Source organism: Microbacterium sp. NPDC055455 (assembly GCF_053619935.1).
In genome coordinates, this window is record NZ_JBSHLB010000001.1 from 173,015 (window position 1) to 228,273 (window position 55,259).

General features: G+C 71.2%; 53 protein-coding genes and 1 pseudogene (2 of these 54 running past the window's edge). 19 read left to right on the plus strand and 35 right to left on the minus strand.

Going from position 1 to position 55,259, the window contains the following annotated elements; all coding sequences use genetic code 11:
• The 3 genes in view from ACWGUG_RS00660 to ACWGUG_RS00670 are tightly spaced (at most 1 nt apart) and all read right to left on the minus strand, a layout consistent with a single transcriptional unit that may run on beyond the window.
• Window positions 1-950, minus strand: partial view of an NAD(P)-dependent alcohol dehydrogenase gene (locus ACWGUG_RS00660; protein ID WP_452323511.1) — the 5' portion only. Its footprint begins 79 nt before the window's first position; 950 of the gene's 1,029 nt are visible here — the first part of the coding sequence; the start codon lies at window positions 948-950; its stop codon lies off the left edge, out of view.
• Window position 951: 1 nt separating this feature from the next.
• Window positions 952-1,167, minus strand: a complete 216-nt coding sequence (locus ACWGUG_RS00665) for a helix-turn-helix transcriptional regulator (RefSeq protein ID WP_109209029.1) — start codon at window positions 1,165-1,167, stop codon at window positions 952-954.
• A complete protein-coding gene (locus tag ACWGUG_RS00670; RefSeq protein ID WP_452323512.1) occupies window positions 1,167-1,601 on the minus strand; it encodes a hypothetical protein in 435 nt (144 codons plus the stop codon). Before ACWGUG_RS00670 ends, ACWGUG_RS00665 begins: the two co-directional genes overlap by 1 nt.
• A gap of 261 nt (window positions 1,602-1,862) precedes the next feature.
• Here ACWGUG_RS00670 and ACWGUG_RS00675 point away from each other — a divergent pair, with 261 nt between their 5' ends.
• A complete protein-coding gene (locus ACWGUG_RS00675) occupies window positions 1,863-3,434 on the plus strand; it encodes an alpha/beta hydrolase-fold protein (protein WP_452323513.1) in 1,572 nt (523 codons plus the stop codon).
• A gap of 116 nt (window positions 3,435-3,550) precedes the next feature.
• Here the strand turns inward: ACWGUG_RS00675 and ACWGUG_RS00680 are convergent, their stop codons facing one another.
• From ACWGUG_RS00680 to ACWGUG_RS00700, 5 genes are all read right to left on the minus strand, one after another.
• Window positions 3,551-4,555 (minus strand): LacI family DNA-binding transcriptional regulator, encoded by a 1,005-nt coding sequence (locus ACWGUG_RS00680; protein ID WP_452323514.1) that lies wholly within the window; start codon window positions 4,553-4,555, stop codon window positions 3,551-3,553.
• 34 nt (window positions 4,556-4,589) lie between these two features.
• Window positions 4,590-6,101 carry an arabinosylfuranosidase ArfA gene (gene arfA / locus ACWGUG_RS00685; RefSeq protein WP_452323515.1) on the minus strand — a complete coding sequence of 504 codons (1,512 nt, stop codon included), beginning with the start codon at window positions 6,099-6,101 and terminating at the stop codon, window positions 4,590-4,592.
• 52 nt (window positions 6,102-6,153) lie between these two features.
• Window positions 6,154-7,080, minus strand: coding sequence for a carbohydrate ABC transporter permease (locus tag ACWGUG_RS00690; protein WP_452323516.1), 927 nt, complete (start codon window positions 7,078-7,080; stop codon window positions 6,154-6,156).
• Entirely contained in the window at window positions 7,077-8,030 is a 954-nt protein-coding gene (locus ACWGUG_RS00695; protein ID WP_452323517.1) for a carbohydrate ABC transporter permease, read from the minus strand. The genes ACWGUG_RS00690 and ACWGUG_RS00695 overlap by 4 nt, the downstream gene beginning before the upstream one ends.
• Window positions 8,031-8,100: 70 nt before the next feature.
• Entirely contained in the window at window positions 8,101-9,456 is a 1,356-nt protein-coding gene (locus tag ACWGUG_RS00700) for an ABC transporter substrate-binding protein (RefSeq protein WP_452323518.1), read from the minus strand.
• 327 nt (window positions 9,457-9,783) lie between these two features.
• Here ACWGUG_RS00700 and ACWGUG_RS00705 point away from each other — a divergent pair, with 327 nt between their 5' ends.
• Window positions 9,784-10,833: a LacI family DNA-binding transcriptional regulator gene (locus tag ACWGUG_RS00705; protein ID WP_336394446.1), complete on the plus strand. Its 1,050-nt coding sequence runs from the start codon at window positions 9,784-9,786 to the stop codon at window positions 10,831-10,833.
• Between the two features lie 49 nt (window positions 10,834-10,882).
• Here the strand turns inward: ACWGUG_RS00705 and ACWGUG_RS00710 are convergent, their stop codons facing one another.
• Window positions 10,883-14,671, minus strand: coding sequence for a proline dehydrogenase family protein (locus tag ACWGUG_RS00710; RefSeq protein WP_378878520.1), 3,789 nt, complete (start codon window positions 14,669-14,671; stop codon window positions 10,883-10,885).
• 146 nt (window positions 14,672-14,817) lie between these two features.
• Here ACWGUG_RS00710 and ACWGUG_RS00715 point away from each other — a divergent pair, with 146 nt between their 5' ends.
• On the plus strand, window positions 14,818-15,717 hold the full coding sequence (locus ACWGUG_RS00715; protein ID WP_452324177.1) for a LysR family transcriptional regulator: 900 nt from the start codon (window positions 14,818-14,820) through the stop codon (window positions 15,715-15,717).
• Between the two features lie 69 nt (window positions 15,718-15,786).
• Here ACWGUG_RS00715 and ACWGUG_RS00720 read toward each other — a convergent pair whose 3' ends face one another.
• Window positions 15,787-16,419 carry a hypothetical protein gene (locus ACWGUG_RS00720; protein ID WP_452323519.1) on the minus strand — a complete coding sequence of 211 codons (633 nt, stop codon included), beginning with the start codon at window positions 16,417-16,419 and terminating at the stop codon, window positions 15,787-15,789.
• Between the two features lie 222 nt (window positions 16,420-16,641).
• Here ACWGUG_RS00720 and ACWGUG_RS00725 point away from each other — a divergent pair, with 222 nt between their 5' ends.
• Window positions 16,642-18,594, plus strand: coding sequence for a diguanylate cyclase domain-containing protein (locus ACWGUG_RS00725; protein WP_452323520.1), 1,953 nt, complete (start codon window positions 16,642-16,644; stop codon window positions 18,592-18,594).
• Here the strand turns inward: ACWGUG_RS00725 and ACWGUG_RS00730 are convergent.
• Window positions 18,586-18,891 (minus strand): DUF7882 family protein, encoded by a 306-nt coding sequence (locus ACWGUG_RS00730; RefSeq protein WP_336394441.1) that lies wholly within the window; start codon window positions 18,889-18,891, stop codon window positions 18,586-18,588. The genes ACWGUG_RS00725 and ACWGUG_RS00730 overlap by 9 nt on opposite strands.
• 41 nt (window positions 18,892-18,932) lie before the next feature.
• Between ACWGUG_RS00730 and ACWGUG_RS00735 the strand changes: the two genes are divergently transcribed.
• Window positions 18,933-19,202 carry a hypothetical protein gene (locus ACWGUG_RS00735; RefSeq protein ID WP_336394440.1) on the plus strand — a complete coding sequence of 90 codons (270 nt, stop codon included), beginning with the start codon at window positions 18,933-18,935 and terminating at the stop codon, window positions 19,200-19,202.
• Between the two features lie 78 nt (window positions 19,203-19,280).
• On the opposite strand, the gene ACWGUG_RS00740 is transcribed toward ACWGUG_RS00735, so the two are convergent.
• The gene (locus ACWGUG_RS00740) at window positions 19,281-20,066 is read right to left on the minus strand and encodes an EAL domain-containing protein (protein ID WP_452324178.1); all 786 of its coding nucleotides are present in this window, start codon (window positions 20,064-20,066) and stop codon (window positions 19,281-19,283) included.
• 136 nt (window positions 20,067-20,202) lie between these two features.
• Between ACWGUG_RS00740 and ACWGUG_RS00745 the strand changes: the two genes are divergently transcribed.
• Both ACWGUG_RS00745 and ACWGUG_RS00750 read left to right on the plus strand, forming a co-directional pair.
• On the plus strand, window positions 20,203-20,517 hold the full coding sequence (locus ACWGUG_RS00745; protein WP_336394439.1) for a DUF7882 family protein: 315 nt from the start codon (window positions 20,203-20,205) through the stop codon (window positions 20,515-20,517).
• Window positions 20,518-20,579: 62 nt separating this feature from the next.
• Window positions 20,580-20,894: a hypothetical protein gene (locus ACWGUG_RS00750; protein ID WP_336394438.1), complete on the plus strand. Its 315-nt coding sequence runs from the start codon at window positions 20,580-20,582 to the stop codon at window positions 20,892-20,894.
• A 21-nt stretch (window positions 20,895-20,915) separates the two neighbouring features.
• Here the strand turns inward: ACWGUG_RS00750 and ACWGUG_RS00755 are convergent, their stop codons facing one another.
• Window positions 20,916-21,476 carry a thioesterase family protein gene (locus ACWGUG_RS00755; protein ID WP_378878530.1) on the minus strand — a complete coding sequence of 187 codons (561 nt, stop codon included), beginning with the start codon at window positions 21,474-21,476 and terminating at the stop codon, window positions 20,916-20,918.
• A gap of 152 nt (window positions 21,477-21,628) precedes the next feature.
• Between ACWGUG_RS00755 and ACWGUG_RS00760 the strand changes: the two genes are divergently transcribed.
• On the plus strand, window positions 21,629-22,135 hold the full coding sequence (locus ACWGUG_RS00760) for a GNAT family N-acetyltransferase (protein WP_336394436.1): 507 nt from the start codon (window positions 21,629-21,631) through the stop codon (window positions 22,133-22,135).
• A gap of 159 nt (window positions 22,136-22,294) precedes the next feature.
• Window positions 22,295-23,083 carry a coenzyme F420-0:L-glutamate ligase gene (gene cofE, locus ACWGUG_RS00765; protein ID WP_452323521.1) on the plus strand — a complete coding sequence of 263 codons (789 nt, stop codon included), beginning with the start codon at window positions 22,295-22,297 and terminating at the stop codon, window positions 23,081-23,083.
• 75 nt (window positions 23,084-23,158) lie between these two features.
• On the opposite strand, the gene ACWGUG_RS00770 is transcribed toward cofE, so the two are convergent.
• Genes ACWGUG_RS00770 through ACWGUG_RS00780 form a run of 3 tightly spaced genes read right to left on the minus strand, consistent with a single transcriptional unit; the run spans window position 23,159 to window position 25,982 of the window.
• A complete protein-coding gene (locus ACWGUG_RS00770) occupies window positions 23,159-24,025 on the minus strand; it encodes a DUF4097 family beta strand repeat-containing protein (protein ID WP_336394435.1) in 867 nt (288 codons plus the stop codon).
• Window positions 24,022-24,729: a response regulator transcription factor gene (locus tag ACWGUG_RS00775; protein WP_336394434.1), complete on the minus strand. Its 708-nt coding sequence runs from the start codon at window positions 24,727-24,729 to the stop codon at window positions 24,022-24,024. The genes ACWGUG_RS00770 and ACWGUG_RS00775 overlap by 4 nt, the downstream gene beginning before the upstream one ends.
• Window positions 24,717-25,982: a sensor histidine kinase gene (locus ACWGUG_RS00780; RefSeq protein WP_336394433.1), complete on the minus strand. Its 1,266-nt coding sequence runs from the start codon at window positions 25,980-25,982 to the stop codon at window positions 24,717-24,719. The genes ACWGUG_RS00775 and ACWGUG_RS00780 overlap by 13 nt, the downstream gene beginning before the upstream one ends.
• Window positions 25,983-26,122: 140 nt before the next feature.
• Between ACWGUG_RS00780 and ACWGUG_RS00785 the strand changes: the two genes are divergently transcribed.
• A complete protein-coding gene (locus ACWGUG_RS00785) occupies window positions 26,123-26,281 on the plus strand; it encodes a hypothetical protein (protein WP_452323522.1) in 159 nt (52 codons plus the stop codon).
• 68 nt (window positions 26,282-26,349) lie between these two features.
• On the opposite strand, the gene ACWGUG_RS00790 is transcribed toward ACWGUG_RS00785, so the two are convergent.
• Genes ACWGUG_RS00790 through ACWGUG_RS00800 form a run of 3 tightly spaced genes read right to left on the minus strand, consistent with a single transcriptional unit; the run spans window position 26,350 to window position 29,869 of the window.
• On the minus strand, window positions 26,350-28,110 hold the full coding sequence (locus ACWGUG_RS00790) for a cytochrome b/b6 domain-containing protein (RefSeq protein ID WP_452323523.1): 1,761 nt from the start codon (window positions 28,108-28,110) through the stop codon (window positions 26,350-26,352).
• A gap of 6 nt (window positions 28,111-28,116) precedes the next feature.
• Window positions 28,117-29,082, minus strand: coding sequence for an electron transfer flavoprotein subunit alpha/FixB family protein (locus ACWGUG_RS00795; protein WP_336394430.1), 966 nt, complete (start codon window positions 29,080-29,082; stop codon window positions 28,117-28,119).
• Between the two features lie 10 nt (window positions 29,083-29,092).
• Window positions 29,093-29,869, minus strand: coding sequence for an electron transfer flavoprotein subunit beta/FixA family protein (locus ACWGUG_RS00800; RefSeq protein WP_336394429.1), 777 nt, complete (start codon window positions 29,867-29,869; stop codon window positions 29,093-29,095).
• Window positions 29,870-30,047: 178 nt separating this feature from the next.
• Here ACWGUG_RS00800 and ACWGUG_RS00805 point away from each other — a divergent pair, with 178 nt between their 5' ends.
• Window positions 30,048-30,584, plus strand: coding sequence for a MarR family winged helix-turn-helix transcriptional regulator (locus ACWGUG_RS00805; protein WP_336394428.1), 537 nt, complete (start codon window positions 30,048-30,050; stop codon window positions 30,582-30,584).
• 34 nt (window positions 30,585-30,618) lie between these two features.
• On the opposite strand, the gene ACWGUG_RS00810 is transcribed toward ACWGUG_RS00805, so the two are convergent.
• The 3 genes from ACWGUG_RS00810 to ACWGUG_RS00820 all read right to left on the minus strand — a co-directional run bounded on the left by ACWGUG_RS00810 (window position 30,619) and on the right by ACWGUG_RS00820 (window position 33,575).
• Window positions 30,619-31,395: an enoyl-CoA hydratase gene (locus ACWGUG_RS00810; protein ID WP_336394427.1), complete on the minus strand. Its 777-nt coding sequence runs from the start codon at window positions 31,393-31,395 to the stop codon at window positions 30,619-30,621.
• 78 nt (window positions 31,396-31,473) lie between these two features.
• The gene (mmsB, locus tag ACWGUG_RS00815) at window positions 31,474-32,373 is read right to left on the minus strand and encodes a 3-hydroxyisobutyrate dehydrogenase (protein ID WP_452323524.1); all 900 of its coding nucleotides are present in this window, start codon (window positions 32,371-32,373) and stop codon (window positions 31,474-31,476) included.
• A 38-nt stretch (window positions 32,374-32,411) separates the two neighbouring features.
• On the minus strand, window positions 32,412-33,575 hold the full coding sequence (locus tag ACWGUG_RS00820) for an acyl-CoA dehydrogenase family protein (protein ID WP_452323525.1): 1,164 nt from the start codon (window positions 33,573-33,575) through the stop codon (window positions 32,412-32,414).
• A 129-nt stretch (window positions 33,576-33,704) separates the two neighbouring features.
• On the opposite strand from ACWGUG_RS00820, the pseudogene ACWGUG_RS00825 reads away from it, so the two are divergent.
• Window positions 33,705-33,920 (plus strand): annotated as a pseudogene (locus tag ACWGUG_RS00825) (choice-of-anchor I domain-containing protein); the annotation flags it as partial.
• A gap of 111 nt (window positions 33,921-34,031) precedes the next feature.
• Here the strand turns inward: ACWGUG_RS00825 and ACWGUG_RS00830 are convergent.
• A complete protein-coding gene (locus ACWGUG_RS00830; protein WP_336394423.1) occupies window positions 34,032-34,388 on the minus strand; it encodes a YciI family protein in 357 nt (118 codons plus the stop codon).
• Between the two features lie 209 nt (window positions 34,389-34,597).
• Between ACWGUG_RS00830 and ACWGUG_RS00835 the strand changes: the two genes are divergently transcribed.
• From ACWGUG_RS00835 to ACWGUG_RS00845, 3 genes are all read left to right on the plus strand, one after another.
• A complete protein-coding gene (locus tag ACWGUG_RS00835) occupies window positions 34,598-34,777 on the plus strand; it encodes a hypothetical protein (RefSeq protein ID WP_336394422.1) in 180 nt (59 codons plus the stop codon).
• Between the two features lie 163 nt (window positions 34,778-34,940).
• Complete coding sequence (locus ACWGUG_RS00840) at window positions 34,941-35,372, plus strand: hypothetical protein (protein WP_452323526.1); 432 nt, start codon at window positions 34,941-34,943, stop codon at window positions 35,370-35,372.
• Window positions 35,373-35,388: 16 nt separating this feature from the next.
• Window positions 35,389-35,580: a hypothetical protein gene (locus ACWGUG_RS00845; protein WP_452323527.1), complete on the plus strand. Its 192-nt coding sequence runs from the start codon at window positions 35,389-35,391 to the stop codon at window positions 35,578-35,580.
• Here ACWGUG_RS00845 and ACWGUG_RS00850 read toward each other — a convergent pair.
• From ACWGUG_RS00850 to ACWGUG_RS00885, 8 genes are all read right to left on the minus strand, one after another.
• Window positions 35,559-37,001: a DUF222 domain-containing protein gene (locus tag ACWGUG_RS00850; protein ID WP_452323528.1), complete on the minus strand. Its 1,443-nt coding sequence runs from the start codon at window positions 36,999-37,001 to the stop codon at window positions 35,559-35,561. The two genes, ACWGUG_RS00845 and ACWGUG_RS00850, sit on opposite strands and share 22 nt — an antisense overlap.
• A 173-nt stretch (window positions 37,002-37,174) precedes the next feature.
• On the minus strand, window positions 37,175-42,892 hold the full coding sequence (gene pulA / locus ACWGUG_RS00855; RefSeq protein ID WP_452323529.1) for a pullulanase-type alpha-1,6-glucosidase: 5,718 nt from the start codon (window positions 42,890-42,892) through the stop codon (window positions 37,175-37,177).
• Window positions 42,893-43,214: 322 nt separating this feature from the next.
• Entirely contained in the window at window positions 43,215-44,393 is a 1,179-nt protein-coding gene (locus ACWGUG_RS00860; protein WP_452323530.1) for a thiolase family protein, read from the minus strand.
• A 78-nt stretch (window positions 44,394-44,471) separates the two neighbouring features.
• Window positions 44,472-44,924 (minus strand): hotdog fold thioesterase, encoded by a 453-nt coding sequence (locus ACWGUG_RS00865; protein ID WP_452323531.1) that lies wholly within the window; start codon window positions 44,922-44,924, stop codon window positions 44,472-44,474.
• 4 nt (window positions 44,925-44,928) lie between these two features.
• A complete protein-coding gene (locus ACWGUG_RS00870; RefSeq protein WP_378878560.1) occupies window positions 44,929-46,119 on the minus strand; it encodes a bifunctional 2-methylcitrate synthase/citrate synthase in 1,191 nt (396 codons plus the stop codon).
• Window positions 46,120-46,133: 14 nt separating this feature from the next.
• Complete coding sequence (prpB, locus tag ACWGUG_RS00875; RefSeq protein ID WP_452323532.1) at window positions 46,134-47,033, minus strand: methylisocitrate lyase; 900 nt, start codon at window positions 47,031-47,033, stop codon at window positions 46,134-46,136.
• Window positions 47,033-48,559 (minus strand): MmgE/PrpD family protein, encoded by a 1,527-nt coding sequence (locus ACWGUG_RS00880; protein WP_452323533.1) that lies wholly within the window; start codon window positions 48,557-48,559, stop codon window positions 47,033-47,035. The genes prpB and ACWGUG_RS00880 overlap by 1 nt, the downstream gene beginning before the upstream one ends.
• Before the next feature lie 16 nt (window positions 48,560-48,575).
• The gene (locus ACWGUG_RS00885) at window positions 48,576-49,292 is read right to left on the minus strand and encodes a GntR family transcriptional regulator (protein ID WP_452324179.1); all 717 of its coding nucleotides are present in this window, start codon (window positions 49,290-49,292) and stop codon (window positions 48,576-48,578) included.
• A 210-nt stretch (window positions 49,293-49,502) separates the two neighbouring features.
• Here ACWGUG_RS00885 and ACWGUG_RS00890 point away from each other — a divergent pair, with 210 nt between their 5' ends.
• From ACWGUG_RS00890 to ACWGUG_RS00905, 4 genes are read left to right on the plus strand one after another with little or no spacing between them, the layout of a single operon-like run.
• On the plus strand, window positions 49,503-50,444 hold the full coding sequence (locus tag ACWGUG_RS00890; protein ID WP_336394413.1) for an ABC transporter ATP-binding protein: 942 nt from the start codon (window positions 49,503-49,505) through the stop codon (window positions 50,442-50,444).
• On the plus strand, window positions 50,441-52,060 hold the full coding sequence (locus ACWGUG_RS00895) for an ABC transporter permease (RefSeq protein WP_452323534.1): 1,620 nt from the start codon (window positions 50,441-50,443) through the stop codon (window positions 52,058-52,060). Before ACWGUG_RS00890 ends, ACWGUG_RS00895 begins: the two co-directional genes overlap by 4 nt.
• A gap of 5 nt (window positions 52,061-52,065) precedes the next feature.
• Window positions 52,066-52,584: a GbsR/MarR family transcriptional regulator gene (locus ACWGUG_RS00900; RefSeq protein ID WP_336394411.1), complete on the plus strand. Its 519-nt coding sequence runs from the start codon at window positions 52,066-52,068 to the stop codon at window positions 52,582-52,584.
• A 10-nt stretch (window positions 52,585-52,594) separates the two neighbouring features.
• Complete coding sequence (locus ACWGUG_RS00905; protein WP_336394410.1) at window positions 52,595-53,125, plus strand: ribonuclease H family protein; 531 nt, start codon at window positions 52,595-52,597, stop codon at window positions 53,123-53,125.
• 24 nt (window positions 53,126-53,149) lie between these two features.
• Here ACWGUG_RS00905 and ACWGUG_RS00910 read toward each other — a convergent pair whose 3' ends face one another.
• The 4 genes from ACWGUG_RS00910 to ACWGUG_RS00925 all read right to left on the minus strand — a co-directional run.
• Window positions 53,150-53,512, minus strand: coding sequence for a VOC family protein (locus ACWGUG_RS00910; RefSeq protein WP_336394409.1), 363 nt, complete (start codon window positions 53,510-53,512; stop codon window positions 53,150-53,152).
• A gap of 74 nt (window positions 53,513-53,586) precedes the next feature.
• Window positions 53,587-54,066 carry an NUDIX domain-containing protein gene (locus ACWGUG_RS00915; protein ID WP_452323535.1) on the minus strand — a complete coding sequence of 160 codons (480 nt, stop codon included), beginning with the start codon at window positions 54,064-54,066 and terminating at the stop codon, window positions 53,587-53,589.
• Between the two features lies 1 nt (window position 54,067).
• Window positions 54,068-55,081, minus strand: coding sequence for an aldo/keto reductase family protein (locus ACWGUG_RS00920; protein WP_452323536.1), 1,014 nt, complete (start codon window positions 55,079-55,081; stop codon window positions 54,068-54,070).
• Window positions 55,082-55,175: 94 nt separating this feature from the next.
• Window positions 55,176-55,259, minus strand: partial view of an ABC transporter ATP-binding protein gene (locus ACWGUG_RS00925; RefSeq protein ID WP_452323537.1) — the end only. The gene runs 2,031 nt beyond the window's last position; only the last 84 of its 2,115 coding nucleotides appear in the window; its start codon lies beyond the right edge, outside the window; it ends in the stop codon at window positions 55,176-55,178.

Genomic DNA, 55,259 nt, shown 5'->3' on the forward strand with positions numbered 1-55,259 from the left:
GCGAACCTCCGCTCGATGCGCGGACGCAGCCGGCCGGCGGTCGTGAGCGCGACGAGCTCCGCGAGGACGTCGGGCTTGGCGACGGCGGCGAGCGGACGCAGCGGACGCTTGGAACCGATCGAGAGGACGGATGCTGCGGCGATACGCCCGATCGGACCCATCACCCGCCCGCCCTCGCCCGAGACCAGGACGACCGCGCCGCCGTCGCGCACGAGCCCCTGCAGCGACCGCAGCGGCGCGGTGCCGGCGATGTCGATCACGACGTCGAACGGCTCCGCAGCGAGCTCGAGGGCACCGGGCTGCACGGCGCGGTAGTCGAACGTGCGCGCCGCACCCAGCTCCTCGACCAGCGCCCGGCTCCGCTCGCCGCACAGCGCCCACACCTGCGCGCCGCGCGCGACGGCGAGCTGTACCGCGAACGTGCCGACGCCGCCGGAGGCGCCGATCACGAGCACGCGGTGGCCGGATGCCACGCCCCCGCGTTCCAGCGCCTGCCAGGCGGTGCCGCCCGCGACCGGGAGGGCTGCGGCGTCGACCGCGTCCAGAGCGGCGGGCCGCGGGACGAGGCGGGACGCCGGGCACACCGCGTACCGCGCGAGGCCTCCCCCGGCCGGAAGCTCCCCGATCACCTCGTCGCCGACGGCGAGACCGGAGACACCCTCGCCCAGCGCGACGACGGTGGCGGCGGCATCCATCCCGCGAACCGCCTGCCGCGGCCGCCGCATCCCGAACGCGAGGCGCAGGAGTCGGGGCTCGCCGCGCATGACGCGGATGTCGCCGTTGTTGAGGCCGGTCGCGCGCAGGCGCAGCAGCACCTCGCCGCGACCGGGCGCGGGGACATCCGTCGTTTCGAGCACGACGTCGTCGGGCTCGCCGTAGCGGTGCTGCCGCCACGCGGGCATCGAATCGGTGCGCAGCGCCTGCGGCGAGGGGAGCGTCTGGTCGGACATGTCATGCCTCCGGATAGTCGAAGAGGTCGTCCAGCCCGACGCCGAATGCGCGGGCCAGCTGGAAGGCGAGTTCGAGCGTCGGCGAGTACCGCCCCTGCTCGATCGCGATGAGGGTCTGCCGCGTCACGCCCACTCGGCGGGCGAGGTCGGCCTGCGTCATGCCGGCCGCCTCGCGCACCGCGCGGATCGAGTTGGTGACCTTGGTGGGCTTGACCATCAGACAAGCCCCCGCCGGTACGCGATCACGCTCGCGATGCCGCCGACGATCGACGACAGCGCGAAGCCGAAGAACATCGCATTGGCGATCCAGAACCAGTCGGCCTCGAACGCGCACAGCACGATGACGCCCAGCCCGGCGATGACGAGGAATGCCTGGCCGACCCGCGTCGACATGTGCGCGATGTCGCGGTCGCGCTGGTCGCTCTTGCCGACGCCGTCGGGATCGCGCATGCCGGCGAGGATGCCCCACACGATGCTCACCAGGATCGCGACGGCGATGCTGCCGCCGATCGTCCACAGCATGAGCGGCACCCAGTCCACCTCGGCGACGGACCCGCCTGCCGCCTGCTGCAGCACCAGCACGACGTAGACGCCCACTCCGACGATGCTGACGATCAGGCTCGCCCAGATGTTGCGCTCTTCGTACACCATGACGGCGCTCCCTGCATGTAAAGATTTCTTGACACTGCGAAGCTACGCCCGCAATGCCGGCGTGTCAAGAATTTTTTACATGCATCGAGGCCCCGCCGACGGCGGCAGACCCTGCGGGCGAGGTCGACCGCGGGCCCCCTCCTGACGCACAGCGATTTACAACGTCGTAAAAAACTTCTTTACAACGTAGTAAACCGTCGCTAGCCTGACCGTGTCGGAGCCGCCTCCGGTCGCTCGGCAGCTATTCAAGGAGGAACAGTGATGAGCGTTTTCACCCGGCGCGACCGCGCCGTCGAAGGTTCGCAGGGCGGTGGGGATCGCGGCCGGAATGCCCGGCTCGTCCGTCCGTTCGCGGCCCTGGGCCTTACTGCAGCCCTGGTCCTGAGCACCGTGCCGATGGCGGCGCAGGCCGCGGACGGGGAGCTGACGCCCGGGCCCACCGTGTACGCGGATCCGGAGTCGCCGACCGGGTACACCGGGCGCTTCGTGTACTACGACCCCGATGCCACCAGCGTGCGCTTCGTCGCCGACATCCTGCTGCGCAACTGGGCCGACCGGACCGACATCACGGTCTACCAGCCGCACCAGTACGAGCCCGGTCTCATGCGGGGCGGCGGTGGCTACGACGTCGAGATGACCGATGCGGGCGACGGCTACTGGGTCACCGAGGTGCCGCTCGCGGCCGGCGCGAACCAGTACTGGTTCTACGTGGACGGCAACACCAGCGCCTGGCTCGCCGACCCGGCGAACTCGCCCATCTTCGCGCCGGATGGGATCTCGTTCCCGCAGCGGCGCGCCTTCAACAAGGTCTTCGTGCCCTACGACGAAGCGAAGCAGGACTTCGCTCCGCTCGCAGCCCGGCAGATCGAACTCCCGCGCGAGGACTCGGCCAAGGGCACGTGGAGCTACGTCCCGATCGACATCCCCAACCAGACCGGCCGCACGCTGGGCGTGTACCTCCCGCCGGACTACGACCCGAACCGTGCGGAGCCGTACAAGACGATCTACATGCAGCACGGCGGCGGTCAGGACCAGTCGGACTGGATGAACATGGGCGACGTCCCGGTGATCATGGACAACCTGATCCAGGACGGCACCACCGAGCCGGCCGTCGTCATCACGACGAACACGAACTATCTCGGACCCGTCGGAAACCAGGCCGTTCAGGGCGACGCGTATCCCAACCTGCGCAATGTCGTGATCCCCTTCGTCGAGGCGAACTACAACGTCTCGACCGAGCCGATCGACCGGGCGTTCGCGGGTCTGTCCGCCGGCAGCTTCGTCACGCAGAACCTGATCAGAGACGACGCCGACCAGTTCGGGTACTACGGCCCGTGGAGCGGCGGCGTGAGCGTCCCCGCGTCGACGCCGAACCTCGCAGCTCCGTACATCCACTATGGCGGTGGCGCGTGGGACTTCGGTCTTCCCAACGCGAACACGGTCGCGGCCCTCGACGACGTCGGGTTCATCGAGAACACGGTGGTCGCCGGGGCGCACGACTTCAACGCGTGGAACCAGCTGTTCACGATCTTCGCGCGGGACTACGTGTGGCACCCGGAGGCGTTCCTCCAGGACGAGGTCGACACCCTGAAGGCGGACGTGGCGGATGCGGGCCTGAACAAGGGCAACACGAACGCCCTCACGGTGAAGCTCGACCAGGCGCTGAAGCTCGTCACCGCGGGCGACTCGGTCGGGGCCCTCGAGGTCCTGGACGGTTTCCTCGCCCAGGTCGCCGAGTTCCAGACCGCGGGCAAGCTGACCGCCGAGCAGGCCAGTGCCCTGACGACCCTCGCCGAGAAGGTCACATTCAACCTGGGGTACTGGGTGCAGTGAGCCACTGCTGACAAGACCAGGGCTGCCGGCGGACTCGCGCTTCCCGCCGGCAGCCCTCTCACGTGCACGGCGCGCCTGGCGGGCACGGCATCGGGCGAGGACGGGCGTGCCCCGCTTCAGGCTGAGGCCGCCGTCGAGTCCCGCACGACCAGTGAGGTCGCCAGCTCGATCCGCGTGACCTCCGGACGGGGGCCGTCCAGCAGCTGCAGCAGGAGCCGGGTGGCCTGCTCCGCCATCTCGCGAAGGGGCTGATGGACGGTGGTGAGCCGCGGGTGGGCGAGCTCCGCGATCGCGAGGTCGTCGTAGCCCACGACGGACAGGTCGCGCGGCACCGAGAGTCCGAGAGCCGAGGCTGCGTGCAGCACTCCCAGCGCCTGCGCGTCGTTGCCGGCGAAGATCGCCGTCGGCCGATCCGGCAGCCGCAGCAGCTCGGCCGCGTGATCCTCGCCCCCCTGACGCCGGAAGTCGCCGAAGCGGATCCATCCCGGCGGGATCGTCACCCCCGCGGACGCCATCGCGGCGCGGTAGCCGTCCAGCCTTGCCAGCGCGCACATCACCGACTCCGGCCCGGTGATCGCCGCGATCCGCCGGTGCCCGAGCTCCAGCAGGTGCCGTGTGGCCGCCAGCCCGCCCGACCAGTTCGCCGACCCGACCGACGGGAGGTCCGCATCGGGATCGCCGGCCGGATCGATGACGACGAACGGGATGCCGCGCGCGGAGAGCCGCTCCTGCCCGTCGGCCGGTATGCCGGCGAAGAGGAGGATGATGCCGCTCGGCGCGCGGCGCACGACCGAGTCCAGCCACTCCGGTCCCGGGGCACGACGATCCCCGCTCACGGAGAGCGAGACCGCCATGCCGGCGGCCGCGGCGCTCTCGCGCACCCCCTCGAGGATGCCGAGCGCCCACTCGCCCTCGAGCTCGTGGAGCACGACCTCGATGTAGTCCCGTCGCTGCCTGCTCTTGCGGCGCCGGTAGCCGCTCGCGTGCAGCTGCTCCTCGACGAGCGCCCGTGTCGTCGACGAGACGTCCGAGCCGCCGTTGAGCACCTTGGAGATGGTCGTCAGCGACACCCCTGTCTGAGCGGCGATCTCCTTCAGCGTCACTCTCTGGGGTCGTGCCATCTCGCCACCCGGCCGGCTCGTCGCGGCGCTCGCGTCAGTCCAGCGTGAGCGCCGTCCACGACACGGGCGGCAGCGTGACGGTCACCCTGCCCTCCCCGACGTCGACGGACGAGTTGGTCCTGGGCGTGACGCGCTCCGGATCCTCGAGGGTGTTGGCCGCGTGGATGTCGTCATCGAACAGTGAGATCGCGGAGGCGTCGGCGACCTCGCCGAGAGCGCGCACATCGATCTCTACGGAGACCTCCTCGTCGAGGCTGCGGTTCACGAGGAACACCGTCGTGCCGCCCCCGCTCGCATCGCGTGTGGCCACCGCGTCCACGACCGACACGTCGCCGTACTCCGCCGTGGCGTAGGTGGGGCTGTCGAGCTTCAGCTCGAGGGCGACACCGCGGGCGAGGCGCGAGGTGAGCGAGAACGGATAGAAGGTGGTCTGCCGCCACGCCGGCCCGCCGGGCTCGGTCATGATCGGCGCGATGACGTTGACCAGCTGCGCGAGGCTCGCGGCCGTCACCCGGTCGGCGTGGCGAAGCAGCGAGATGAGGAGGCTGCCGAAGACCACGGCATCCAGGACGGAGTACGAGTCCTCGAGCAGGCGGGGTGCCACCGGCCAGTCCTCCGCATCGGTGATCTTGTCGACCTCGTTGAAGCGCGACTGGTACCAGACGTTCCATTCGTCGAAGGAGATGTCGATCGTCTTGTCGCTGTGCCTGATCGCCTTCACGTGGTCGGCGGTGGCTACGACGGCCTCGATGAAGCGGTCCATGTTCACGCCGGAGGCGAGGAAGCTGCCGTAGTCGTCGCCCTTCGGCTCGTAGTACGCGTGGCACGAGATGTAGTCCACGTCGTCGTACGTCTTGCTGAGCACGACGCGCTCCCAGTCGCCGAAGGTGGGCATCTGGGCGCTCGAACTGCCGCAGACGACCAGCTCGAGATCCGGATCGATCTGTCTCATCGCGCTCGCGGTCTTCGACGCGATCTGCGCGTACTCCTCGGCCGTCGAGTGCCCGAGCTGCCATGGCCCGTCCATCTCGTTGCCCAGGCACCACATGCGGATGCCGTGGGGTTCGGGGTGGCCGTTCGCGACGCGCCTGTCCGACCAGTGGGTGCCCGATCGCAGATTGGCGTATTCGAGCACATCCAGCGCCTCCAGGACTCCGCGCGTGCCGAGGTTGACGGCGTACATCAGCTCGCTGTCGACCTTCTTGAGCCACCCCGCGAACTCGTCGAGGCCGATCTCGTTGGTCTCGGTCGAGTGCCACGCCAGGTCGAGCCGGCGGGGCCGGGCGTCGCGGGGCCCGACGCCGTCCTCCCAGCGATACCCCGAGACGAAGTTTCCGCCCGGGTAGCGGATCGTCGAGACACCGAGCTCGCGCACGAGCTCGATGACATCGGTGCGGAATCCGTCCTCGTCCGCCGATTCGTGGCCGGGTTCGTAGATCCCGTCGTAGACGCAGCGCCCGAGGTGCTCCACAAACGAGCCGAACAGCCGGCGGTTGACGGGGCCGACCGTGAAATGCGGGTCGACGGTGAGGTGTGCGCGGATCATTCTTCTCTCTCAGGGACAGGGTGGACCGGGGCGAGGCGACGTGATCGTCGGATCACTTGAGGCTTCCGATGGCGAGGCCGCCACGCCAGTACTTCTGAAGGGCCAGGAAGGCGATGATGAGCGGGATCACCGACACGAGGCAGCCGAGGATGATGATGCTCCAGAGGGTCTGGCCGCCCGCCGCGCCGTACGTGGACGCGGTCGACTGCCACACACCGATGCCCACCGTGACCGGGAACAGCCGGTTGTCCGAGAGCATGACCAGCGGCAGGAAGTAGTTGTTCCACGATGCCACCACAGACAGCAGCAGCACGGTCACGATCGCCGGCCGGAGCATCGGGAGCGCGACCTGCAGGAACGTCCGGAACTCCCCCGCGCCGTCCACGCGTGCCGCGTCGAGGAGCTCGTCCGGGACGGCATCCCGGGCGTAGACGTTCATCAAGTAGACCCCGAAGGGGTTCAGCAGGGTGGGGATGATCACGGCCCAGATCGTGTTCGTCCAGCCGACCTGGGCGAACAGGACGAAGGTGGGGATCACGAGCGCGGTCGTCGGCACCATGACGGCGCCGAGCAGGATCGCGAAGGCGGCACGCCGGCCGGCGAACCGGTACTTCGCGAACCCGTATCCGGCGAGGACGGCGAGCACCGTGGCGCCCAGCCCGCCGACGATGGCGTAGAGCGCGGAATTCGCCAGCCACCGCGCGTAGATCCCTCCGCCGTAGGTGAACAGGTCGACGAAGTTGCCGACGTAGTTGATGTCGTCTGCGAACCAGAGCGCGCTGTCGCCCCCGAAGAGGCCTGCGGCGGTCTTGGAGCTGTTGATGATCAGCCACCAGAACGGCACCAGGAAGTAGATCACCAGCAGCGCCAGCACGATGTTCAGCGGCACCCGTCCGCGGGTGCGCGGGGCCGACCGGCGCTCGACGAGCTTGCGCGGCTTGCCGCGGGTCTCGGTGATGTCGACGGGTGTGACGCTCATTCGAAGAAGCTCCCTCGCTTGCGGGTTGCGAACAGGAAGATGTAGACGCAGAGGAATACGACGGCACCGAGCGCGAACGAGATCGCTGAGCCGTAGTTGTAGTTCGCCAGCGAGAACGCCTGCTGGGATGCATACATGTTGGGCGTGAAGTCGTTCGGGATGGATCCGGCCGCGAGGTCCTGGAGGATCTTCGGCTCGTTGAAGAACTGCAGGGTTCCGATGAGGGCGAACACGAGGATGAGCAGGAGCGCCGGCGAGAGCAGGGGGATCTTGATCCGCCAGACGATCTGCCACTGGGAGGCGCCGTCGATGCGTGCGGCTTCGTACAGGGTGGGGTCGATCCCCTGCAGCGCTGCGTACAGGATGATCATGTAGTAGCCGGCCCATTGCCACGTGACGATGTTGAGCAGGCCGTAAAAGATCAGGCTCTTGCTCAGGAAATCAGGGGCCTCAGCTCCGAAAATTCCGAAGACGTCCGCGAGCGGGCCGAAGTTCTCGCTGTACAGGAACCCCCACATCAGCGCGCCGATCACCGTCGGAATCGCATACGGCATGAAGATCATGAGCCGCGAGAAGCGGGCGAACCGGCTGATGATGATGTCCAGCATCAGCGCGAGGGCGAGCGAGACGGCCATCTGCAACGGAATGAGCACCAGCGAGAACCGGATGACGAACCAGACGCCGTCGAGGAACGACGGGTCTGTGAAGGCCTTCAGGTAGTTGCCGAAGAGGACGAATCGGGTGCCTCCGATGAGCGACTTCTGGAACAGGCTCAAGTAGAGGGCGTAGCCGATCGGCAGCACGAGCATAGCGAGGAAGATGATCGCGAACGGTCCGACGAAGAGCCATCCGAAAAGGCTCTGACGTGCGGCGGTGGAGCGGCGACCCCCCTTCTTCGTGAGGCGGCTCGCCTCCGTCTTCGTGACGGGGTTTGTGGTTGAGGCGGTCATGATTTCTCCGGGTCAGAAGAGTGACCGGAGGGCCGGTCCGCACGAGCACGAACCAGCCCCCCGTGCCATGTCACTTGACGGTGAAGCCCTGCTCCTCCGCGTAGGCCACGACAGCCTCCTGGAGCGCGTCCGCGGCTTCAGAACCGGTAGAGGTTCCGTCGTTGATGTTCTGGATCTGCTCGGTGAGGGTCGAGTAGTAGAACTGCTGGAGCGGCGTGTACACCATGCCCTTGTAGGCATTGGCCGCCGGGACGTACACCTCCTTGTTGGCCTGCTGGCCGCTGAAGAAGGGCACCTCGTAGTCCTGGAACTCCGGATCGTCGAGCACGTTCACGTTGAGCGGGAAGATGATCTGCTGCTGCCACCCCTCGTCGAGCGAGGCCTGGTCGGCGTACACCCCGAAGGCCACCTTCGCTGCCAGCTCAGGGTCGTCCGCCTGGCTGCTCACCGAGAACGCCGAGCCGCCCCAGTTGATCGCGACCGGGTCGCTCTCATCCCACTGCGGCAGCGGAGCGGTCGCCCACACACCTTCGTCAGCACCCTCCCCGACGCCTGCGCCCTGGAGGTAGCCGGGCGCCCAGGCGGCCGAGAGGTACGTGGCGTAGTCGCCGCCGATGACCGCGGCGATGTACTCCGGAGTGAACTGATCCTCCGTACCCACGAGGCCCTTCTCGACGAGGCCGGCCCAGTAGTCGAGGACGCGCTTGATCTCGTCGCTGTTGAGGTTGATTCCGATCTCACCCTCGTTGGCCGGGTCGTACTCGAACGGCTCCGCGCCCGTCTGGTACATGTACGCCGTCACCGCGGCGGGCTGGTTCGCCGCGAAGCTCGCGAACACCGGGCCTCCGGCATCCTTGACCTGCTGCGCGGTCGCCTCGAACTCCTCCCACGTGGTGGGCGGCGTGATGCCGTACTGCTCGAAGACGTCGGTGCGGTAGATCATGCCCATGGGGCCGCCGTCGATCGGAGCCCCGTAGACGCCGTCGCCGACCGACACGTCCTTCCAGGCGCCCTCGCTGAAGTTGTCCTTGACGTCTTCGTAGCCGAGGTCGGAGAGGTCCACCAGGGCGTCCTGCGCCTGGAAGACGGCGATGCGGTCCGCCTCGACCATCATCACGTCGGGCGCGCCGCTGCCCGCCGAGATCGCGGTCTGGAACTTGTCGTACGCGTCGCCGCCCGCGCCGGCGTTCGTCCAGCAGACCTGGACGTCGTCGTTCGCCTCGTTGAAGTTGTCGACGACGGTCTCGGAGTTGGGGTACCACGCCCACAGCGTCACGATCGGCGCGTCGGGGTTCTTGATCTCGTTGGTGCAGTTCGCGTCGCTGTTGCCGCCGCCGTCGGCGTCGCCGCCTCCGGCGGTGCAGGCGGCCAGGGCGCCGACCAGGGCGAACGCTGTGACCGCAGCAAGGACAGGCTTCGTCTTCACTGGACTTTCCTTTCGGTGTGCTGACTTCTTCGTCGGTGCATGACCGCCTGGAGCACGAGGGTGCAGGATCGCGGTGCTCTCGGGTCTACAACGTTGTAGAGCAACGTTGCAGACACTTTCCCACCGGCCGCGAGGGGTGTCAAGGGTGCACCGCAAATTCCTGCGCGCGCATCGAAAGTTCTGTGACGTACGACCGCGGGACGGCGGGGCGGTACGGTGATCCACAACGTTGCACGGAGACGTCGAAGAGGCGGGGCCCGATCCGCACACGACGGGCATCGCATCTGCGTCACACTAGAGTGCAGATCGAACGGAAGGCGGGCGCCCATGGGACCGACGATGCACGACGTCGCCCGGGTGGCGGGAGTCTCGATCAAGACGGTCTCGAACGTCATCAACGACTATCCGCACGTGCGCCCCGGCACCCGCGACCGTGTGAACGAAGCGATCGAGCAGCTCGACTACCGGCCCAACCTCTCGGCACGCGGCCTGCGCTCCGGCCGGACGGGCGTCATCGGGCTGGCGGTCCCGTCGCTGCGCGAGAACTACTTCGCAGAACTCGCCGACGAGGTCATCAGAGCAGCGGAGAAGCACGGCCTGGGCGTCATGGTGGAGCAGACGAGCGGGGATCGGGATGCCGAGCTGCGCGCCGTCTCGCGCAGCCGGCCGCGGTTCCTGGACGGGCTGCTCTTCAGCCCGGTCAGGCTGGGCCAGGAGGATGCCGACGCCTTGAACGTCGAGGGCCCGCTCGTGCTCCTCGGCGAGCGGATCTTCGGCGGCCCGACCGATCACGTCACGATGCACAACACCTCGTCCGCGCAGGCCGCCGTCGAGCACCTCCTCTCGATCGGCCGCCGGCGGATCGCGCTGATCGGCGCCGACCACGAGGACGTCGACGAGGCGAGCTCGGCGAGCCTGCGCCTGAAGGGTTACCGGCGCGCCCTCGAGCAGGCCGGCATCGATCAGGATCCGGCCCTCATCCGGCATACCTCGATGCATCGATGGAACCGGGCGGGCGGCGCGGCCGCGACGCACCTGCTGGTGCAGGAGGGCGTGGAATTCGATGCCGTCTTCGCGCTCAACGACACGCTGGGACTCGGCGTCCTGCGCGCTCTGCGCGAAGAGGGGCTCCGCGTGCCCGACGACGTCGCCGTGATCGGGTTCGACAACATCGACGAGAGCAAGTACTCGGTCCCGTCGATGTCGACCGTCGACACCGGCCGGGCGCAGATCGCGGCCATCGCCGTCGACCGACTCCTCGAGCGCATCAACGAGAAGGGCGAACGGCGCAGTCCCGAGACCTTCAAGCCGCCGTTCCGCATCGTGGCGCGGGAGTCCACGGGCTTCCCCGACGCCGGAGCCGACGAGAAGCCCTGACGAGAGCCGACCGCACGCGCCGGACGCGGACCGCGCCGCGGCGACGGCGCTAGATGACAGCCTCCGACCACGCGTCCGGATTCCCGAAACGGTGGGCCGTGATCGTCACCGACTGCTCGTGGAGGAACGGGAGAAGCTCGAGCCTGCCCGCGGTCGTCACGTCGTTGTCGTAGACGGCGAGGTCGGGGTCTCCGTCGACCGCCTCGGCGAGCCTTCGGTGAAGCGCGGCGACCGACTCGGCCCCGCCGACCAGGCGCACGCGCGATGGACGGGGCGCCGGATCGGCGTCGGCCGCGGCGGCGACGATGTCCTCGTCCCGGATGAGCCGCTGGAGCCACTCCTCCTCGGTCTCCACGAACACTCCCACGCCCTCGTCCGCCAGCACGCGACGCACCGTCTGCGGCAGGCCCACGGGCGCACTGAGGGTCATCGCCGACCCCGCCCGCAGCCCCGCGACGGCGACGCGGAGCACGGCCTGCCACGAGGCATCCGCCGTCGCCCTCACCGCGACCGAGTCGACCGGCCGGTAGCGGAAGAGGTTGCGCTCGACGCCGATACCCGACACGTCTCTCACCTGACCGAACTCGCGGTCCCACGCGATGGCGTCCGACAGCGCGGCGCGGCGGAGCCACTCGAACGCCTCGTAGCCCAGCGACGGCTGCGCCGCCTCGATGAGCGACACGATGCGGGTGTCCAGCCCTCGCAGGTGGAGCGTCGCCGACGCCGGCGATCCCGAGGTCGGCCGCCAGCGGCCCAGACCCATGAGGTAGTTCGGGCCGCCCGCCTTCGCCCCCGCGCCCACCGACGAGCGCTTCCACCCGCCGAAGGGCTGGCGCTGGACGATGGCGCCCGTGATGCCCCGGTTGACGTACAGGTTGCCGGCCTGCACCCGGTCGAGCCACATCGCCAGGTCGTCGGGGTTCTGCGTGTGCAGGCCTGCGGTGAGACCGTACTCGACCGCGTTCTGGAGCTCGATCGCGTGCGACAGCGACGTCGCGTGCATGATGCCCAGCACGGGTCCGAAGAACTCCTCGCGGTGGAACCGCGATCCTGGCTGCACGCCGGTGCGGATGCCGGGGGTCCAGAGCCGGCCCGCATACTCCGGTCCGGCGTCCACCTGTCGAGGCGCGACGAGCCACTGCTCGCCCTCCTCGAGGGTGGTGAGGGCCCACTCCAGCTTGCCGCGAGGCGCCTCGACCACGGGGCCGACCTCGCTGAGCGGGTTGGACGGCGGGCCGACGCGGAGCGAGGTCGCGGCGTCCACCAGCTGGCGCGCGAATCGCCGCGAGTGACCGACGGGCCCCACCAGGATGGCCAGCGACGCGGCCGAGCACTTCTGTCCGGCGTGGCCGAACGCGCTCTTGACGAGGTCGGATGCCGCGAGGTCGAGGTCCGCCGTCGGCATGACGATCATCGCGTTCTTGCCGCTCGTCTCGGCGAGGAGCGGCAGGTCCGGACGCCACGAGCGGAACAGTGCGGCGGTCTCCCACGAGCCGGTGAGGATCACGCGGTCCACGTCCGGATGCGCCACCAGCGCGCGGCCCAGTCCGCCCTCGTCGATGTCGACGAGGGCGAGGACGTCGCGCGGCACCCCGGCCTCCCACAGCGCCTCCGCCACGACCGCCGCGCAGCGCCGCGCCTGCGGCGCCGGCTTGAACACGACACCCGATCCGGCGGCGAGGGCGGCCAGGACGCCGCCCGCGGGGATGGCGATCGGGAAGTTCCACGGCGGGGTGACGAGCGTCAGTCGCGCCGGCTCGAACACCGCCCCGCTCACGCGATCGAGTTCTCGTGCGGTCGCGGCGTAGTAGTCGGCGAAGTCGACGGCCTCGCTCACCTCGACATCCGCCTCGGCGAACACCTTGCCCGTCTCCGACGCGGCCACCTCGATGAGCTCCCCGCGGCGGGCCTCCAGCGCACGCGCCGCCGCCGCGAGCACGGCCCCGCGCTCGGCCGCCGGGGTCGCGCCCCACGCGGCGGCCGCGTGGCGGACGCGGGCGACGATCTCGTGCAGCGACTGCTCGTCCGTCACCGCGGCGGCGGCGATCGTGGCGTCGCCGGCGTGCGACGACTCGATCCGGGAGATCACATCCCGCGCCCACGCGCGGTTCCCGGGCAGCGCGGGGTCACTGTCGGACGCGTTGCGGAAGCCGGGCGCGCCCGCTGCCCGGGCCCCCGACTCGCGGGGCGCGAACACGGCGGTCTCGACGAACGCGTCGGCGCCGAACACCTGCTCCGGCACGATGCGCTCCATCGGCGCGGTGTCACCGGGCGCGCCGGCTGCGCCGGCCGAGCGCGCGATGCCGATCACCGCCTGCGTGAGCCCGGCGTCCTCCCCCGGCGACGCCGTGCGGCGCAGCGGCGCCTCAGCGCGCAGAGCCGCGACGGACGCGGCGTCGAGGACTGCCACCTCGGCGGCCCGGTCCTGGGTGCGGCGGGGGCCGGTCGGCAGCGCCGGATCGTCCGCACGCGCGAGCGAGGCCAGGAAGCGGTCGCGCTCGCGTGCGAACAGCGCCGGATCGTCGGCGAGCTCGAACGCGGCGGAGAGGAAGTTCTCGCTGGACGCGTTCTCTTCGAGCCGCCGGACGAGATAGCTGATGGCCACGTCGAATTCGTCGGGACGCACGACCGGCACGTACAGGAGCACGTGGCCGACCTCGCGCGCGACCGCCGCGACCTGGCCCTGGGCCATGCCCAGGAGCATCTCGAACTCGACGGCGTCGCGCACGCCCGTCGCACCCGCGAGCAGCCATGCGTAGGCGATGTCGAAGAGGTTGTGGCCGGCGACCCCGATCCGCACGGCGGCGGTGCGCTCGGGCTGCAGCGCGTACCGCAGGCACCGGATGTAGTTCGCGTCCGAGTCGAGCTTCGTGTCGTAGGTGGCGAGCGGCCAGCCGTGCAGCACCGCGTCCACGCGCTCCATCGCGAGGTTGGCGCCCTTGACGAGGCGGATCTTGATCGGGGCGCCGCCGGCCGCGACGCGCTCCCGGGCCCAGTCCGTCAGCCGCTCCAGCGCGGGCAGCGCGTCGGGAAGGTACGCCTGCAGCACGATGCCGGCTTCCAGGCCGCGCAGTCGCGGGTCCTCGAGCAGCCGGGTGAACACGGCGACGGTCAGGTCGAGGTCGCGGTACTCCTCCATGTCGAGGTTGATGAAGGTGGCCTCCCGCGCCCGACCGTCCGGGTCGGTCGGCGCGTCGGCCGCGTCCGCCCGCGCCGCCGAGAGGTACAGCGGCAGGAGCCGGTCGACCACCGTGTCGACGATCTCGTCGAACGCCCACATCGAGATGTGGCTGGCGATCGCCGAGACCTTCACCGAGACGTAGTCCACGTCGGGGCGGCGGATGAGCTCGTGGATCCCCTCGAGTCGCCGCAGGGCCTCCTGCTCGCCGAGCACCGCCTCGCCGAGCAGGTTGAGATTCAGCCGCGCTCCCGTCTCGCGCAGACGCTCGATGGCCGGGCCGAGCTTCTCCGGTCGCGCGTCGACCACGAGGTGCCCGACCATCTCGCGCAGCACCCGGCGCGCGATCGGCACGACCGGCGCCGGCAGCACGGGGGCGACGGCGCCGCCGACCCGCACGGCGGAGCGGAGGTACCAGGGGAGGAACCCGGGAACGAGGGGCGCGACGCGGTGCAGATGGGATGCCGCCGCCGACAGGCTCTCCGGTCGCATGACACCGTCGACGAAGCCGATCGTGAACGGCAGGCCGCTGGGGTCCTTCAGGACTCCGGCGAGGCGCTCCGCCGCCGGGTCGACGTGGGCCTCCGCGCTCTCGGCGATCCACCGCCGAGCCAGCGTGACGGCTTCGTCTGCGAGATGCCGTTCGGCAGCGTCTTCCATTCGCACTCCAGATGTCGATTCGACGGGGCCCGTGCTTCCAGACTGCACCTCGATGTGCTGCATGGCGTCCAGCCTGAGGCATCCGTCCGTTCGTGAAAAGCGATCGTCTACGATCAGTATCGTTCAGGATTTTCGATGGGATGCTCATGTTCGAGCTGCGACGCCTGCGCCTGCTGCATGAGCTGGCACTGCGGGGCACGCTGGCCGCCGTGGCGGAGGCGCTGTCGTATAGCCCCTCGACGATCTCGCAGCAGCTCGCGCAGCTCGAGAAGGAGGCGGGCGTGCCGCTTCTCGCCCCGGAGGGACGCCGCGTGCGCCTCAGCGAGCACGGACAGGTCCTCGCCGCCCACGCCGCGCGCGCCCTCGACCAGGACGAGCGGGCCCGCGGCGAGCTCGAGTCCCTGCACCCGGGCCTCGCCCCCGTCCGCGTCGCCGTCATGCAGACGGCGGCGCTGGCCGTCGCGCCCGTCGCCCTCGCCCTCCTCGCCGAACGCGCCCGGTACCTTCGCGTCGAGCTCGTCGAGCTGCCTCCCGAGCGGGGGCTCTTCGAACTCGCCGCGCGCAGCGTCGACCTCGTGATCGCCGAGCAGTACCCGGGTCACACGCGTCCGCACACGGCGGGCATCGAGCGCGAGATCCTGGGCATCGATCCCATCCGCGTGGCCGTTCCCGCGGGGGATGCCGCGCGGTCGCTCCACGATCTGCGCGCTCGGGCGTGGGTGATGGAGCCGGCGGGCACCGCCGCCCGGCTCTGGGCCGTCCAGCAGTGCCGCGCATCCGGCTTCGAACCCGACGTCCGCTTCGAGCTGGCCGACCTGTCGGCCCATGCCCGGCTCATCGCCGCCGGCCAGGCGGTCGGGGTGCTCCCAGACCTGCTGTGGGGCGGCGACCCGACGCCCGTCGCCGTGCTCGACCTCCCCGGGCGTCCGGCGCGCGAGATCTTCCTCGCGCAGCGCACCTCGTCCCAGGGCAGGGCGGGCATCGCCGAAGTCCGCAGCGCGCTGCAGGACGCGTTCCCGACGACCAGGCGGGATGCCGCGGGCTGACGCTTCGGGCGCTCCGGGCATGACAGGCGCCCGGGCACGCAGGCCCGGGTGCCTGTCAGGTCAGTGCCGTCACGCGCCGTCCGGACGCCGCGTCCGCGGCTCGTCCGCCGGCGGAGCGGTGTCGCCCGCGGCAGCCGCCGCGTCGACCCCGTCGTCGCGGTGCACGCGACGCACGCCGTCGTCCGACGCGCCGACCGGCGCGTCCGAGCGATCGCTCGTGCGGGCGTCGGCGGTGCGGACGTCGGTGCGGGAGTCGCCGGCTGCCGCCGACGCGTTCCGGGCACCGGCGTCCGTTGCCGTGGCGCTGCGACCGTCGTCGCCGACATACGGGTCGACGTCGTCCGCCTTGCGCAGCCGCTCGGCCTGCTCGGCACGGAGCTTCGCCGCGTCCGACTCGTGCTCGTCGATCGTGCTCTGCCGCTTCTCGGCGTCGATCGACGCCTGCGCGGCGCGGGCGCGCGCCTGCTCGGCGGCCGCCGTGGCCGATGCCGCGTCCGCGCGGGCCTGGGCCACCTCCGCCTCGTGCTCCCGCGCCTTCAACTCGGACTCGCGCGCCTCGGCGCGCAGCTTCTCGGCCTTCTCGTGCTGCGCCTGCTCCCGCCGGTTGCGGCGGCCGCGCGCCGACAGCAGCAGCGCGACGAGGACGATCGCGACGACGACCACGATGCCGACGATGATCCAGATGAGGGTGGTCGTATCCACGGCCCCTCCTTCTCCCTCCGGCGCCGGCGGGGGTGCCGACGCCACCACTGTCAGCGAACCGCCCCGCCGCGGCCGCGCACAAACCCATTGCGCCCTTGCGCCGCCTGCGGTATCAGGCGCGGCGGCATCCTTTGGCCCGCACAGACCTCGCGCTTAGGATGAGAGAACTCGCCAGCGCAATCCCCCTGTCCCCCCCACGATGCAGCATGAAGGGTTTCTGCGTTGACCGACGTACCCGCACTCACTTTCGACGGAGATCTCCCCGGCGACGACGCCGAGCTGCTCCGCCTGCGGGAGTGCTCGACCGAGCCGATCCGCACCATCGGCGCCATTCAGTCCCACGGCATGCTGTTCGCGATCGACGAGGTCACGGGGATCGTCGTCGCTGCGAGTGAGAACGCGGAGCAGTGGCTCGGGCGCGACCTGCGCGAGGCCGGCAGCGACATGGTGTCGTGGTCGGTCACCCACGGCGTCGCCGTCGACCCCGTGCGCGCCGAGTTCGAGGGCGTCGTCTACGACGTGATCGCCCACCGCGGCACGTCGCCGCTGGTCCTCGAGTTCGAGCCGGTGGTCCCCGGGCTCGACTACGTGCGCACCGGGGTCGTCGGCGCCATCCAGCGACTGGCGGCGATCACCGATCCCGATGAGCTGCGCCAGCAGGCGGCGCGTGAGATCAAGGCGATCACGGGCTACGACCGGGTGATGTGCTACCACTTCCACGACGACGCGCACGGGCAGGTCGTCGCCGACGAGCGCGAGCCCGACATGGAGCCCTACTTCGGCCTCCACTTCCCGGCATCCGACATCCCGGTCCAGGCGCGCGCGCTCTACATCGAGAAGCGCTCCCGCGTGATCGCCGACACCGCAGACCCGGGGACGCCGATCCACACGCTCCTCCCGGAGGACAGCCCGCTGGACCTCGGCCCCACCGAGCTCCGCGCCGTCTCCCCTCACCACCTGCAGTTCATGCGGAACATGGGCCAGGCCTCCACGGTGTCGTTCGGGATCGTCCTGGACGACCAGCTGGTCGGCATGTTCACCTGCGCCCACCGGACGCCCCGCCGCATCCCGGTGCTGCTGCGCCGCGCGATCGAGGTGCTGGCCTCGCAGGTCGCCTCACAGCTCGCCTCCGCCGAGCAGATCCGCAGGCTCCGCCGTCAGCTCGAGGCGAGGGAGCGGAGGATCGCACTGATCGCCCCGCTGTTCGGCCGCGCCGACGCGGGCTCCGTGCTCATGCGCGGAGAGCGCACGGTGCTCGACGTCGTTCCCGCCGACGGCGCGGTGCTGCGCCTCGGTGACGCGATCGACACCGTCGGCGTGGTCCCCGCGCCCGAGCGCCTGTTCGCCGTCGTGGACGAGCTGGGACCCGGGAGATTCCTCTGGGAGGCGCTGCCGATCGAGCGCCCCGAGCTCGCCGTCGAGATCCCGGGTGTCACCGGTCTGCTGGTCGTCCCGCTCGGCAGCGACGGCGACCGCCTGGTGTTCGTGCGCAGCGAGGTCGCCCGCACGGTGGAGTGGCTCGGCGATCAGCGACCCGAGAATCGTGAGCATCCCCTCTCCCCGCGACGGTCGTTCTCGGCCTGGCAGGAGAGCGTGACCGGCCGGAGCCTTCCGTGGGGCGAGCACGCCCAGGACGCGTACGACCTCGGCGAGGACATCCGCGCCGCGCTGGTGGCGCGGACGCAGGCCGAGCTCGCGGAGCTGGCGGTGCGCGACGCGCTCACCGGGCTCCACAACCGCCGGTACCTCGACGAGCGTCTCAACGATCTGCTCGGCGCCTCCGAGAGGTCCGTCGCGGTGGTCTTCCTCGACCTCGACGACTTCAAGCTGGTCAACGACACCCACGGCCACGAGATGGGGGACGCCGTCCTCGCGGCCATCGGCCGGCGGCTGAGCGGGGTCGCCCGCACGACCGACGTCGTCGTGCGGCTGGGCGGGGACGAGTTCGTGATCGTGTGCGTCGACGCGAGTCCGGCCGAGGCGGCGGCTGTCGCCGGCCGCGCGCTCGCGGCGATCACCGAGCCGATCGTCGTGCGCGACATCGAGATGCGCGTGCACGCGTCGGCCGGCGTCGTCGCCGCCCAGCGCGGTACCGGCGCGAGCGAACTGCTCGATGCCGCCGACGCCGCCATGTACCGCGCGAAGCGCGGGGGCGGTGGACGCGTCTCAGCGTGAGGCGGGGAGCTCCGGCTCGGGCACGATGCGCAGGCCGCCCGACGAGTTCGCGGTGTCGACGAGCTCCTGAAGCCACAGCCGGTTGATCTCGGGCATGGGTGCCTCGTACTCGAAGCGCAGCATGGTGACCGGCGAGATCCACATCGCCTGACGCACCGACGTCTCTTCGTCGACGATGGCGAAGGAGAGGTTCTCTCGGCGTCGCAGCTTGGCCATGATGACCAGTTCGACATGCGCCAGCGCCCGGTCGTCGATCTTGAAGGACGCCGGCGGGGAGCCGTAGTGAAGTGTGCCCACGCCTCGATCCTACGCGGCACGCCACCGGGTACGCTGGGGCCATGGCGATCGTGAACCGGCTGACTGTCGATGGACGCGACTACTTCCTCCCCGACCCCGTCACCGAGCTCAAGAACAGCATCCTCGAGGCGATCAAGGCGGGCGGCGGCTATGTCAACGTCCCACCCCTGCGCGGCGGACCCGGGGTCGACATCCTCTTCTCGCCGGGCATGCCGGTGACCTGGTCCCAGTTCGAGGTCGGCGACACCGTCCCGAGCGCCGGCGCCCCGGTGGACGAGATCTCCGACGACGTCGCGGACTACGGCCTCTGAGGGTCGCGGGCGACGGCTACTGAGCCGAGTCCCGCGATGATCCCCCGAGTCCGACGCCCGAGGCTCACGCGTGCGGGCTCAGGCTTCTCCTGCCAGCACGACGTCCATCTGCTCGACGGGCAGCGGCAGACCCCACAGGTAGCCCTGGCCACGGTGGCAGCCGCGGCTGCGTGAGCGCTGGAAGTCGTCGAGGGTCTCGATCCCTTCGGCGACGACACGCCACCCGTGGTTCGCGCTGCTGTCCACCACGGCGGAGATCGCGTCCTCTGCCGCGGCATCGACGCGCTGGGTGAGCGATCGATCGATCTTCACCTCGTCGATCGGCAGGGTCTCGAGCATTGCGACGTCGCCGCCGGCGTCGAAGTCGTCGACCGAGATGGCGACGCCCTCCGCCCGCAGCGCCTCGATGGCGGAGAGCATGCCGGGGCGCAGCTGGGGCAGGGGCGCCTCGGTGATCTCGACGGTCACGCCGGCGGGATCGAGTCCGAGCTCGTCCAGCCTGGTCAGCACCGTGCCCGCATAGCGGGTGGAGAAGTGAGCGGGAGACGCGTTCACCGCCAGCCCGACGGTGTGACCGGACTTCCGCCACCGCGCGACGTGCTCGGTCGCGAGAGCGAATACGCGTGTGTCGATCTCTTCGAGGAACTCGCCGCGCTCGGCCAGCGCGATGAACCGGTCGGGTGGCACTGCTCCCAGCGTCACATGATTCCAGCGACAGAGCGCTTCGACTGCATCCGGTGGCGACGTCTCAGACGGCGCGGCCGCGCCCGTCTGAAGATCGAATTGGCCCTGGAAGGCGAGTGTCAAGGCACCGGAGGACAGAGCCGTTCGCAGATCCCGAGTGAGCTGAGGCGTGCTGACCATCTCACAAGATTCGGTGATCTGCGCCTTCGGGCGCAACACCAGACACGGATCGTCAAAACCGCTATAATCCACGCTCACACCCCATCGGGCTCCACGACACGCCCGCAAAGCCGCTCGGAAGGCTACTGTAGATCCGATGGGCACGCTCACCTATGACACCAGGGTCACCGCTTCCTTCGACGACCGCGTCCTGGCCCACCTGCAGACCGTGATCTGGGCCAAGCTCCGTCGCGGGGAGTCCTTTCCTTTCACGTGGACGGACCCCATGCGCAGTGGCCTGGGGCGCACCTCGGTGTGGCTGAGCCCGCATGTGTCGCTCGCGTTCGAGTACTTCGGCGGACGCCAGCCCCGCCTCAACCCCGCCTGGATCGACGCACTCACCAAGGCCGCGAACTCTCCCGGCGGCCTGACCCTCGTCCCCGAGCCCGAGGCGCCGACAGGCGCTCCATAGTCGACCGCTCCCGATCCGTCAAGGGCACCCACCTGATTCACGGCGTGTCTAGCGTTCTACGCATGACACAGCACGCTGACGACATCGACACGCGCTGGGCGATCCACTGGTCGAGCCCGGAGCGCGGCGCATGGGCCGCAGACCGCTTCGGCCGCACCGTGGGCGAGGTGAAGCGGGACGATCGCGGCTACGTCGCGACCCGCGGCCGCCGCACGATCGGCCGATTCCGGTCCCTCGATGCGGCACTGGACGCCGTCGACCGGCGGCCGCTGACGACCGCCGACCCGAGCAGCAGGCTCTGGACGATGCTGCTCGCGACCGTCAACGTCGGCATCCTCGCGGCCATCTCGCTGGTCACGGCGGTCATCCTCCGCTGATCGCCGGCCGAACGCCGTCGCTCAGCGCCAGACGCTGGGCGCCTCCGCACGAGTGGGGGGAAGAGCGGATGCCGCGGCCCACTCGTGCACCCAGGCATCCACCTCGGGGATGCCCTCGGGCCGGCCGACCGCCGCGAAGAGCTCTTCGTGCGAGAGGGTGCCGCCGGCGCGCTTCATCATCCGTGCTCGGATGATGGCACGGGCGTACACCTCGCCGTCGACGACCGCTCGATGCTCGAGGTAGACGGCCTTGTCGTCGTGCCCGATCATGCGGGACTCGATGTCGAACCGCTGCCACAGGTTGAGCGACTTGCGGAACGTCACCGTCTCGCTGGACACGACGGCGTACCACCCGTAGCGCTTCATGACGTCCCACAGGCCGGTCCGCACGAGCAGATCCCAGCGGCCGAGGTCGAACAGCGACAGGTAGCGCCCGTTGTTCATGTGGCGCAGCAGATCGATGTCGGTCGGCAACGTGGTGACCCGCACCCGCCCGATCTCGGTCGGCCCGATCCGCCCGGAGCGGCGCAGGCGCCGGCGCGCGGTCAGCATCACGATCAGGGTCCGCCACAACACGTTCACGACGAGCGATGGTAGCGATCCGGAACCGATCCGCCGATTCGGTTGTCGGAATCCGCAGTCGCCCGGACGCCGGCGGGCCGAAGCGGTACGTCGCGTGCGCGCGCGATCCGGCGGATTTCAGGTCTCGCCCGGGGCCGCGTAGAGTCTGGCCCATGGAAGCCGAAACCCAGACCGACATCGTCGTCCGTCCGGTGCGCGACGTCGACGCGGAGGCCCTCGGCCGCGTCCACGCGACGTGCTGGCACGAGACGTACGACCACCTCATCAGCAAGGCCGCCCTCGAGGCGGTCTCCCCCAAGCGCCTCGCCGAGCTCTGGACCCACTGGGCCGTCCAGGGCCCGGAGTTCAAGATGTTCGCCGCGCTCGTCAACGGCGAGATCGTCGGATTCGCGGGGTCCGGCCCCGCCCGCGACAAGGACGCCCCGCGCTTCCGCGAGCTCTACTTCATCTACCTGCTCGACGCCTACCACGGCACCGGCATCGGCCAGCGGCTCTTCGACTCGGTCGTCGAGCCCGCCGAGGGCCTGTACCTGTGGGTCGCCGACGACAACCCCCGCGCGCACCGGTTCTACACGCGCAACGGCTTCACGCTCGACGGTGCGACGCACACCGAGCCCTTCCTCGGCGAGACGCTGACCGAGGTGCGCTTCGTGCGCTGATCCCGCGCGGCCCGCGCTCGACGGAGGGCGTGTCCGGTCCGCCGGGCACGCCCTCTGTCGTTCGCGGAACGCGCGTGACGTCGTCGTGACGCGGCGCGGCACCACGAGCCCGGAGCCGGCGCGGGCGATGACCTGCCGGCGATCGGGAAGACTGGACCCATGGCCTCCGCTCGCACCCGCCTCACCGTCTGGCCGTTGGACGGCATCCCCGAGATCACCGCAGGGACCGACCTCGTCGACGTCATCGCGACAGCGGCGACGGGCGAGCTCGCCGACGGCGACATCCTCGTGGTGACCTCGAAGATCGTCTCGAAGGCCGAGGGGCGCTTCGTCGTCGCCGACGACCGAGAAGACGCCATCACCGCCGAGACGGTGCGGGTCGTGGCATCCCGCACCTCCCCGACCGGCGCCACCACCCGCATCGTCGAGAACCGCCTGGGCATGGTGTCGGCCGCAGCCGGCGTCGACGCGTCGAACACTCCCGAGGGCACCGTCCTGCTGCTGCCCGTCGACCCCGACGCGTCGGCACGCGCCATCGCCGGCGGTCTGCGGGAGCGGCTGGGCGTCGAGGTGGGCGTCATCGTCTCCGACACGCTCGGCCGCGCCTGGCGCGAGGGCCAGACCGATCACGCGATCGGCGCCGGCGGCGTGCTGGTCTTCGAGGACCTGCGCGGAGGGACGGATGCCGAGGGCCGGCCGCTCGTCGTCACCATGCCGTGCGTCGGCGACGAGCTGGCCGCCGCCGCCGATCTCGTCAAGGGCAAGGCCGCACGCCTGCCCGTCGCCGTGGTGCGCGGTCGCGGCGACCTCGTCGGGCCGCTGGACCTTCCCGGCGCCCGTTCCATCGTGCGCCCGCTCGAGCGCGACATGTTCCGCCTCGGCGCCGACGAGGCCTATGCGGAGGGCTTCGCCGCCGGCGCGGCATCCGTCGCCCCTCACCCCGCGTAGCCCGCGGCGCAGGCGTCCGCGGACGCGCCCGACCCGCCGTCGCCCGAAGGCGGCAGCGGGTCGGGCGGTCGGGGCTCAGCCCTCGGATCGGAGCACGACCTCGCCCGCCGAGACCTGGACGGTGATCGTGCTGGCGGCACCCGGCGTCGAGCCGAGGTCGTTGTCGAACCCGCCGGCGGACACGTCGGAGGTCACGTCGTAGTCGCCCTCGGGGACGGTGAGCCGCAGCGATCCGGCGCTCACGTCCATGTCGATCGAGTCGGGGCGGCTGCCGGTCAGCCGGGCCTCCATGGAGCCGGCGCTCACCGTCAGCACGGCCGTGCCGACGTCCTCGAGCTCGAGGTTGCCCCGGCCGGCACTCATGTCCGCCGTGAGCGTCTCGGCCGAGCCCGTCACGTCGAACGATCCGGCTGCCAGTGAGATGTCCAGCGCACCGAACTCGCCGTCGGTGACGAACTCACCGGCCGACAGCGAGACGTCGGCGTCGAGGCCCTCGAGTGCGACAGGCAGGCGCAGCACGGCATCCGTCCGCTGGTCGCCGAACCACCCGCCCCAGCCGAACCAGCCGAACCGGTCGGGGGACGCGACCTCGAGGGTGTCGCCCTGACGCTCGAACCGCCACACGTCGGCGCCCCACGAGCTCGTGACCTCGAGCTCGGCCTCGGCGACGTCGGTGAACTCCACCTGGAGCGTGCCGGCGGCGGCGTCCACGTCGAGCTGGTCGACATCCGCGACGTCGACCGTGCGGGTCGAGGTGGACACGGACGCCGAGGCGATCGTGCCCACGGCCGCCGAGATCATCGCGCCGAGGAGCACCAGACCCCCGAACACGATCAGCACGATCGCGACGACGCGCGACCCGCTGGAGGGCGGCGGCGCATCGGCGGGCCGATCCGGGACGGCGGAGGAGGGCGGAGGAGGCGGGGTCATGGTGGTGCTCATCGGTTCGTTCCTGTCTGCGGCGCGCGGCCGCCTGGTGTGATGCCGGGCGGCGTGGTGCCGCCGTGCTCGAGGTGGGCGAGCGCCGCGAGGACGCGGCGGTTGCCCGATTCGTCGGGTTCGAGGTCCAGCTTCTGGAAGACCGCGGTGATGTGCTTCTCGACGCTGCCCTCGCTGACGTGGAGTGTCTTGGCGATGGCCTGGTTGGAGCGGCCCTCCGCGATCAGGGCGAGCACGGAGGACTCGCGCTCGGTGAGCCGCAGCATCCGCTCATCCCGCTTCCTGCGGCTGAGCAGCTGCGCGACGACCTCGGGGTCCAGCACGGTGGCCCCGGACCCGATGCGGTCGATCGCCTCGAGGAACTCGGTCACGTCGGCGACGCGGTCCTTGAGGAGGTAGCCGAGCGCGCCGCCGCTGGACGAGATGAGGTCTGCGGCGTAGCGCTCCTCCACGTACTGCGACAGCACGAGGACCGCCAGCTCGGGAAGCCGCGCACGCAGCGACAGCGCGGCGCGGATGCCTTCGTCGGTCCAGGTCGGCGGAAGCCGCACGTCGAGGATGCACAGCTCGGGGGCGGTCCGGTCCACCGTCTCGTCGAGGTGCGAGGCGTCGGGGAGCGCGGCGGCCACCTCGTGGCCGGCGTCCTCGAGCACGCGCACGAGGCCGGCGCGCAGCAGCGCGGAGTCTTCGACGATCAGGATGCGCACGGGATGCTCACCTCCACGCTGGTGGGGCCGCCGGCGGGGCTGTCGATGCGGGCTTCGCCGCCCGCGGCGAGGACGCGGTTGACGATGCCGTCCAGACCGCCGCCGGGGACGACGCGCGCGCCGCCGACGCCGTTGTCCTCGACGCGCGCCCACAGGACCCCCGGCTCGCGCAGCCGCACCACGACACGGACTTCGGTGGCCCGGGAGTGCTTGGCGGCGTTCGTCAGCGCCTCGGCGATCACGAAGTACGCCGCCGCCTCGGTGTCGCGACTGCAGCGGCCGTCGAGCCGCACGTCGGTGTGCACGGGGACCACCGACCGGGCGACCAGCGCCGACAGTGCGGCGTCGAGGCCCCGATCGTCGAGGACGGAGGTGTGGATGCCGCGGGCGAGCTGCCGCAGCTCGGTGATGGCGGCCTTCGTCGAGGTGTGGGCCTCGCTGATCAGCGCCTTCGCGGCCTCGGGGTCGGCGTCGATCTTCTGCTGCGCCAGTCCGAGCGTCATGCCGACGGACACCAGCCGAGGCTGCACCCCGTCGTGAAGGTCGCGTTCGATGCGCGTGCGCTCCACGTCGGCGGCGCGCACGGCACCGGCGTGCTGCAGGCTCGAGGCGCGCGCGGCGGCCGCGAGCTGGGCCTCGCGCGAGGGCACCATGACGGCGCGCGAGATGACGCCGTGGAGGACGCCCAGCCCGACGAGGCCGGCGGCGGAGACGAGCACCGCGAGGATGCCGACCGGCAGCGCCCACGAGAGCGGCACGTCGATGCCGGTGCGTGCGAGGCGCACGGCACTGGCATCCGCGAAGAGCGGCGCGAAGGCCAGCACGACGCCCGACACGAGCAGCCCCGCGAGGGCGACCACGACCCAGCCGAGGATCGTCGCGATCGCGAGGTTCGCGATCGCGCGCCACGTGGAGAGGTCGATCGCCTGCAGCCACACCGTGCGGAGGAAGCCGCCGAAGCCGGGCCGGCCGCTCGACCGGGGCCGGGGTGCCGCGAGCCCGAACCGGTAGAGCCCGTCGACGCGCTGCGTCTCGAGCCAGCCGACGGCGTACAGCACGTAGACGAGCGCGAAGAGCACCAGCAGGCCGACGCCGAGGACGAACAGCAGCCCGATGCCGAGGCCGAGCATCGAGAAGAGGAGCGAGAACACCGCGGCGCCGATGACGCCGAGTGCGGCGAGCTGCGCGATCGCGCCCGCCACCTGGGCCGGCCGCGTCACCGGGCGGGAGTGGGAAGTGTCCGAGGAGGTCATGCCCCTTACGGTAGGCGCGCGGGGCGCGCGGCGCGCCAGAGGAAGCTGGAGACCTCGGTTCGGGTTATCCCCCAGGCCGGGCCGCCCTCGGGCGGGCTGGTGACCCAGGATGGGAACGGCCCCCGCCATCGGGACGTGGCGTGTCGGGATCGCGGGCTAGGGACGTCGATCTGCGAGGAGCCGACCTCGGCCAGGTCATCGGCATGGCGGGACTGCGCGGTGCCACGATCTCGCCCGAACAGCTGCAGCTCATGGCGCCCGCACTGGCCGATCTCGCCGGCCTCGTCGTCGAGCCCTGACCAGGCTGCGACCGGCGCACGGTCCTGGGCCGCTGCGGGCGCGCGAGCGCCCGACCGTCAGCCGTGCGTCAGCGGCCGCTCACCTTGCCGAAGAGGCGGGCGATGGGGGCGAGCACGAGCGGGCGGGCGGCGATCCAGGCGGCGGCGATGACGACGAGCGAGGCGGCGAAGAACCAGAACCCGGTCCAGTTGTCGGCGTACGCGTTCGGGTCGGTCGAGCCCTGCGCGGCGTACATGTGGTTCAGGTTGCGCAGCGCCCCGGTCGCGAACACCAGGAACACGTGCACCGCGATGAACGCCACGAAGTACAGCATCACCGGGAAGTGCACCGCGCGGGCCCACTCCACCGGGTACGCCTTGTTGAGCCCCGTCGCGTTCTTCGGCCACACCCCCGACATCCGCACCCCGGTGATCGCGGCCAGCGGCGCGGCCAGGAACACCGTGACGAAGTACGCCAGCTGCTGCAGCGCGTTGTAGTTCACCCAGCCGTTCTCGGTGGGCCAGTCCAGCGACACGTACTGCAGGCCCGCCGAGACCGCGTTGGGGAACACCTCCCACGACGTCGGCACGATCCGCATCCACTGCCCGGTGACGAACAGCAGCACCACGAAGATCACGCCGTTGACCAGCCACAGGATGTCCAGTGACTGGTGGAACCACAGGTTCAGGCTGATCTTGCGGCGGTTGTTGCTGCGCGGCGACCAGAACACGCTCGGCCGCTTCTCGGTGCGCACCTGCAGGCCGGTGCGGATGATCAGCACCATCAGGAACACGTTGAAGAAGTGCTGCCACCCCAGCCACGCCGGGAACCCGACCGGCGCGCCCTCGGGCAGGTGGTACTCGCCCGGGTACGCCGCGAGGAAGTCCATCCCCCACGGCGTCGACAGCAGGAACCGCACCAGCGCGACCGCCAGCGCCGCCGCGAACAGCAGCCCGGCACCGCCGACGACCACCGCCCCCGCCCACTGCAGTTTCGTGAAGGGGCCGATCCGCTGCGGCTCGACCCGGGGCGCCGGGCGGGTGCGCGCGGCCGCGCCCTCCCACACCGTCCTCGTGAACGGCAGCGGCTGCGACAGCGGCACCCCGCTGGGCGTCACCGCCGCGGCGGGGACAGCCGGGACGACGGATGCCGCCACCGGGGTCTCAGGCAGCGCCGGCGTTTCGACGGGCTTCGGCGTGTCGACGGATGCCTCGACCGGCGCCGCCACCGCGTCCTCGGCGTCAGCTGCTCCGGCGGTCGCGACCCGGGCGGCGGGCGCGAGACCTGCCGGCGGCCACGGCTCGCCGCCGGCCACACGCGGCAGTCCGCGACGCAGCGGCTTCGCCCCGTCGGAGCCCACCGCCGGTGGCTGCGCCACCGCCGCAGCGGAGGCGGCGACGTCGCGCGCTTCGGGTGCTTCGTCGACGGGGGTCGCGGCCGCCGGGGCGGCCGCAGGAGCGGCGGCGACGGGAGCGGCGGGAGCCGCCGCAGCGGCGACGACGGATGCCGGCGGCCAGGGCTCGCCGCCCGGGACGCGCGGCAGACCGCGGCGGATCGCGCGTTCCCCGCCACCGACCACGGAGCTCGCCGCACCGGCCACGGCGCTCGTCCCACCGGTCTCCGGGCCGGCCGAGGGGCTCGCGGCAGGCTCGGCGGCCGGGGCGGGAGCGGACTGGGTCACGGCCGCCGACGATGCCGCGGCGACCGAACCAGTCTGGACGCTGAGCGACGGGACGACCTCGCCCCCGCCGTCCCCGTTGGGGACCGGAGCGTCGCCGGCGGGCGGCCACGGCTCGCCGCCGGGCACCCTGGGCAGCCCGCGCCGCACCGCAGAACCGTACGTGGCCATCCCGGGTTACGCCTTCTTCGCCTCGAGCGCGGAGATCAGCTGCGGCACGACCTGGAACACGTCGCCGACCACCCCGAAATCGGCGATCTCGAAGATCGGGGCATCCGCGTCCTTGTTGATCGCGACGATCGTCTTCGCCGTCTGCATCCCCGCCTTGTGCTGGATCGCGCCGGAGATCCCGAGCGCGACATACAGCTGCGGCGACACCGACACCCCGGTCTGCCCGACCTGATACGTCTGCGGCACATACCCGGCGTCCACCGCGGCGCGCGACGCGCCCACCGCCGCGCCCAGCGTGTCGGCGAGCTGCTCGACCAGGGCGAACTTCTCCCCCGATCCGAGACCGCGCCCGCCGGAGACGACCTTCACCGCGCCGCGCAGCTCCGGACGCGACGACGACACCACCGCCTGATCGACCGACGTGACCGTCGCCGCCTTCCGGCCGGAGGCACGCACCTCGAGCGGCTCCGCCTCAACACCGTCGACCGCGTCGGCGCGGGCATCCACCGATCCCTGCCGGATCGTGATCACCGGCGCACCCCACGTCACCGCGGATTCCACGTTGTACGCACCGCCGTACACGGAGTGGTGGGCGACCACGCCCTCCGCGTCCCGCGAGACACCGACCGCGTCCACCGCGATACCCGACCGGGTGCGGGCCGCGTACCGACCCGCGACATCGCGGCCCTCGATCGAGTGCGACACCAGGACCGCGTCCGGGCGGACCAGATCCGCCGCCGCCGTCAATGCGTCCACGACCGGAACCGTCAGCCCCTCACCGGGAGGGGCGACCAGCACGTGCGCCGCGCCGAGAGCCGCGGCATCCGCCGCCAGCGCCGCATCGCCCACCACCACCGCGACCGGCGTGCCCACCGAGGCGGCAGCCCCCAGCACCTCCGCGGCGGACTTGGCCAGCCCGCCCGACGGGGTGGTGTCCAGGAGGACCACGATGGAGTCATCTGCAAACGTCATCACACGCACCTCACGCCAGCCGGTTCTGGATGAGGAACTCCGCGAGCTTCTCGCCCGCGTCGCCCTCGTCGACGATCTTCACGCCCGCCTCGCGCGGCGGCTTCTCGCTCAGCGCGATCACGATCGAGCGAGACGCGTCGGGGTCGTGCGCGTCGATCTCCAGCTCGGCCAGCGACAGAGTCTCGAACGGCTTCTTCTTGGCCGCCATGATGCCCTTGAAGTTCGGGAACCGCGCGTCCGGAAGCGCCTCGGTGATCGAGATCACCGCCGGGAGCGGTGCCACCACCTGCTTCGTCGCACCGTCGGAGGCCCGCGTGCCCGACACCGCGTCCGCACCGATCTCCACCGAGTTCAGGTACGTGGCGCTGGGCACGTCGAGGATCTCCGCGATCATCGACGGCACCACCCCGCCCGAGCCGTCCGTGGACTGGTTGCCCGCGATCACCAGGTCGAACCCGGTGCGCTGCAGCACCGCCGCCAGCACCTCCGCCGTGAGCCCCATGTCGGCACCGAGCAGTGCGTCGTCGATCACCTGCACCGCCGACGCCGCCCCCATCGCCAGACCCTTGCGCACCGTCGCCGACGCCGCCTGCGACGCCATCGACACCACCACGACCTCGGTCCCGGGCGTCTTGTCGGCGTACGACAGCGCCACCTCGAGTGCCCGCTCGCCGATCTCGTCCAGCACCCGATCGGATGCCTCCCGATCAGCCAGCCCCGTCTCCAGCGACAGCTTCCGATCCCCGTACGTATCCGGGACTTCCTTGACCAGGACGACGATCTTCATGACGATCTCCTCACGCTGGGCACGAGTCTATGGCGCGGCCTGGAATGTACCCAATCCAGGGACGGGCGCCCGGTCGGACCGGGCGGACGACCGCTGTGTGTATACATAGACGCCGTCGCCCGGCCGGCGCGCACGCCCGTCCGGACGCCGCCCGGTACGGTGGATCCAGGAGGTCGTCATGGCAGCACCCAAGCGCCTTCCGGTCGATCCGATCGCCGAGGCCAAGCGTCAGTGGATCGCCCACGGCTGGGAGCCGGCGGCCGCGGGCATGACCGCCGTCACGTCGATCATCCGGGCTCAGCAGCTGCTGTTCGCGCGCATCGACGCCACGCTGAAGCCGTTCGGCCTGTCGTTCGCACGGTACGAGATGCTGCGACTGCTCGGCTTCACGCGGGAGGGACGGATGCCGATGGCCAGCGCGATCGCGCGCCTGCAGGTGCACCCGACGAGCGTGACGAACACGGTCGACCGGCTCGCACGCGACGGCCTGGTGTCGCGCGAGCCGCATCCCGACGACGGCAGGGCGGCGATGCTGGTGCTCACGGACTCCGGGCGCGAGCTCGTCGAGCGCGCGACCACGGCCCTGAACACCGAGGTGTTCGAGAGCCCGGGCCTCTCCGACGACGACACGACCGAGCTGGTGCGCATCATCGCGCGCTTCCGCAAGGACGCCGGCGACTTCACCGACCCGCGGCCGCAGCCGGAGCCCCTCTAGTCGCCGTCGGGCCCCCGCCGCACCGCCGCTCGGCTCAGCGGCCGTGGAAGTCGGGGGCACGCTTCTCGCGGAAGGCGGCCATGCCCTCCTTCTGGTCGGCGGTGTCGAAGAGGCCGGCGAACACGTGGCGCTCGAGGCGCAGGCCCTCGGCGAGGGACGACTCCAGCGCGGCGTCGAGCACGGCTTTCGCGGCGTACAGCGACGGCAGGCTCTTCGCGGCGATCGACTCCGCGGTCTTCTGCGCCTCGTCCCGCAGTTCGGCCGCCGGGACGACGCGTGAGACGAGTCCCGAGCGCTCGGCCTCGGCGGCATCCATCATCCGGCCCGTGAGGATGAGCTCGGCGGCCTTGTAGTACCCGACCGCCCGCACGAGCCGCTGCGAGCCGCCCATGCCGGGGATCACGCCGAGGTTGATCTCGGGCTGGCCGAACTTCGCCGTGTCGGCGGCGAGGATGATGTCGCACATCATGGCCAGCTCGCACCCGCCGCCGAGCGCGTAGCCCGAGACGGCGGCGATCACCGGGGTGCGCACCTTCGCGAAGTCGGCCCATCCGCCGAAGTGGTCGGTCATGACCATCTCCAGCCCGGACTTCGACTCCATCTCCTTGATGTCCGCCCCCGCCGCGAAGGCGCGCTCCGAGCCCGTGACGACGATCGCCCCGATGTGCTCGTCGGCGTCGAAGGCGGCTGCCGCGGCGACGACGTCGCGGCAGACCTGCGTGTTGAGCGCGTTGAGCGCGTCCGGCCTGTTGAGGGTGATCCAACCGACGCGTCCGCGCGTCTCGACCAGGATCGTCTCGTATTCGGTCATCGCTCCGCTTTCGTCGAGGGTCGTGAACATTCCACCAGAGTCCGGCGCGTGGCGATCGGGGCGGAGGCGGCCCGGCCGTCAGGCGGACTCGGCGCGGATGGTGTTGATGATGCCGGAGAAGTCCTGCCCTGCGCCGTCGCCGGCGGCGAAGGCCTGGTAGATCTCGCGGGCGAGCATGCCCATGCGCGCGTCCACGCCGGTGGCGGCGATGGCATGCTCGGCGAGGCCGAGGTCCTTGTTCATCAGCGCCCCGGCGAACCCCGGCTGGTAGTCGCGGTTGGCAGGGCTCGTGGGCACAGGGCCGGGCACCGGGCAGTTCGTGGTCAGCGCCCAGCACTGCCCCGACGCGTTGGACGCGACGTCGAACAGCGCCTGGTGCGAGAGCCCGAGCCGCTCCCCCAGCACGAACGCCTCGGCGACCGCGATCTGCGACACCGCGAGGATCATGTTGTTGCACACCTTGGCCGCCTGCCCGAGGCCCGCGCCGCCGCAGTGCACGACCCGCCGCCCCATCGCCTCCAGCAGCGGCCGCGCGGCCTCGAAGTCCTCATCGGTGCCGCCCACCATGAAGGCGAGCGTGGCGTTCTCGGCGCCCACGACGCCGCCCGACACCGGCGCGTCCAGCGACCGGCGCCCGGCCTCCTCGGCGAGCGCGTGCGCGGCGCGGGCCTCGTCGACGGCGATCGTCGAGCAGTCGATGAAGAGCGCGCCGGATGCCGCGACCTCCAGCAGTCCCGGCCCGCCGCCCGCGCCCCGGTAGGCGTCGAGCACCTGCGCGCCGGTCTGGAACATCGTGATGACGACGTCGGCGCCGGTGGCGGCATCCGTCCCCGAATCGGCCGTCGCGAGTCCGGCCTCACCCGCCGCGGCGACCGCGGCAGGGGCGACGTCGAAGCCGACCACCTCGTGACCGGTCGCGGCGAGGTTCTTCGCCATGGGCAGGCCCATGTGGCCGAGCCCCAGGAATGCGATCTTCATGTCGGACCTCTTCGTCGGTGCGTGGGATCGAGGGGGCGTCAGTGCGCGAGCAGCTGGCGGCCGATGATCACGCGCATGATCTCGTTCGTGCCCTCGAGGATCTGGTGCACGCGCAGGTCGCGCACCACCTTCTCGATGCCGTAGTCGTGAAGGTATCCGTACCCGCCGTGCAGCTGCAGGGCCTGGTTCGCGACGGTGAAGCCGGCGTCGGTGGCGAATCGCTTGGCCATCGCGCACTGCATCGACGCGTCGGGTGCCTTCGCGTCCAGCGCCGCCGCCGCGTCGCGCACGAGGGCCCGTGCGGCACGGAGCTCGGTGGCCATGTCGGCGAGCGCGAAGACCACGGCCTGCTTCTCGGCCAGCGGCTCGCCGAACGTGAACCGCTCCTGCACGTAGGCGACGGCGCGGTCGAGGGCCCACTGCGCGCCGCCGAGCGAGCACGCCGCGATGTTGATGCGGCCGCCGTCCAGGGCCGACATCGCGATCTTGAACCCCTGGCCCTCGCCGCCGAGGACATTCGCCGCGGGCACGCGCACCTCGTCGAGGATCACCTGCCGCGTGGGCTGCGCGTTCCACCCCATCTTGTGCTCGATCGCGCCGAACGACAGGCCGGCGGTGCCGGCGGGCACGAGGAACGCCGTGATCCCGCGGGCACCCGGCTCGCCGGTGCGTGCCATGACGATGTAGACGGATGCCTCGCCCCCGCCCGAGATGAACTGCTTGACGCCGGTCAGCACGAACTCGTCGCCGTCGCGGATCGCGCTCGTCGTGATGGCCGCGGCATCCGATCCCGCACCCGGCTCGGTGAGGCAGTAGCTGCCGAAGCCCGACATGGACGTGAGGAGCGGCAGCCACCCGGTGCGCTGCGCCTCGGTGCCGTAGGTGTCGATCATCCACGCCACCATGTTGTGGATGGAGATGTACGCGGCGATCGCGGTGTCGCCCTGGGCGAGCTCCTCGAAGATGGCCGCGGCGTCCGAGCGCGACAGGCCCGAGCCGCCGACGTCCTCGCGGACGTAGATGCCGCCGAGTCCGAGCTCGCCGCCCCGGCCCAGCGTCTCGCGGGGGAAGTGCGACTGCGCGTCCCACTCCAGGGCGTGCGGCGCGAGCTGCGTCTCGGCGAATTCGCGGACGGCCTCGAGGATCGCTTCGCGCTCCTCGGTCGTGAGGGCGGGCGTGAGAGGGGTGATCGTGGACACCATTGCTCCTTCAGTGATGCAGCGACGCCCTCGTGAGGCATCCTGATCAGCGCGATCGTGCCGACATCAGCACTGTGCTGATTTTACATGGACGTCCTTGTATCTGCTAGGTGGACCAGCGACTGGATCGGCTTCGTGAACTCCAATCACTCCGAGTCGAACTTCGAGGGCCGCAGCGACGACAAGGGTCCGGAGCCGGAGGGGGTCGCGCTCGGTGAGGTCGACGGTCGCACGTACGCGTTCATCGGCTTCGAGCGGATCGGCGGCATCGCGGTGTTCGATGTGACCGAGCCCGCGGCATCCCACTTCGTCACCTACATCCACAACCGCGACTTCTCGGTGTCGGTCACGACGACGCTGTTCGAGATCGCGTCGCTGCGCGGCTGACGCGCCGAGCGGCCGGAAGGGTGGGCCCCCGTCCCGCGGGGCCCACCCTTCCTTGCTCTCGGATGCCGGGCGTCAGTCGCCCGCAGCGGCGCTGTCCCCGTCGGGCCACTGCATGAACGGGCGCAGCTCGATCTGGCCGTTGCGGGCCATCGGGTGCTTCGACGCGATCTCGATCGCCTCGTCGAGGTCGTCGACCTCGAGGATGTCGAAGCCGAGGATCACCTCGGTCGTCTCGGCGAAGGGCCCGCGCGCGGTGAGCACCTTGCCGCCGCGCACCTTGACCACGGTGGAGTCGGACACCGGGGCCAGCACCTCGCCGATGATCCGCTTGCCGCTGGCGTCGAGCGGGTCGACCCACAGGTCGACGTCGGACTGGTCGGGCTCGGTATCGGGCTCGAGCGAGGAGACGACGAACATCATGTACTTCATGGTGTGATCCTTCCGTTGCGGGCGGGCCGATGCCAACCTCACTCCGGGCGTCGTCCGGGGTCGGCCGAGGTCGACACTTCGTCGCAAAGCCTTCTTCCGTTGCGCCGCGCGGGCCGCAGAGCGCGAGGCATCCGGGATCATCCCTCCGGCGGAGGACGATGCGACCGTGGGTGGACGCGCAGGCGCGTGCACGTCCGTAGCGTCGGATCATGGCCTTCACCTCCTCGTCGATCCCGGTTCCCCGTCGCCGTGAGCTCTCGCGCACCACGGCCCTGCTCCTCACGATCGGCGGGAACATCCTGGTCTTCGCCATCGCCGCGCTGGGCGTGGCCGGTGTGGCGCTCGCGGCCGTTGCGGTGTTCGGCGGAGCCGTCGTGGACGCGCTCTGACAGCGAGCGGCCGGGGCAGACGCGACGGCGGTCAGGTGCGGCGCTCGGACTCGCGGAAGCGTGACGGCGACCGCGGCCGACCTCTAGGCTCGCGGCTATGACCGCCGTGGCAGCTGCACATCATCTCCAGCGCGGGCGAGGCGCTGCTGGTGCGGCTGGGCCTGTGACGCGGCCGGGTCGGCGGGCCGCCGCGCCACCGATCGCGGCCGTCGTGCTCGCACTGCTCGCTCTCACCGGGTGCTCCGGCTCGGGCGCCGACCAGACGATTCGTGGGATCCCCGACGACTGGGAGGGCCCGATGCCCGACCCCCTCACCGGCGAGCCCTCCGCAGGCTGGATCGACGACGACGAGTTCGCGATCATCACGATGGGCAGCGGCAGCTGTCCGCCGGTCCCGTCGGCACCGCAGGTGCGGGGCAGCGGCGAGGTGGAGGTCGAGTTCGGGCCGTCGCCGAACAACCCCTGCACCGCGGACATGGGACCGACGACGCACGTGTTCAGGCTGCCGCCCGCGGTGATCGACCGGCCCGTCACTGTCACGGTGACGTACCAGGACTACGACGAGGTGTACGAGCTCGAACTGCCCGGCTCGTAACGGTCCGGACCCTCTCATGCCCGCCGGACAGCACGCACCGGCCCCCGACATCGCGGCACTCGCGGCACTCACGGCGTTCGCGGTGGTCGCGGTGTTCGCGCCGATCGCGCCGGTCGCGCCGGTCGCGCCGATCGCGCCGATCGCGCCGCGTTTGGCCGCATCCGATCACTGCCGACAGCGACGTGGTCAGATGCGCAGCGCGATCTGATCTCGCTGTCTGGTCGGGGACTTCGTGGCCGGCCGCCACTTCACCTCGGCATCCCACCAGTACGGGCCCTTCACGTACGGCACCCCCTCGACCATCGCCACCTGCCACCCGCCGGAGTCGATGGTGCGATGGTGGAACCAGCACAGCAGCACCCCGTTGTCGGTGTGCGTCGACCCACCCCGCGAATGCTCCTCGACGTGATGCACTTCGCACCACTGCGGCGGCACCTGACACCCGGGGATGAGGCATCCGCCGTCACGCAGGGTGATGGCCCGGCGCTGGTGATGGTTGAAGACCCGATCGAGCGTCCTCATCGACACGATCCGGCCGGCCGCGCCGAGCACGACGCGCTGCACCGCACCCGCGCAGGCGATGTGCCGGGCCGCCGCGATCGAGACCGGTTCGTCGTCACCGGGGAGGTGCGCGTACCCGCGCCCCGACGCGAGGTCTTGTTCGCGCACGGCCACGACCAGTGTCGGTGCGGCGCCACCGAGCACGGGCAGTTCCCCGGATGCCACCGCCGCCGTCAGCAGAACGGCCAGCGCATCGTGCTGCTTCTGGGTGCGGGTGCGCGAATCGGCGGCATCCTCGGACGGCGCGCCGCAGTCGTGGTCGCTGTCAGCGTCGGCCTCGTTGAAGCACGGGCCGCCCATCGCGGGCGCGGCGTCCACACGTGGGTTCAGCACGCTGTCGAACCCGAGTCGCAGCTGCGCGGCGACTTCGGGCAGGAGATTGCCGCGCACCGGGACCAGCCCGTCACCGTCGCGTCGCCCCACCGTGAGTCCCCGCTTGCGCAGCGCCCTCGCCTCGACGGGCTCAGCGCCATCGGGATCGAGGTAGGCCGCCCACACCTGTGCGAGCGCGCGCAGCTCGTCGGCCGAGGCCGGGCCTGCGGCATCCGGCCCCGCACCGGCTGCCGCGGCCGCGAGCTCTTCGTCGGCGGCGAGCATCTCGACCCGACCCACGCCGACGCGACGGAACGCCGAGGCCACCGCGACGACCGCATCGACGCCCACCTGCCCCGCCGCGAGCGCGTCGCGCATGCACGGGAACGTCGCAGGCAGCAGCTCTCCCGTCGACGGCGCGGTGCTGCGCTGCACCACGCCGGCCGCGGCGGCGAGATCGGCCGCGCTGCGCCCCGACAGGCGCGTGGCCCGCTGCACGAGCTCGCTGAGGTTGCGGCACCCGTACCGCGTCGCCGCCCGGTCGGGGTGGGGCCGAAGGTCGTCGCGCGCCTGCAGCTGCGCCACGGCCTCGACCATGACGGCCTCGACACCGCGGTGCACCCGAGCCGCGGCCGCGAGCGCCGACAGCACCTCGCCGTCGTCACAGGCACGCAACCCGTCATCGGCGAACGCCGCGGCGGCCACGCCGGCGAGCGCGTCGCCGAGGTCGGCGAGGGCTGCGGCGAACTGCGACATGCCCCCATTGTGGCCAGGGGTTCCGACATCGAAACACCCAGATCAACAGCTTTTTCGAACCAGTGGATAACCCGTCTGGAGCACGCGATCCGGCGTCCTGTGGAGGAGGCGCTGCCCCCCAGCGGACGAGCTCCCGGCGCTCGCCCGCCACGTGACGGGCGAGCGCCGGTGAGTCAGCGCCGCTGGGTCTCGACGAGCACCACCGCCGTGCGGGCCGGGACGGTGACCGTGCCGCTGGCGGCATCCCACGTGGTCGTCTTCACGACGGGGTCGGCGCCCTGGGCGAGCGCCGGCGCCAGCGAGAACGACCGACCTTCCAGCTCCGAGATGGTCTGCGTCGTGGTCTCGGTGCCCGCGTTGAACACCACGAGCGCACCCTTCAGCGCGGGATCGACGTCGTCGCCCACCAGATCGTCGATGAGCATGACGATGACGCCGGGAGCGGCATCCGTCCCGCTGTTCGGGAACGAGACCTTCTGCTCGATCAGGCCGGCGGACCCGAGACGCAGCAGACCCACCTGCTCGCGCACGCGGAGCAGATCGAGGGCGGATGCCTCGGCCGCGGCGATGTCGGACGCACCCGGCTTGTTCGCGGGGTCCGCCAGGAGCGGCGCGAGGTCGTCCCAGTGGCTCCCGTTGTCGCCCTCGCGGGGCAGGCCCGAGCCGAACGTGGACTCCTGGCCGGTCCAGTCGATGCGATTGAACCAGTCGCCCGAGTTGTAGCTGTTGCGGTCGAGCGACTTCGAGCGGAGGAGCTCCGTGCCGGCGTGCCAGAACGACGGGGTCTGGGCGTAGGCGGTGGTCGCGAGCGACAGGGTGTTCATGCGCACGCGGTCCGTCATCGGTGTGTCGGCCGGCAGCTTCAGCACGCCGAGGTCGTACAGCGTCTCGTTGTCGTGCGCGTCGACGTAGGTGATGACCTCGTCGGGCTGGACGGCGTACCCGGCGGGCGAGCCGTTGTAGTCCAGCTCGTCTCCGGCCTTCACGGTGCCGTCGGAGGCGGTGAGCGAGAAGTCGCGCAGGTTGCCCGCGAGTCCCAGCTTCACCAGGTCGGTCTTGTGCGCGAGGTCGGCGAAGGGGTCGCCCGGCGCCGACCGGTCGCTGCCGTTCGGGTCGGTGGCCAGCCCCGTGCCGAAGCCCTGGTAGAACTTCGAGCCGCCGTCGACCGGGCTGCCGCCGTGGACGGCGTCGCGCAGCCGGTCGGAGAACGTGCCGATGCCGGTGCCGCCGAGCTGACCCTGGGTAGCCTGCTCGAACAGGGCGTTGTTCGCGACCTCGCCGAAGTTCCAGCCCTCGCCGTACAGGTAGATCGCCTCGCCGTCGACGCCGTCACGCTCGAGCGTCAGCTCGTCGAGCGCATCGCGGATGGCGAGCATGTTCGCCGTCGAGTGGTGGCCCATGAGGTCGAAGCGGAAGCCGTCGACCTTGTAGTCACGCGCCCACGTCACCACCGAGTCGACCATGAGCTTCTGCGCGACCTCGTGCTCGGTCGCCACGTTCTGGCAGCACGTCGAGGTCTCGACGCCGCCGGCCGGGTTGAGACGGTGGTAGTAGCCGGGCACGACCTGGTCGAGGACGGACTTGGCCTCCTGGCCCGACTGCGCGGTGTGGTTGAAGACCTGGTCGAGCACGACCTGCAGACCCATCCCGTGGAGGGCGCCGACCATAGAACGGAACTCGGCGACGCGCGCACCGCCCTCTGGATCGGTGGCGTAGGAGCCCTCGGGCACCGTGTAGTGGAACGGGTCGTAGCCCCAGTTGAAGCCGTCGGCGTCCACGACCGCCTCGATGCACGCCTGCTGCTCCGTGCCGTCCGGCGCGAACGAGGCCAGGTCGCAGGCGGGCACCGCCTGCTTCGACCGGTCCTCCTCGATGGTCGCTATGTCGAACGTGGGCAGCAGGTGCACGGTGTTGATGCCGGCGTCCGCGAGCTCGCGCAGCTGCGCGGTCCCCGCGCTGTCGCGCGTGAACGCCGTGTACGTCCCGCGCTCGGCCTCGGGCACCGACTCATCGGTGATCGAGAAGTCGCGCACGTGCAGCTCGTAGATCGCGCGGTCGACGGGGCGATCCACGACGGGAGCCTCCGTCTTCTCCCACGCCTTGGGCCGCCACGACTTGTCATCGAGGTCGACGGCGACGGAGCGCTCGGAGTTCAGGGTGAGCGCGAGGGAGTACGGGTCGGTGACCTGGTTGGTCTCGATCGCCCCGGTGGTCGGCGCGTAGACGACGACCTCCCACAGGTACTCGTCGCCCTTGAGCTTCTTCCCGCCCTCGACGGTCCAGATTCCGGATGCCTCGTCCCACGTCGCCTCGTGACGTGCGGCGTCGCCGTCGGCGCCGGCGTCCCACGTCAGCAGCGTCGCGGCCTGCGCGGTCGGCGCCCACAGGCGGAACGTGGGCTTCTTGCCGTCGAACGACACACCGAGCTCCGCGCCGGCGACGGCGTCCGCGTAGAGGTCGTCGAGGACGCCGGGGATCTGCACGCCGGTGAAGGCGCGGACCGCGCCGTCGGCGTCGCGCTGCGACACCATCAGCTGCCCGCGGAGCAGGGCTGCGGCATCCGTCCCGTCGGCCACCTCCAGCGCGATGAACTCCGCCAGCGCCGGGAACCGCTCCTTCTGCTCGTCGGTGAGGCCGCCGTCGATGCGGGTCAGGTCGATCGCGTCGCCCCCGGCCACCGTGTCCTCCTCCAGCGCGAGAGTCGCGTCCAGGGATGCGTGCAGCTGCCAGGTCGCCGCGACGTCGGCCCCGAGGTCGGCCGGCCAGGCGATGGTGCGCTCGTCGATCCAGTGCGCGCGCTCCTCACCGAGACCCGCGATGCCCTCGCCGCCGATGTCGAGCACGTGCGTCGCGAGGGTGTACCGGAAGACGACGGGTGATCCCTCCTCGGCGGTGAACGAGTAGTTCGACCCGCCGGGCGCCCCGCCCACGCCGTAGTTCTCGCTCCAGCTCATGCCGTGGGCGACCTTCGCCTCGTAGGCGCCCGCCGGAAGCGTGACCGAGAGCTCGTAGACGCCGTCCTTGTCGCCGTCGGCCATGAGGCTCGCGAGGCAGTCGGGCGCCCAGTCACCGGCGCACCCCGCTTCGCTCTGGTAGGAGCCGGGCACCGTCACGATCGGACCCTCCGCCGTCGACTGGACGACGTTCGACCGCGGGTCGAAGTAGAACGTGATCTCACCGCCGGGGTGGTCGATGGCGATGTTCGAGCCGTCGCGCACGCCGTTCGCGCCGTAGTTGATCGTCCACGAGCCGTCGATGGCGACCTTGTACTCGTATTCGCCGGCGGGAAGGTCGAACGTGCCCGCCCAGATGCCGTCGGCGCGCAGCGTCAGCTTCGCGGCCTCGCAGCCGGGCGCCCAGTCACCGGCGCACCCCATCTCGTCATTGAGGCTGCCCGGAACGGTCACCATCGAGATCGGTGACTCCGGCTCCTCCGCGAGCTCCAGCGTCACCGGGTCGCCCACCGAGGCGTAGGTGGACGCGGCGGCGTGGCCGCCCGCGGCATCCGTCGTCACGGCGCGGTACTCGACGAGCGTGCCGTCCGCGAGCCCCTCCACCGTGTGGAAGACGCGCGGGTTGGAATCCTCTGCGGTGCCGAGTGCGTGCCATTCGTCGGAGCCGACCACGCGCCAGGCGAAGCTCGTCTCGGTCCAGGTCGCGTCGTCCACGTCGGCGGAGATCGGCGTGGAGCCGCTGACGCCCGCACCGGGGGCCGGTGCCGAGACCGCGACCGCGAGCGGCGCCTCGGGGGCCGTGACGGGCGCGTCGGCGCGATACACCACGGCCGAGAGCGCCGGGACGGTGACGGATGCCGCGGCCGAGGCATCCGTCGAGATCCCGGTCGTCGTGCCGTAGACCGGCGCGAAGGCCGTGCTCCGGGTGAGCGTGGTCAGCGCGACCGTCTTCTCGGCCGTCGTGTTGTTGAGCGCGACCAGGTACTCGACCTTCTCGTCGCGGTCGACGCGCGAGAAGGCGTAGACGCCCGCACCGCTGTCGGCGTGGCGCTCGATCTGCGCGCCGGTGACGAGCGCGGGGTGGGCCGCGCGCAGTGCCGCGAGCTCGGCCACGTGCGCGTAGACCGGCGCATCGGTGGCGTAGCGGTCGACCCCTCCGGCGATCTCGCCCGTGATCAGGTTCTGGTCCTGGTACTCGGTGACCTGCGAGGCGAACAGCGACTGCCGCGCGTTCTTGTCGTTGCCGGGCTCCGCGCCGACGAAGCCCTGCTCGTCGCCGTAGTAGACGACGGGCTGGCCTCGGCCGAGGAACATCAGGTCGTGCGCCAGCAGGTCGCGTTCGAGCGCGTTGTCGCTGTTGCGCAGCATGAAGCCGACGCGGCCCATGTCGTGGTTGCCGAGGAAGGTCGGCAGGGCCGTGGCCGACGAGTCGGGGGTGGTGTACCAGTCGTCACCGGCGTAGAGGCTCTGCAGGCCCTTGGCGCTGTTGCCGGCGGCGAAGCTCACAGCGGAAGACTGGAAGGTGAAGTCGAGCACGCTCGACATGTCGGTCTCGCGGACGTACGGCGCGAGCTTCACCGGGTCGGCGTCGTACACCTCGCCGAACATGAAGAAGTCCTTCTTGCCCTTGACGTCGCGGGCGTAGTCGAGCACCTCGGCGGTCCACTGCTCCCAGAACTCGAAGTTCACGTGCTTGGCGGTGTCGATGCGGAAGCCGTCGATGCCGAGGTCGATCCAGTCCTGGTACACCTCGACGAACCCGCTCACGACGGTCGGATGCTCGGTCATGAGGTCGTCGAGGCCGTCGAAGTCGCCGTAGGTGACGGACTCGCCCGACCAGGTCGAGTTGCCGCGGTTGTGGTACAGCGTCGGGTCGTTGAGCCACGCCGGCGTCTTCGCGGACTCGTCGCCGGCAGCGATCACCGGCGTGTACGGGAACGACGTCTCGGCGTCGAGGTCGGGGAATGACCCGGTGCCGGCGTAGGTCGCAGGGTCGAAGGCGGCGTCGCTCGCGTCGCGGTACGGGCTGGTGGCCTGGTCGACGTACGAGTACTGGCCTTCGGCGTACGAGATGACGTCGGCGGTGTGGTTCGTGATGATGTCGAAGTAGACCTTGATGCCCTTGGCATGGGCTTCGGCGATGAGCGCCTCGAGCTCGGCATTGGTTCCGAGGTGCGGATCGATCTGCGTGAAGTCGGTGATCCAGTAGCCGTGGTAGCCCGCGCTGGCGTTCGCGCCCTCACCCTGCACCGGACGGTTCTTGAAGCTGGGGGTCAGCCAGATCGCCGTCGTGCCGAGGCCGTCGATGTAGTCGAGGTTCTCGCGCAGCCCCGCGATGTCGCCGCCGTGGAAGAAGCCCTTGTCGGCCGGGTCGAAGCCCGTCGCGAGGCGGTCGCCCTCGAGCCCGCCCTGGTCGTTCGACGCGTCGCCGTTGGCGAAGCGGTCCGTCATGACGAAGTAGAACTGCTCCTGGCTGCCCGGCTGCCGCACCGGAGCGGCGACCAGCACGTCGTCGTCGGCGGTGTAGCCGGCGCGGAGGGTCACCGCCTCGAGGCCGACGCGGTGGGTGGTGTCGTCGAAGAGGAAGCGGAGCGTCGCCGGCCCCGCGATCGTCAGCGGGATGTTCTCGCCGTCGCGGCCGTACGCCTCGTCCCACGTGTCGTTCACGGCGACCTTGTACTCGTACGAGCCGGCGGGCACCTCGAACTCCGCCGCGTACACGCCGGCGTCCGCGGTCGCGACGAGTTCGGTCGCGGCACAGTCGGGCTGCCAGTCCCCGCTGCAGCCGAGCTCGGACTGCAGGCTGCCGACGAGGGCGAACGTGCGTTCGGCGGCGGCGGCGGGTGCGGCGGCGACCACTCCCCCGGTGACGATCAAGGCGGCGGCGGCAAGAGTCGCGGCAGCGCGGCGGACACGGGTGGAGGTCGTCTTCGACACGGAGGCTCCAGGTGGGGCGATGGCACGGCGACGTGCCGGATGGGGAGTGTGTGCGGCCGACGCTAGCAGCGGATTCACCGATGTTGCAAGCGCTTACAGCATGAGAAGCCGTTCATCTGGCGCTAGCCGCGTTCCCTGGCATCCGTCCCCGCGCGCGTCGCGCAACCGCTTGCAGCGCCCCCGCCCGGCGCGCTTCCGTCCCGCGGTCGGCAAGGCAGCGGGCAAACACCACGTCCGCGACGAGACGCCACGGTGCGTTGCGGTGTCTCGTCCGAATCGTGGTGTTTCGCCTGGGACGTCGGGGCGGCTCGACCCGCCGGCGTCAGAGCCGCTCGATGACCGTGGCGTTGGCCATGCCGCCGCCCTCGCACATCGTCTGCAGGCCGTAACGGCCGCCGGTCGCCTCGAGGTACGAGACCAGCGTGCCGAGCAGTCGCGTGCCCGACGCACCGACGGCGTGGCCGAGCGCGATGGCCCCGCCCCACGGGTTGAGGCGGGCAGGGTCCGCGCCGAGCTCCCGCTGCCACGCGAGCGGCACCGAGGCGAAGGCCTCGTTGACCTCGTAGGCGTCGAGGTCGTCGATCGACAGTCCGGTGCGGTCGAGGATGCGGCGGGTCGCCGGGATCGGGCCCGTGAGCATGAGCATCGGGTCGTCCCCGACGACGGCGAACGCGTGGAAGCGCGCGCGGGGCGTCAGGCCGAGTGCGACCGCCCTCTCCTCGCTCATGATGAGGACGGCGGATGCCGCGTCCGTGAGGGGCGACGACGTGCCCGCCGTGATCCGCCAGTCGAGGTCGGGGAAGCGCTCGGCGAGCGCGTCGGTGCGGAAGGCGGGGCCCAGCCCGGCCAGCCCCTCCGCCGTCGTCCCCGGGCGCACCGTCTCGTCGAACGCCACCGCGTCCGCGCCGCCGGCGAGCACGGGCAGCACCTGGGAATCGAAGGCGCCGCGGGACCAGGCATCCGCCGCCCGTCGATGCGACTCGGCGGCGTACGCGTCCAGCCGCCCGCGGTCGAGATCCCACTTCTGCGCGATCAGCTCGGCCGAGACGCCCTGGTTCACCAGTCCCTCGGGATAGCGGTGGGCGAGGCCCTCGGCGATGCTCCCGCCGGCGCGCGACGACCCGAGCGGCACGCGGCTCATGGACTCGACGCCGGCGGCGATCACGATGTCGTAGGCGCCGGCGATCACGCCCTGCGCGGCGAAGTGCGCGGCCTGCTGACTCGATCCGCACTGGCGGTCGATCGTGGCGGCCGGGACCGTCTCGTCGAAGCCCGCGGCGAGGACCGCCTGCCGCGCGATGTTCATCGACTGGTCGCCGATCTGGCTCACGCAGCCCATGAGCACGTCGTCGACCTGACGCGACTGGAGCCCGTTGCGCTCGAGCAGCGACCGCAGCACGCCCGCCGCGAGGTCGACCGGATGCACGGCGCTGAGCGCTCCGCCGGGCCTGCCGCGCCCCGAGGGGGTGCGGACGACGTCGACGATGACGGCTTCGGGCATGGGAGTCCTCCTGAGAACGAGCCTAAGACGGCGACGGATGCCGCGCACCGGCGGCCGCTCCGCCCTGCGGCAGACGGGTCAGGCCCTGGCGTCGGGGGTCGCGTAGGTCGAACGCTGCTCGATCACCGCGAGCGTGCACCGCGAGATGCACACGAGCTTGCCGGCGTCGTCCACGATCCGGATCTCCCAGACGTGCGCACGGCGGCCGACGTTGATCGGCGTCACCGTCGCCGTCACCGAACCGCCCGAGACCGGCCGCAGGTGGTTGGCGTTGATCTCCATCCCCACCACGTGGAACCGCTCGCGGTCCACCGCGAGGTGGCCGGCCCACGACGCGAGCGTCTCGGCGAGCGCGACCGAGGCGCCGCCGTGGAGCACGCCCGCCGGCTGCACGGTGCGGTGGTCCACCGGCATCCGTCCCACCAGCGCGTCGTCGCGGATCTCGACGATCTCGATCCCGAGGTGCTCGATGAGCGTCCCCGGCGCCATGGCGGCGAGGTCGACGCCCTCGAGGTCGTGCCACAGGCTCATGGGGTCATCCCGCCGGCTCCTCTGCGCGCTTCGCGGCCTCGAGGGTCGCGGCATCCGGAACGTACCCCTCGATGTGGCGCTCGTCGGGACCGTTGTACTCCGACAGCGGGCGGATGAGCGCGTTCGACGCCAGCTGCTCAGTGATGTGCGCGGTCCAGCCGGTGACGCGCGCGGCGACGAACAGCGGCGTGAAGGTGAGCGTGTCGAAGCCCATCAGGTTGTACGCCGGACCCGACGGGTAGTCGAGGTTGGGGTAGATGCCCTTGCGCTCGACGAACTGGGATTCGAGCGCGTCGTACAGGGCGGCCACGTCGGGCCGGTCGTAGTGCTCGACGAGCGTGTCGAGGGCGGCCTTCATCGTGGGCACGCGCGAGTCGCCGCGCTTGTACACGCGGTGGCCGAAGCCCATGATCTTGCGCTTCTCGGCGAGCGCCTGGTCGAGCCACGGCCCGACGTTCGAGGCGTCGCCGATCTCGTCGAAGATGTGGAGCACGGCCTCGTTGGCGCCGCCGTGCAGCGGCCCCTTGAGCGCCCCGATGGCGCCCACGACCGCGGAGTACAGGTCGCTGAGCGTCGAGGTGATGACGCGCGCCGTGAACGTCGAGGCGTTGAAGGAATGCTCGGCGTAGAGGATCATCGAGCGGTTGAACGCGTCGACGACGACCTCGTCGGCCTCCTCGCCGAAGGTCATCCAGAGGAAGTTCGCGGCGTAGTCCAGGTCGTCGCGCGGCGCGATCGGCTGCTGGCCCCGGCGGCGGCGCTGGCCATAGGCGACGATCGCGGGAAGCACGGCGAACAGGCGGATGCTTCGCGCCAGGTTCTCCTCGGCGCTGCCGCTCACCTCGAGCACCGAGCCGGTGCCGGCGAGGTCGCGCGCGCCGATGAGGCTGACCGCGGTGCGCACCTCGTCCATCGGGTGCGCGTCGATCGGCACGAGGTCGATCGCCGCGCGCACGTCGGCGGGCAGGTGCCGGTAGGCCCGTTCGGTCGCGCGCAGCTGCGCGAGCTGCACGTCGGTGGGCAGCTCACCGTGCCACAGCAGGTAGGCGACGGCTTCGAACGGCTGGGTGGCCGCCAGCTCCTGCACGGGGTACCCCCGGTACAGCAGCGAGTTCGTCTCGGGGTTCACCTTCGAGACCGCCGTGTAGTCCACGACGACGCCGGCGAGGCCCTTCTTGATGTCGGGTTCGGTCATGACTGGTGCTCTCCTCAGCGGGCGATCTGGAAGTTGAAGACGCTGGTGTCGAACTGGTTGTACTGCTCGTAGTCGATGAGGTCGTAGAGGTCGGCGCGGTGCTGCATCTCGTCGAGCCTGGACGTGAGGTGCCCTTCGTCTGAGAGCGTATCGAGGGCGCGGGACGCCGCGCCCATCGCGATCCGCAGCAGCGAGACGGGCCAGATCACGATGTTGACCCCGACGTCGCGGAGCTGATCCACCGAGAACAGCTCCGACTTCCCGAACTCGGTCATGTTCGCCAGGATCGGCACGTCCACCGCCGCGCGGATCGCGGCGAACTCGTCGAGGGTGCGCATGGCCTCGGGGAAGATCGCGTCCGCCCCGGCGTCGACGAGGGCCTTCGCACGCCGGGTCGCGGCATCCAGCCCCTCCACCGCACGGATGTCGGTGCGCGCCATGATGAGGAAGTCCGGATCGCGGCGCGCGTCGGCGGCGGCGCGGATGCGCTTGATCGCGGTGTCCTCGTCGACGACGGCCTTGCCGTCGAGGTGGCCGCAGCGCTTCGGGTTGATCTGGTCCTCGATGTGGGTGCCGGCCAGGCCCGCATCCTCGAGCGTCTGGATGGTGCGGGCGACGTTCATCGGCTCGCCGAACCCGGTGTCCGCGTCGATGATCGCGGGCAGGTCGGTCATGCGGGCGATCTGCTGCCCACGGCCGGCGACCTCCGTGAGCGTCGTCAGGCCGATGTCGGGCAGCCCGAGGTCGGCGCTGAGGACGGCACCCGAGATGTAGACGCCCTCGAAGCCCTTGCGCTCGATGAGCCGGGCGCTGAGCGGATTGAAGGCGCCGGGGAACCGCAGCAGCTCCCCGCTTGCCAGCCGCTCCCGGAGCCGCCGCCGCTTCTCGTGCGCCGGCACGGTGGAGTACAGCATCAGAACAGCCCCTTCGGCGCCGGGGCGGCGGCGAGCACCCCGAAGTCGGCGACGATCGTGAGCTGCTGCACCTCTTCGGGGGCGAGCTCGGGCAGGCGCTGCGCCAGGTCGAGGAAGCGCTCGATCTCATCCGCGGCGAGCACGCCCTCGGCGAGGGTGCGGAACTTGCGCACGTAGTCCTCGCGCGCGAACGGCCGCGCGCCGAGCGGGTGGGCGTCGGCCACGGCGATCTCGTCGACGACGGTCTCGCCGCTGGTGAGACGGATCTCGACGCGCCCGCCGAAGGCCTTCTCGTTCGGGTCGTCGGAGTGGTAGCGGCGGGTCCACTCGGGGTCCTCGGCGGTCGTGATCTTCTGCCACAGCTCGACGGTGTCGGCGCGGCCCGCGCGGCCGGGGGTGTACGAGTCGACGTGGTGCCAGCCGCCGTCCTGCAGTGCGACCGCGAAGATGTACGGGATCGAGTGGTCCAGCGTCTCGCGCGACGCGGTCGGGTCGTACTTCTGCGGGTCGTTCGCCCCGGAGCCGATGACGTAGTGGGTGTGGTGCGAGGTGTGCAGCACGATCGACTCGACGTTCGCCGGGTCGGCGAGGTCGGGACGCTCGCCGTGCAGCTTGCGCGCGAGATCGATCCAGGCCTGCGCCTGGTACTCGGCCGAGTGCTCCTTCGTGTACGAGTCGAGGATGCCGCGCTTGGGCTCGCCCGCGCCCGGCAGCGGCACCTCGTACGTGGCATCCGGCCCGTCCAGGAGCCACGCGATCACGCCGTCCTCGCCCTCGTAGATCGGGCTCGGAGAGGTCTCGCCCCGCATCGCCCGGTCGACGGCCTCGACCGCCATCTTGCCGGCGAAGGCCGGGGCGTGCGCCTTCCAGGTGGAGATCTCGCCCTTGCGCGACTGGCGCGTCGCGGTCGTGGTGTGCAGGGCCTGGCCGACGGCCTGGTAGATCGTCTCGACCGGGAGGCCGAGGAGCGTGCCGATGCCGGCAGCGGCCGACGGGCCGAGGTGGGCGACGTGATCGATCTTGTGCTTGTGGAGGCAGATCGCACGGACGAGGTCGATCTGGATCTCGTAGCCGGTCGCGAGCCCGCGCACCAGCGCGCGGCCGTCGGCGCCCACGTGCTGGGCGACGGCGACGATCGGCGGGATGTTGTCGCCGGGGTGCGAGTAGTCGGCCGCGAGGAACGTGTCGTGGTAGTCCAGCTCGCGCACCGCGACCCCGTTGGCCCACGCCGCCCACTCCGGGCTCGTCTTGCGGTCCAGGGCGCAGCCGAACACCGTCGCCCCCGAGCCGCCGACCGACACGGCGTGGTCGAGCGCCTGCTGGCGGGCAGCGCTCACCGGGGCGCGGGTGAGGGATGCCGCAGCCACCGCCGCGTTGTCGATCACGCGGTTGATGATCATGTCGACGACGTCGGCGTCGACCTCGACAGGGTCGGCCGCGACCTCGGCGATGTGCCAGGCCAGCTGCCCCTCCCGCACGAGGTGCTCGTCGCTGCGGTGGACGCGGAGGTGGTGGATCACGGTCATGGCCGGCCTTTCGGTGTCACTGCCCTTCGCCGGGCCCGGCGACCGAGGCGGTCGCGGGGACCGGTTCGGCCGCGGAGCCCGTCGAGGCGTCGAGGGAATCGAGGATGTTGGTGAGCGCGTTGTGCAGGTGCACGTGGGTGGCGTGCGCGGCGAGGTCGGCGTCGCGCGCCGCGATCGCCGAGGCGATGAGCCGGTGCTCCGAGACGGATGCCGCGAGCCGGCCGGGATTGTCGCGCGCCAGCCGCCGCACCCGCACCAGGTGGGTGCGCACGGTGCGCAGCGCCGCGGTGAGGTAGTCGTTGGCGACGGCGGTGTCCAGGGCGAGGTCGAAGCGCGCGATCAGCGCGTAGTAGGCGTCGCGCACGTCGGCGCCGCCGGACCGGCCGCCGTCGCCGGGAAGGTCGACGCGGGCGAAGTCGCGGGCGAGGTCGGCGAAGGCCGCGGCGTCGCCGCGCTCGGCGGCGAGGCGGGCCGCCGACTCCTCGAGGGCGCGGCGCACCTCGAAGATCTCGCGGATGTCTTCGGCGTCGATCGCGGTGACCACGGTGACCCGCGGAGACTGCTGGGCGACGAGGCCGTCCGCCGCGAGGCGGCCGAGCGCTTCGCGCAGCGGGGTGCGGCTCACGCCGAGCCGCGCGGCCTGCTCGACCTCACCGAGGACGGCGCCCGGACGCAGCATGCCCGACTGGATCTCGTCGAGGAGGGTCGCATAGGCGCGGTCGCTCGCGCGCATTCGCACCACCTCCTCGTCCTGCATCTCAGCCAGTGTATACATTCGGCGTCGTCAGTGCGAGTGGAGCGGGTCCCTGCGCGGCGTAGGTATACATTTTCCCGACGCTCGACGCTGCGGGGCCCATCGCCGCAGCCCCCGGGCTTCGCGCCGACCGTGAGGAAAGCGTGAGGAATCTTCAGGAATTTGTGAAATCGGCGTACCTTCAGCGCCATGACCACTGTCATCAACACGCGCGACCTCACCAAGCACTACGGCCGCGTCCACGCCCTCGACGGCTTGGACCTCACCGTCGACGAAGGTCAGGTCCACGGCTTCCTCGGCCCGAACGGTGCCGGCAAGTCGACCACGATCCGCGTGCTGCTCGGGCTCGCGCGCAAGACGTCGGGCGAGGCATCCGTCTTCGGCCAGGAGCCGTGGCGGGACGCCGTCGCGCTGCACCGCCGGATCGCGTACGTGCCCGGCGACGTGAGCGTGTGGCCCAATCTGTCCGGCGGCGAGGCGATCGACCTGATGTCGCGGCTGCGCGGCGCGTCACGAAGCGACGCCGCCTACCGCACCGAGAAGGAGCGCCTGATCGAGGCGTTCCAGTTCGATCCGCGCAAGAAGGGCCGGGCGTACTCCAAGGGCAACCGGCAGAAGGTGGCGCTCATCGCCGCCTTCGCGGTGCCCGCCGACCTCTACATCCTCGACGAGCCCACGAGCGGCCTCGACCCGCTGATGGACGTCATGTTCCGCCGGGAGATCGCCCGCGTGCGGGCCGGCGGCGCGACGGTGCTGCTGTCGAGCCACATCCTCTCGGAGGTCGAGCAGCTGTGCGACCGGGTCTCGATCATCCGCGCCGGCCGCGTCGTGGAGTCCGGCACGCTTGCAGACCTGCGGCACCTGACGCGCACCGAGATCTCGTTCGAGGGGACGGATGCCGCGAGCGCGGCCGGCATCGCCACCGCCCATGACGTCGTGGCCGACGACGGGCGGGTGCGCTTCACCGTCGACAGCGACTCCGTCGCGGGCACGCTGCCCGAGCTCGCCGCCCGCGGCGTCGCGGGCCTTCGCATCGCCCCGCCGTCGCTGGAGGAGCTGTTCCTGCGGCACTACGGCGACGACCTGGCGGCACTCACTCCCGAGCGCACCCGTGAACCGGAGCTGCGATGAACCGCCTGCTCGCGCTGCTCGGCCAGCGCGCGCGGCGCGACTGGCTGCAGGTGCTGCTGTGGGGCGTCGGCACGGCGCTCCTCGCCTACGCGTCGTTCATCGGGGTGAGAGACGCGTACGGCACCGCTCAGGACCGCACCTCCCTCCTGGCGGCGGCGCTGGCGAACCCCGTGATCCTGATGTTCCGCGGGCTGCCGTCGGGCGCCGACGAGGGCGCCTTCATGATCTTCCTCATCTTCCCGTGGCTGGCGATCCTCGCCGCATTCATGAGCACGTTCCTCGCCGTGCGGCACGCCCGCGGCGACGAGGAGACCGGGCGGGCCGAGCTCGTCGCCGCGACGCCGGCGGCACGGACGGTGCCGTTCGCGGCCACCGCCCTTCACGGTCTGCTCGCGAACGCGCTGCTGGCGGCGCTGGTGGCGAGTGCGTTCCTCGCGGTCGGGGCCGAGGCCGAAGGCGCGCTGCTGGCCGGGACCGCGACGGGCGCGGTCGGCGTGACATTCCTCGGCGTCGGGCTCCTCGCCGCCCAGCTCATGCGCACCTCCCGCGGAGCGAACTCGCTCGCGGTCTGGACGCTCATGGCGACCTTCGTGATCGCGGGCTTCGGCAACGCGATCGGCACGCCGAGCGACGACCTCACGCGCATGGAGAGCTCGTGGCTCACGTGGCTCTCCCCCTTCGGGTGGGGCGAGAACACGCGGGCGTTCGATGAGAACCTGTGGTGGCCGGCGCTGCTCTCCCTCGGCGTGGGTGCGGTGCTGGCCGCCGTGTCGGCCGTCCTCGTCGCGGCGCGCGACCTCGGCGGCAGCTTCATCGCCGAACGGCTGGGCCGTGCGGACGCCTCACCGGCCCTGTCGGGACCGATGGCACTGGTGTGGCGGCTCACCCGCGGCGCCGTGCTCGGCTGGGCCGTCGGAGGCTTCCTGATCGGCGTCCTGTCGACCTCGCTCGCCTCCCTGGTCGAGGAGATCGGCGCATCCAACCCCGCCGTCGAGCAGATCCTCCGCCAGATCTCCGGAGCGGGCAGCGTCCAGCAGGGCACCATCACGACGTTCTTCACCATGCTGGGGGTCCTCGCCGCCTGCTGCGCGGTGCAGGTCGTCTGCCGCGCACGGCAGGAGGAGGCGCACGGCACCGCCGAGCCGCTGCTGGCAGCACCCGTCGGACGCGTGCGGTGGCTCGCCGACTACCTCGTCGTCGCGCTCATCGGCGTGGTTCTGGTGATCGCCGCGGCGATCGCCGGGGCGGCGCTCGGCATCGCGGGGCAGGACGGCGACACGGACCTCATGCGCACGGTGCTGGTGACCGGCGCGGGGCAGGTGGCGGCGGCATCCGTCTTCCTCGTCGTGACGGCTCTCGCCTTCGTGCTGGTGCCGCGCGCGACGATCCCCCTCGGGTGGTCGCTGGTGCTCCTCGGCATGGCGCTGGGACTGTTCGGCCCGCTCTTCGGCTTCCCGGAGTGGCTCGTGCAGGCCTCGCCGATCGCGGTCACGCCCTTCGTCGACGGCGATGCGGTCGACCTGCGGGGGCTGTGGTGGCTGGTGCTCGCCACGGGCGCCGGGGCCGTGGCATCCCTGTCGCTGATGCGCCGTCGCGAGCTGGCGTCGGCAGGATAGGACCCATGCCGACAGATCACCCGGGAACCGAACCGGCCGAGCAGGCCGCGGCGATGCTGAACGCGGTGGGGATGCCGCGCATGCCCGCGCGGGTCATGATGGCGCTCGCCGGCTCGCCCGACGACGGCTACACCGCTGCGGAGCTCGCCGAGCGACTCGGCGTCTCGCCGGCCGCCGTGTCGGGGGCGGTGCGCTACCTGGTGTCGATGCGGCTCATCCACCGGCTGTCGCGACCGGGCGACCGCCGCGATCGCTATGACCTCGCGGACGACTCCTGGTCGGGCATGATCGCGGCGAACGCGCCGCTGTACGGCAGCCTCGCGGCCTACCTCGACCGCATCGCCGAGGACAACGCGGACGCACCCCTGTCCGCCGCCCGCGCGCACGAGATCGCCGACTTCCTGCGATACCTGTCGGAGCGGATGCCGCAGCTCGCGGCCGAGTGGCGGGCCGAGCGCGACGGCGGCGAAGGCGGCACCCGGGCCGGGCTCCGCGCGGACGGGGGCGGGTCCGGGGCCGGGTAGCCTTGCCCGAGTGACCGACGCGCCCCGCTACATCGTTGCCACCGACGGAGCCTGCAAGGGCAACCCCGGACCGACGGGGTGGGCGTGGGTCGGTGAGGACGGCCACTGGGCCGCCGGGTCGATCCCGGTCGGGACCAACAACGTCGGCGAGCTCACCGGACTGCTGAAGGCCATCGAGGACCACGCCGACGTTCCGAACCTCGTCGTGCAGGCCGACTCGAAGTACGCCATCGACACCTACACGAAGTGGATGGACGGCCACCGCCGCCGCGGCTGGAAGACCTCGACCGGCGCACCGACGAAGAACGTCGACATCCTCGAGCAGCTCATCGTCGCCCGCGATGCCCGGCGAGCCGCCGGGCTTCCCGACGTCGTGCTCGAGCACGTGCGCGGCCACTCCGGCCACGTGCTCAACGCGTGGGCCGACGAGCGGGCGGTGCGCGCGTCCGAGCACGCCGCGAAGGGCGTCGCGAGCGCGTGGTCGTCGCTCGGCGCCCAGGACCGGATCGACGTCTCGACGCGTCCGAAGAACGGCCGCTGAACCTCAGAGCTGCGCCCGGAGGGCTCAGGCGTCGGTCGTGCCCTCGTAGAGGCCGATCGCGTTCCCGTCGGGGTCGGCGATCACGGCCCACCAGCTCGTGGGAGAGATCTGGTCCTTCTCCATCAGCACCGTGGCGCCGGCATCCTTCGCCGCCGCGACCGTCTCGTCGATGGAATCGACCTCGACGTACGAGCGGGGCTGCGTGAAGCCCTCCCCGCGCGGGGCGAGGCCGCCCCCCGAGATCTTGTTCGGCGCCTGCCACATGGGGTAGCCCTCGAAGCCGGGCACTTCGGCGATCTGCCAGCCGAACAGGCCGGAGTAGAACTGGGCCGCCTTGCCGAGGTCGGTGACGGGAATGTCGATGTGCGTGATGTCGCCGTGGGCCATGGTGTTCCTCTCGTGCGGATCCGACCCGGACAGTCTCCGCCGCCCTCACGGCCCCCGCAAGGCCCCGGACGGGCTCAGCGACCGGAGGAGAAGGCCTCCGCGAGATGCTGCTCCAGCGCATCGATCGCCGGACGCTGACCCTTCACGAGGCGCTCGCGTGCGGCATCCGTCGCGGTCCATTCGACGCGGTCGACCTCGGGGAACGACGCCATCCGCCCCGAGCGCGGCGGCCATTCCAGCTCGAACTCGCCGAACACGAGGCCGTCCAGCGAGAATCCGCTGCCGTCGGCGACGAACACCGTGACGCGCTTGCCCGACGAGTAGGCGAACGTGCCCAGCTCGGCGTAGGGCGGCTCGGGCGGGTCGATGCCGAGCTCCTCGCGGAACTCGCGGCGCGCGGCATCCAGCGCGCCTTCGCCTTCGGTGAACTCCCCCTTGGGGATGGACCACGCGCCGGCATCCTTGCCCGCCCAGAACGGCCCGCCCATGTGCGCGATGAGCACCTGGGGCTCGGGCTGGATCCGGTACAGCAGGATGCCGGCGCTGGTGACCATGTCAGACCACGCGAGTCTTGGGCGAGACCGTGTAGGTGTCCTCCGGGTCGTCGTAGACCACGCCGGAGAGCGCGGCGTCGATCGCGGACATCGTGTCGGCGTCGAGCACGACGCCCGAGGCCTTGACGGTGTCGGCGAGCTGCTCGGGACGGGATGCCCCGACGAGGGCCGACGCGACGTTCTTGTTCTGCAGCACCCACGCGATCGCCAGCTGCGGCAGGCTCAGCCCCGCCTGCTCGGCGACGGGCTTCAGGCGCTGCACGGCCTCGAGCACCTCGTCGCGCATGAAGCGCTGGATGAACTGCGCGCCGCTCTTCTCGTCGGTCGCGCGCGACCCCTCGGGGAGCGGCTGGCCGGGAAGGTACTTGCCCGACAGGACGCCCTGCGCCATCGGCGACCACACGATCTGGGAGATGCCGAGCTCCTCGGACGCCGGAACGACCTTGCCCTCGATGACGCGCCACAGCGCCGAGTACTGCGGCTGGTTGGAGATGAGCTGGATGCCGTAGCTCTTGGCCAGGGCGTGGCCCTCGCGAAGCTGCTCCGCCGTCCACTCCGATACGCCGATGTAGAGCGCCTTGCCCTGGCGCACGATGTCGGCGAACGCCTGGAACGTCTCTTCGATCGGGGTCTCGTAGTCGTAGCGGTGCGCCTGGTAGAGGTCGACGTAGTCGGTGCCGAGGCGCTGGAGCGAACCGTTGATCGACTCGAGGATGTGCTTGCGGCTGAGCCCGGTGTCGTTCGGGCCCTTGGGACCCGTCGGCCAGTACACCTTCGTGAAGATCTCGAGGGACTCGCGCCGCTGGCCGGTCAGCGCCTTGCCGAGCACCTCCTCGGCGAGCGTGTTGGCGTACGTGTCCGCCGTGTCGAACGTCGAGATGCCGGCGTCGAGCGCCGCGTGGACGGTGTCGATGGCGGCGGAGTCGTCGACCTGCGAGCCGTGGGTGACCCAGTTGCCGTAGGTGATCTCGCTGACCTTGAGACCGCTGTTTCCGAGGTACCGGTAATTGACCATGAGAAAACGCTACCCGCCCGCGCCATGGGGTCGGCGCGCGCGCGTCCATTTGCGAACGGATGCCGAGGGCTCGACTGCTGTCGAGCCCTCGGTCTCAGCTCACCGAGGCCGTCTCCCCTTCGGTCGCGTCGTCCGGCACGACGCGCGCCGCATCGGGCTGCCCGGCGTCGGCGAGGGC

Excerpts from the sequence above, each read along its gene's own strand:
- ACWGUG_RS00665 (WP_109209029.1), bottom strand. The coding sequence starts at position 1,167 with ATGGTCAAGCCCACCAAGGTCACCAACTCGATCCGCGCGGTGCGCGAG.
- ACWGUG_RS00670 (WP_452323512.1), bottom strand. The coding sequence starts at position 1,601 with ATGGTGTACGAAGAGCGCAACATCTGGGCGAGCCTGATCGTCAGCATC.
- ACWGUG_RS00675 (WP_452323513.1), top strand. The coding sequence starts at position 1,863 with ATGAGCGTTTTCACCCGGCGCGACCGCGCCGTCGAAGGTTCGCAGGGC.
- ACWGUG_RS00680 (WP_452323514.1), bottom strand. The coding sequence starts at position 4,555 with ATGGCACGACCCCAGAGAGTGACGCTGAAGGAGATCGCCGCTCAGACA.
- arfA (WP_452323515.1), bottom strand. The coding sequence starts at position 6,101 with ATGATCCGCGCACACCTCACCGTCGACCCGCATTTCACGGTCGGCCCC.
- ACWGUG_RS00690 (WP_452323516.1), bottom strand. The coding sequence starts at position 7,080 with ATGAGCGTCACACCCGTCGACATCACCGAGACCCGCGGCAAGCCGCGC.
- ACWGUG_RS00695 (WP_452323517.1), bottom strand. The coding sequence starts at position 8,030 with ATGACCGCCTCAACCACAAACCCCGTCACGAAGACGGAGGCGAGCCGC.
- ACWGUG_RS00705 (WP_336394446.1), top strand. The coding sequence starts at position 9,784 with ATGGGACCGACGATGCACGACGTCGCCCGGGTGGCGGGAGTCTCGATC.
- ACWGUG_RS00710 (WP_378878520.1), bottom strand. The coding sequence starts at position 14,671 with ATGGAAGACGCTGCCGAACGGCATCTCGCAGACGAAGCCGTCACGCTG.
- ACWGUG_RS00715 (WP_452324177.1), top strand. The coding sequence starts at position 14,818 with ATGTTCGAGCTGCGACGCCTGCGCCTGCTGCATGAGCTGGCACTGCGG.
- ACWGUG_RS00735 (WP_336394440.1), top strand. The coding sequence starts at position 18,933 with ATGGCGATCGTGAACCGGCTGACTGTCGATGGACGCGACTACTTCCTC.
- ACWGUG_RS00740 (WP_452324178.1), bottom strand. The coding sequence starts at position 20,066 with ATGGTCAGCACGCCTCAGCTCACTCGGGATCTGCGAACGGCTCTGTCC.
- ACWGUG_RS00745 (WP_336394439.1), top strand. The coding sequence starts at position 20,203 with ATGGGCACGCTCACCTATGACACCAGGGTCACCGCTTCCTTCGACGAC.
- ACWGUG_RS00750 (WP_336394438.1), top strand. The coding sequence starts at position 20,580 with ATGACACAGCACGCTGACGACATCGACACGCGCTGGGCGATCCACTGG.
- ACWGUG_RS00760 (WP_336394436.1), top strand. The coding sequence starts at position 21,629 with ATGGAAGCCGAAACCCAGACCGACATCGTCGTCCGTCCGGTGCGCGAC.
- cofE (WP_452323521.1), top strand. The coding sequence starts at position 22,295 with ATGGCCTCCGCTCGCACCCGCCTCACCGTCTGGCCGTTGGACGGCATC.
- ACWGUG_RS00770 (WP_336394435.1), bottom strand. The coding sequence starts at position 24,025 with ATGAGCACCACCATGACCCCGCCTCCTCCGCCCTCCTCCGCCGTCCCG.
- ACWGUG_RS00780 (WP_336394433.1), bottom strand. The coding sequence starts at position 25,982 with ATGACCTCCTCGGACACTTCCCACTCCCGCCCGGTGACGCGGCCGGCC.
- ACWGUG_RS00790 (WP_452323523.1), bottom strand. The coding sequence starts at position 28,110 with ATGGCCACGTACGGTTCTGCGGTGCGGCGCGGGCTGCCCAGGGTGCCC.
- ACWGUG_RS00795 (WP_336394430.1), bottom strand. The coding sequence starts at position 29,082 with ATGACGTTTGCAGATGACTCCATCGTGGTCCTCCTGGACACCACCCCG.
- ACWGUG_RS00800 (WP_336394429.1), bottom strand. The coding sequence starts at position 29,869 with ATGAAGATCGTCGTCCTGGTCAAGGAAGTCCCGGATACGTACGGGGAT.
- ACWGUG_RS00805 (WP_336394428.1), top strand. The coding sequence starts at position 30,048 with ATGGCAGCACCCAAGCGCCTTCCGGTCGATCCGATCGCCGAGGCCAAG.
- ACWGUG_RS00810 (WP_336394427.1), bottom strand. The coding sequence starts at position 31,395 with ATGACCGAATACGAGACGATCCTGGTCGAGACGCGCGGACGCGTCGGT.
- mmsB (WP_452323524.1), bottom strand. The coding sequence starts at position 32,373 with ATGAAGATCGCATTCCTGGGGCTCGGCCACATGGGCCTGCCCATGGCG.
- ACWGUG_RS00820 (WP_452323525.1), bottom strand. The coding sequence starts at position 33,575 with ATGGTGTCCACGATCACCCCTCTCACGCCCGCCCTCACGACCGAGGAG.
- ACWGUG_RS00830 (WP_336394423.1), bottom strand. The coding sequence starts at position 34,388 with ATGAAGTACATGATGTTCGTCGTCTCCTCGCTCGAGCCCGATACCGAG.
- ACWGUG_RS00835 (WP_336394422.1), top strand. The coding sequence starts at position 34,598 with ATGGCCTTCACCTCCTCGTCGATCCCGGTTCCCCGTCGCCGTGAGCTC.
- ACWGUG_RS00845 (WP_452323527.1), top strand. The coding sequence starts at position 35,389 with ATGCCCGCCGGACAGCACGCACCGGCCCCCGACATCGCGGCACTCGCG.
- ACWGUG_RS00850 (WP_452323528.1), bottom strand. The coding sequence starts at position 37,001 with ATGTCGCAGTTCGCCGCAGCCCTCGCCGACCTCGGCGACGCGCTCGCC.
- ACWGUG_RS00860 (WP_452323530.1), bottom strand. The coding sequence starts at position 44,393 with ATGCCCGAAGCCGTCATCGTCGACGTCGTCCGCACCCCCTCGGGGCGC.
- ACWGUG_RS00865 (WP_452323531.1), bottom strand. The coding sequence starts at position 44,924 with ATGAGCCTGTGGCACGACCTCGAGGGCGTCGACCTCGCCGCCATGGCG.
- ACWGUG_RS00870 (WP_378878560.1), bottom strand. The coding sequence starts at position 46,119 with ATGACCGAACCCGACATCAAGAAGGGCCTCGCCGGCGTCGTCGTGGAC.
- prpB (WP_452323532.1), bottom strand. The coding sequence starts at position 47,033 with ATGCTGTACTCCACCGTGCCGGCGCACGAGAAGCGGCGGCGGCTCCGG.
- ACWGUG_RS00880 (WP_452323533.1), bottom strand. The coding sequence starts at position 48,559 with ATGACCGTGATCCACCACCTCCGCGTCCACCGCAGCGACGAGCACCTC.
- ACWGUG_RS00885 (WP_452324179.1), bottom strand. The coding sequence starts at position 49,292 with ATGCGCGCGAGCGACCGCGCCTATGCGACCCTCCTCGACGAGATCCAG.
- ACWGUG_RS00890 (WP_336394413.1), top strand. The coding sequence starts at position 49,503 with ATGACCACTGTCATCAACACGCGCGACCTCACCAAGCACTACGGCCGC.
- ACWGUG_RS00895 (WP_452323534.1), top strand. The coding sequence starts at position 50,441 with ATGAACCGCCTGCTCGCGCTGCTCGGCCAGCGCGCGCGGCGCGACTGG.
- ACWGUG_RS00900 (WP_336394411.1), top strand. The coding sequence starts at position 52,066 with ATGCCGACAGATCACCCGGGAACCGAACCGGCCGAGCAGGCCGCGGCG.
- ACWGUG_RS00910 (WP_336394409.1), bottom strand. The coding sequence starts at position 53,512 with ATGGCCCACGGCGACATCACGCACATCGACATTCCCGTCACCGACCTC.
- ACWGUG_RS00915 (WP_452323535.1), bottom strand. The coding sequence starts at position 54,066 with ATGGTCACCAGCGCCGGCATCCTGCTGTACCGGATCCAGCCCGAGCCC.
- ACWGUG_RS00920 (WP_452323536.1), bottom strand. The coding sequence starts at position 55,081 with ATGGTCAATTACCGGTACCTCGGAAACAGCGGTCTCAAGGTCAGCGAG.